Origin of the sequence: Trichocoleus sp. Lan (genome assembly GCF_039961855.1) — a bacterium.
GTDB lineage: Bacteria > Cyanobacteriota > Cyanobacteriia > Cyanobacteriales > FACHB-T130 > FACHB-T130.
This window is the reverse complement of sequence record NZ_JAMPKA010000007.1, coordinates 57,672-115,342: the sequence shown is the minus strand read 5'-3', so window position 1 is coordinate 115,342 and position 57,671 is coordinate 57,672. Positions and strand designations below refer to the sequence as shown.

The window sequence follows — 57,671 nt, the reverse complement described above, 5'->3', positions numbered from 1 at the left end:
TAATCAATTCAGCCGAGAACTTTCAGAAGAGATAAATAAATGGGCAGAAAAAAAGATTAAGGAGATAGTTAAGCATAACCTGGAAATTTTAGATAAAGAGGTTAATCATGAAATTCAATCTTTATACAATCAATTAAATATTGATGAGCAAAAATTTCAGAAAAGTTTTAATGATGAATATGGGGACTTTGCCAGTAGTTACACAGGTGGCTTTGCTGGTGATTTTCTAGATTATTTAATTGGTGCAGTCCTAGGAGGCCTACTAGGCCTCCTAGGATACATCGTAGCGTTGTCTTTTACACCTGCTATAGGTTTAGGAATAGCAGCAGCAGTCATTGGTGCTGGTGCATTTGGTATGAAGGGTATTTACGATCAGATAAAAAAAGCAGTTTTTGAGGAGTGTAAAAAGCAGTTCTTAGAAGTGGAAAAAGAAATAGTAAATAAGATTATTGATCAGATAAATTTAGTGATTTCAAAACAATTTTTTCAGGCTAGGCTTAGTTTAGTAGATAAAATTGTTGGGCAAGCAATTTCAACTTATGAAGCTTGTTTAGAAGAACAGGAGAGAAAGCAGGCAAAGATATTGGAACAATGCGAAGCTGAAAAAGCTTTTATTGCTCAGAAGCGGCGGGAACTTGAGCAGGTGCAAAAGAATATTAAAGCTATCCTGCCTTCTTGATAACTTAAGGAAGTGGAGAGAAAAGCAACATCCTATTTAACATCTGCCCAAAGTGCTACGCGATCGCGATCGCTAACGCTAGAAAAAAGGAGGGCTAAGAAAAGCGATTAGTTTAGCGGTAAAAAAGTCAATTGCTATTATTAGCCCGCCTGCGCGGGCTTCGTTTGTATAGCCGCGATTTCAATCGCCACAGCTTAATTAACGCACCACTTGCCGCATATAGTTTGCCCAAACTTGGGCAGCTTGTCCGCTACTTCCTCGCGTTGGAGTATTGTCGTCATTTCCCAGCCAGATGCCGGTAACGAGATCCTGACTGGGAACGTAGCCGATAAACCACAAGTCAACACCGCTATTCGTGGTGCCCGTCTTCCCCACCTCTCCGAAGCCAATCGACGCCGCCCGTGCCGTACCCCCTCGCACTGCGCCCCGAAGCATATTCGTCATCGTATCTGCGATTCCCTGAGACAGCACCCGCTTCGTTGCCCCGGCTTCCTCCTCGAAGGAGTAAATCACCCGGCAGGTTTGCGGATTGTTAAAGTCTTTGCAATCGCTGCTGTCCCGAATCCGCTGAATGGCGTGGGCACGATTCCAGACGCCACCATTTTCCAAGGCACCGAAAGCCCCCGTCATCTCCAAGACAGTGGTTTCGCTTTGCCCCAACACCAAACCGGGAACCGGATTAAGCGGCGTTGTGATGCCCAGTCGCCTCGCCATCTCCACCACCCGATCTAAACCGACATCCTGCGCCACCCGCAGCGCGATCGCGTTCTCAGACTGGGCAAGCGCGGTGTACATATCCGTCCCGCTACCCCCTACTCTTTCGCACCCCCGAAAGCGTTGACTCTGCCACACTACAGGGGCGCAAGAATAAAACTTTCCCGGCGAGTTACCTTGTTCAAGTGCCGAAGCATAGGCAAAAATTTTGAAGGTGGAACCCGGTTGTCGCTTGGCTTGAGTCGCACGATTAAATTGACTTTTTTGAAAATCTGTGCCACCGACCAAGGCGCGAATTGACCCGTTGCTGGAGTCGAGGGTGACAATTGCTCCCTCAGAGAACCTGTAACTTCCCCCAATGGTATTAACTCCGTTGCGGAGGGCAGTTTCCGCCTTTTGTTGAGTCTCTAGATCCAGATTGGTTTCGACAAAAAAATTGCCTTCTTTTGCCAGTTGATCTCCCAACAAGAATTGGAGTTCGGTGAAAACGTAGCTGTAAAAATAGGGTGCCTTGATGCTAGCTAAAGCTTCTCTGGCTTTGGGGCTAACGTCAATACGCGATCGCCTTGCTCGTTGAGCTTCTTCCGCACTGATAAACCCTAGATTTGCCATGCGGTTGATAATGCGATCGCGCAGTCCAATCGCCGTTTTATAATCCCGAATCGGATTAAAACTATTCGGTGCTGGCAAAATCGCCACCAGCGTCGCCGCTTCAGAAATATTTAAGTCTCTGGCAGATTTGTCGAAATAAAACTGAGCCGCGTCCTCAAACCCGTTAGCGCCAACACCCAGGTAGATGCGGTTCAGATAATTCCGCATGATCTCGTTCTTACTGTAGAACGTCTCCAGCTTCAGAGCGACGATCGCCTCCTTGATTTTTCGCCCCGCGCTATCTTCTGTCCCCACATACTCCCGAAACAAACTCCGCGCCAACTGTTGCGTAATCGTGCTACCGCCTTGACGAATTCCGCCTCCCTTGACATTCGTCACCACCGCCCGCAGCGTGCCAACAGGATCGACCCCGAAGTGCCAGTAATAGCGACTGTCTTCCGATGCAATCACCGCTTGAGGCAGATACTTGGAAAAATCTGATAATCGCCCCAATTCCCGGTGCGCTATCGTTCGGGGACGCTGTAACGGCGTTCCGTCATCAGAATTAATTACTACTGGCCCTTGTACGCCAGCCGGCAAAGGTCGAATCGGAATATTGCGCCACTCAAAAAGAATCCACAATGCCAATAAACTGGTCAGCCCACCCACCCCATAGAGGGCGTAACGAGTCGCCAGGACGTACCAGGGGGGCGGATTGTGGTATTGAAGCCGAACCGCATCCGCCAATTCCGGTGGTCCTAGGGTGAGGATATCGCCGTGGCGTAGTATGAGGCTATTGAGCCGCCGTCTCCCTCGGTAGATGCCATTGGTAGAGTTTTCATCCTTGATGACAAAGGACTGCCCGCGCCGTCCTTCTCGGTTTAATGAAAGATGAATCTGACTGATAACTGGGTTCCGCACCACGATATCGCAAGATTTAGAACTGCGTCCCAGTAAATAGCGATCGCCCAATAGTGGATAAACCTCTGCCTTAGCAGCACCGGCATCCTGCACCCATAGTTCCGGCACTCTGGCATTGGGCTTCAGCGCCAGCGCATTAAAATTTACCTTAGCTTGAATGGTCTGTACTGCCTGAGTTAGTTGACCCAGGATGGTTTTAGGCGGTTGTTGGGGTGAGGTCATGTCAGAGGCAAAAGGCTCAATGCGACAAGCAAGAGGTTTGTACTAAATATTCTAATCTCTTGCCTAGGGAGGCGTTGTGAAAAAGAGAAAGAGCTTACAAAGATAGGTTTTAACAAATCGTCTTTTAAAAAACTAAAGAAGGGAATTAATTATCAACGGAAAAATCAGCTTTCTCCCACTTCCCTCTGCTTCCTCTGCCCTCATCTCTTCAGCGTGGTCTGCCAGATGAGGAAGGTTGATTCCAAAACCAGGCAATCAATAAACACACCATGCCTACATTAATAAACATATCTGCCAGATTAAATACTGCAAAGTGAATCAGCCGAAAATCCAAGAAATCAACGACGCAACCATTGAAAAATTTGTCATTGATAACGCAACTGTTGAAAAATCGGTCAATTCCATTGCCCACCGCTCCACCTAAGATAAAGCCACAGCCTAATTGTTCCCAACGATCCAAATGGGGGTTTACTAAAGCGAATCCGATCAAGAATAGACTCACCCCCAAAGAAAGCCAGGGCAACCAAACTTCTCCTTGAAACCAGCTAAAAGCTGCCCCAGGGTTCAATTCATAGGTAAAGTGGAATACATTAGGCCACAGCGCCCACGTTTCTTTATAGACAAAATTCTGCACCACCCAATATTTAGTTACCCGATCCAGAATCAGACTAACGAAAGCGGCGAGCCAAAAATAGTGATTTTTAAAATTCATTGTAATTATTCATTAGTCATTAGTTATTCGTGATGAGTGATTAGTCAATCGTTCTTTAGTAATCAGTATCGGTAGACTATCAACCCACTACCCCATGACCAACGAGCGCTTGACTAATGACCGAACCAACGACTTAATAAAGCATTAGCTGGCGTAAGAAATAAGCCAAGACTGTCACTGCACAAACAATTGCCATTTGGGCTGGTAAAGGATAGACGGAGTATTTCAAAACTGCTTCCCATAACGGCAGTAATACCGCTCCCAAGGTTAACAAATGGGTCACGATTAGATAAGTCAAACCAGTGATATGGATGACCAGCAACCCACAAATACAGCTGAAGGACAAAGACTCCAATCGCTGCGGTGCCTTAAAAGCCACTAAGCCACAGATCCACGCACCCGGAATAAAGCCTAGTAAGTAGCCGAAGCTGGGTTCTGTGAGATAGTCGAGACCTCCGCCCTGAGAAAAGACTGGAAACCAGGGAGTGAGACCCAACGCCAGGTAAGCAATTTGAGAGAGTGCCCCGGCATTTTTACCGCCCATACAGCCAACTAGCAGCACGGCACCGATTTGATAGGTCACGCCCAGCGAGTGAGTTTGAATCCCTTGCTGAGACCAATTCCAAGGAAGGCTGGGGACATACGCTTCCAGAAACGTACCACCAATCGTTAGGAGTAAGCCAATCAAGGCCCACAGTAGTTCAGTGGGAGCAAACACAAGGGTAAAGGAGCAGGGGAGTAAAAGAGCAGGGGAGTAAAGAAGCAGAAGCGTCAAAGAGCAGAAGCGTCAAAGAGCAAGGGAGAAATAGTCCTCAGTCCTCAGTCCTCAGTCCTCAGTCCTCAGTCCTCAGTCCTCAGTCCTCAGTCCTCAGTCCTCAGCCCTCAGCCCTCACCAGGAGCGGGGAGTCCCGCCCCTATAGCACTCATACCTTAGCAGTGTATTCGCCGGGAATGGGTGCTTCGCCACCCGTAAGCCCTAGGGATTCGAGCATAGCATGGTCTTGCTCTGGCGGTTGCCCGATAGTGGTGAGGTAGTGTCCAATCAGCATGGCATTCATTCCCGCTTGAAAGCCCATTGCTTGGAGTTCTCCCATCACGGCTTCCCGTCCGCCAGCGTAGCGCAGAATTTGTTCGGGCAGGATGAGGCGGAAAATGGCGATCGCTTTGAGGGCTTCATAAGGATCGATTTTTGGGCGATCGCTTAGGGGTGTCCCTTCTCTGGGATTTAATAAATTCAGGGGGACGGATTCGACTTCCAATTCCCGTAGCGCCAACGCCAGATCCACTCGGTCTTCCCAGCTTTCGCCCAATCCCATAATTCCACCCGTGCAGGCTTGAATTCCCGCAGCTTTGAGATTTTGGATGGTTTGGACGCGATCGCGCCAAGTATGAGTTGTCACGATTTGCTCAAAGAAGTTCTCCGATGCCTCTAAATTATGGTTGTACCGCGTTACCCCCGCCTCAGCTAGCGCCTGAGCTTGTTCTGGCGTCACTTCTCCCAACGCACAGCAAGGTTTAATCTGGGTTTCGGCAATAATTCGGCTCACCGTTTCCAGAATTTGTTCAAATTCCGTCGATTTGGGGCTGTTGTACTTAATGCCGCGTCCTTGAGAAACTAAACAAAACCGCTTTGCCCCAGATGCTTCAGCTGCTTTGGCTTGGGCAAGAATCTCCTCGGTGGATTTCAAGCCATAGATTGGCGAGTCTTGACCGGGGTGGTGAGCAGACTGGGAACAGAAGCCGCAATTTTCCGAGCAATTGCCAGATTTCACATTGACAATGCTGCATAAATCGACTACGTTTCCGCAACAAGCTTGACGGACTTTGTCGGCTGCTTCGCATAGCAGCAAAATATTTTCTTCACCTTCAATTTGGGATAGAGCGATCGCTTCAGCTCTCCCAATCCGCTCGCCAGCAATAATCCGAGAGGTCAGGTTTTGCAGCCATTGCCGCAGTGACTCCTGAGACTTGCTGTTAACATCCACGTTTGACACCGATGCTTGAACCACGTTCGGCCCTTTTGATCGTATTTATTGAAACGATGGCATTTTATCACTTGGTTTGCAGACAACTAAAGCCATACCTTAACCTGACCTTTACTCTATCCTTTACGATTAGACGGTAGGCTAATAGCAAAACTGCCCCTGCTAAGCTGGAATGTCTGGCAATTGAAAAAATTGCATTCTGAGTAAAAAAAATGGTACGGGTCTAGCTTGCATCAACGAATACAAGCGTTTATTGCTTTTACTAACCAGTGTCTGAGGAAAATAATCCCGTGAGTTCCGTGACCTCCGGTTCGCAGAAAATTATGAAACCCCGCTCCGATTGGGATCGGACGATGGATCGGGGCTTTATTTGGCTAACTCGAATTTTTGCGTTTGCAGTTGCTGTAATCCTGATTTGGATAACGGTACAAGTTGCAATTAAAGCTTGGCCTGCGATTACAGAATTTGGGTTTGGCTTTATTACCTCCACCAATTGGGACCCAGTTCGCAATCAGTACGGAGCGCTGCCTCAACTATACGGCACGATCGCTAGCTCAGCGATCGCCCTGTTGATTGCCGTGCCAGTCGGGATTGGCGTCGCCCTTTTTCTGAGTGAAGATTATTTGCCGCCACGAATTCAGGTGGTGATTGTTTTCCTCGTAGAACTGCTAGCAGCGATTCCCAGTGTGGTCTATGGTTTGTGGGGAATTTTTGTTCTGATTCCCCTTTTGAAGGTCGTAGGTAACTGGCTTAACGCATCTTTGGGTTGGCTGCCCATTTTTAGCACGCCGCTGCGTGGCCCAGGCTTGCTCCCGGCAGCGCTCGTCCTCGCCATTATGGTATTGCCGACTATCGCAGCCCTTTCTCGTGACGCCCTCATCTCGTTACCTCCAGACTTGCGGCAGGCGTCAGTTGGGCTGGGAGCGACGCGTTGGGAGACCATTCTCAAAGTGCTACTCCCGTCCGCTTTCTCTGGAATTGTGGGCGCAGTGATGCTGGCACTGGGTCGAGCTTTGGGAGAAACAATGGCTGTAACGATGTTGATTGGGAATTCTAACAACATCAGTCCTTCTATCTTGGCTCCGTCCAACACGATTGCTTCCCTACTCGCCAACCAATTTGCAGAAGCAAGCGGTCTGCAAGTAGCAGCCCTAATGTATGCTGCGTTAATTCTATTTGTCCTCACGCTGTTAGTGAATATCTTGGCTCAGATACTCATTGAGCGCGTCCAGCGAATTTAATCCGTTCCTTGTTCTGAGATGACAGCAGACTTGCACAGGCGGGTTTATCAGTATAGGAAAGCTACTGGCAGATATCTGGTGAAAGCCGCCCCTCCATAATCGACCACTGACCACCGACCACAAATATGATGTCTAAACCCCAGGCTCAACCAGTTTCCGGATTTCCCAGTCGTAGTTTGAAGCGATCGCCTACTTCCCCCCGGACGCTGTTTGGGATCGTGATGACGGCGCTAACGTTTCTTTGTGCTGTCCTGGCTATCCTGCCTTTGGTGGCGGTGCTTTCCTACGTAATTATCCAGGGTATAAGCCAGCTGAACGCGAGTGCGTTCACGGAACTGCCGCCCCCTCCCTTAGTACCCGGAGGCGGGTTTGGCAACGCCATTCTGGGAACCCTCATCATGGTCGGAATTGCTGCCCTGATTAGCATTCCCTTTGGCATCATGGCAGCCATTTATTTGTCTGAGTTTAGTAATACGGGTAAGTTTTCTTACTGGATTCGCTTTGCCACCAACGTCCTGAGTGGAGTTCCCTCTATCATTGTGGGCGTCTTCGCTTATGCCGCCGTCGTTCTCACAATGGGAACTTATTCCGCATGGGCGGGAGGATTTGCTTTATCAATCTTGATGTTGCCAATTGTAATTCGGGCAACCGAAGAAGCTTTAAGATTGGTTCCGCAAGAAATCCGACAAGCATCGGTCGGACTGGGAGCAACTAACTTTCAAACGGTGTCTCGCGTGATTTTGCCAGCAGCACTCCCAGCAATTGTGACGGGAACGACGCTGGCAGTTGCTCGTGCTGCTGGTGAAACAGCACCCCTATTATTTACTTCCCTTTTCACCCAATATTGGCCTAATTGGAACAATCAATTAAAAGAACCAACGGCTTCCCTAGCGGTTTTAGTTTACAACTTCGCTACGTCTCCATTTAAAAATCAGCAAGAATTCGCTTGGGCGGCTTCTTTCATCCTAGTTTTACTGGTTCTGATAACCAGCATGATTTCTCGTTTAGCAACGGCTCGTCGAGTTTATTGATGAACAATTGTTCAAATATGTGTTGCTATGATACGGAAACTTAAACAAAGTAATGCAACAATGAATACATACCGAGGTTTAATAGTATGCTAGGCGCTGTTTTTAACCTTAAGGACGAAGCCGTAATCCCCTTGACTTCCCAAGCAACACAATCCTTCGCCCAATCATCTGCCCAAAAACCTACAGGGTTTTTGTTAGCCTGTTAAACCCAAAAACCGATCTGATTATTTATGTTGTCGAATTCTCAAACCAAGAATCAAACTGAGACTGTTTTACAGACAGAAAATCTAAAGGTATACTACGGAAATTTTTTAGCACTTCGAGACATTTCGATAGATATTCCCAAAAACCGGGTTACGGCTTTTATTGGACCTTCGGGTTGTGGAAAAAGTACCTTGTTGCGCTGCTATAACCGCCTCAATGATTTAATTAAAAGTTTTCGGGCAGAAGGCAAAGTCACTTACCACGGTCAAGATCTTTACGCTCCAGAAATCGATCCCGTAGAGGTGCGGCGACGGATTGGGATGGTCTTCCAAAGACCAAACCCATTTCCTAAATCGATTTATGACAACATCACCTTTGGTGCCCGGATTAATGGATATCGGGGCGATTTGGATGAATTGGTAGAGCGGAGTTTGCGGCAAGCGGCTCTGTGGGATGAAGTGAAAGATAAACTTCGAGCGAGTGGTTTATCTTTGTCTGGGGGACAGCAGCAGCGGTTGTGTATTGCCAGAGCAATCGCTGTTCAGCCAGACGTGATCCTGATGGATGAACCCTGCTCCGCTCTCGACCCCATTTCCACGCTGCGAGTTGAAGATTTGCTCCATCAACTCAAAGAGCAATACACCATCGTGATCGTGACGCACAATATGCAGCAGGCATCGCGAGTATCTGATATGACAGCCTTTTTCAATGTCGAACCAACCGAAAAAGGAGGTCGTATTGGTTATTTAGTCGAGTACGACCGCACCGAGGTTATCTTCCAAAGCCCTCAGCAGCAAGCAACACAGGAATATGTAAGCGGTCGCTTCGGTTAATTTTTCCAGAAAAACGATTGATTGAAAGAAGGTAGGGGCAGGGTTTCTGCCCTTACTCGTTGTGGGATACCTGTCAGAAGTATTCCTATCAGATTATTTGATTTAGCAAAGCCAAAAAAATAGGAACTTCCATTTTTTTTCGCATCTGTTAAAAGGATGAAAATAGTGGAATATAGGGGCACAAATAAATGTAACGAGGGGTAAAAGTTTATGGATTGTTCCTACAAACCATAATTCCTAAACTATGAACCATCGAGAGTCTACGTTTATTTACACCAAACGTCTTATCTCTAAAATTTAAAATCTAAAATTCTAAGGGTTCCAATTCGAGATAGGATAAACTCTGATTTTGCATTTCCATCTCGTTTGGTAAAAAAAATACTTATGAAGCGTTATTGGTCACGTCTCCTAGCCCTGGTTTTGGTAGTTACGATGGGATTGATGGGCTGTTCCTCCAGCAGCTCGCTAGGACTGAGTGGAGATTACCGCCAAGATACCTTGGCTTTGTTGCAAGGTTTGAGAACAGCAATTGAATTGCCAGAGGGTTCGGCAGACAAGGCAGCAGCTCAGTCACAAGCGCGTCAGATTATTAACGATTTTGCCTCTCGCTATCGGCGGGATAGCTCTGTCGCTAAGCTGAGTTCTTACACGACGATGCGAACTGCATTGAATTCAATCGCAGGGCATTACAGCTCTTATCCGAATCGTCCGCTGCCGGAAAAACTGAAGACTCGCTTAGAGCAAGAGTTCCAGCAGGTGGAAGCAGCTTTGAGACGAGAAGCTTGAAGAACTAGCTGGCGAGTTGTTAGCTGTTAGCTGTTCATTCACTGGCTAATCGCTAATCGCTTTTATGGAGATCGCGTCCACTGCTCTAAGACCCGGTTGGGGATGATGGCAGATGGAGTGAATTTACCGTGACCAGTGGAGCGATCGCATCCGCTGCAACACGCAGCACAGACGGCGGATGCGATCGCCGCAGACAAAGCGCCGCAGATAAAGCGCTACAGACCAAGCGCCGCAGACAAAGCAATGACAGATTACGCCATTTTGTTTTAATTTCAGAAGATAAAATCTTGAAATCCTGTTTGGGCTTTGGTTTGAAAAGCCAAAATGGCAACAGACGTGGCAGTTGGTATCGTCGATCTTATGGGTGCCTATTTCTACTAAAAAGCAGAGATTTGCCGGAAACGCGGGTAAATCTGTGTATAGAGTCAATTGACAAGTACTCAGACAAGTGCTGATATGATGCTCAACCAGCGAAAGAGGTTCGGATGACACCTTATGTTCCATCCTTTCGTCTGATGGGTAGACATATCTAACAGTTCTATGAGATTGGTGTTTAGGAGGAAGTTCGTGGGTCAGGCATCGTTAAGATTGCCGCAAACTTGGCAGCGTGTCTATCGCGGTTTAGTTGCAGCAGTTCTGACCAGTAGTAGTCTTATCAACCCTTACTTGGGTTCGCAATCTGCTCTAGCTCAAACAAGGGCATATTGCCAACTTTCAGCAGATGCGATCGCCCAAAAAGAAAGTTTGCGTGTTTCAGCCGTAAAGGGAAACTCGGATTCCCAAGGTCGCTACAGAACGCTCTTGAAAAAACACGCAGAGAGTTTGCAGCAGTGTCGTCAGCAAACTTGGCCCCGCGTACAGGCAATCTGGCTGCGCCTGTATCCCTGTGACATCCGTCCTGGGGCACTAGATGAATTAATGGATCGCTTGGTTAACCGGGGCTACAACCAGGTCTATGTCGAAGTTTTTTCTGACGGTCAGGTGCTACTGCCTAAGGCAGAAAACTCCACACCCTGGCCTTCTGTCATCAGAACTCCAGGCGCTGAGAAAGTAGACTTGCTCGCACAAGCGATTAACAAAGGGCGCGAACGGGGGATGCAAGTCTATGCGTGGATGTTCGCCATGAACTTTGGCTACTCCTACTCCCAGCGACCCGATCGGCAGCAAGCGCTAGCCCGCGATGGTATGGGAAAAACCAGTTTGTCGGTCACGGAGGACGGTTCTCAAGCCTTCATCGATCCTTACAACGCCCAAGCAAAACGAGACTATTACCAGCTGGTTCAAGAGGTGGTTCGTCGCCGCCCCGATGGAGTGCTGTTTGACTACATTCGGTATCCCCGCCAGTCAGGAAGTGCTTCCGTGGTAACGAAAGTCCAAGATTTATGGATTTACGGAGATGGTTCTCGACAGGCTTTGTATGACCGCGCCCTCAACAATAAGGGACGAGAACTGATCGAGCGATATATTACCAAGGGATTCATTAGCGCTGGCGATGTTGCAGGGGTGGATAAACTTTACCCAGATGAGGGATCGCCCCTCTGGCAGGGACGCAACCCCGTTGCCGATGAAATGAAAGCAACCGCCTCACAGCGCCAAGGCCGGCTGCAATGGGAGTTGTGGCAACTGAGTGTTGCCCATGCGGCTCAAGGCGTTGTGGACTTTGTGGCGTTAGCCAGCCTCCCCGCCCAGCGACAAAGAATCCGCACGGGGGCAGTGTTTTTCCCGGAGGGGAATCAAACCGTGGGTCAAGGGGGGTATGATTCGAGAGTGCAACCGTGGGATCGGTTTCCCAGTTATATGGAATGGCATCCGATGTCCTATGCAACCTGCGGCAACACCAGCTGCATTGTCCCGCAAGTTGAGCGGGTTTTGAGTCTTGCGCCACCCGGCACTCAGGTTTCACCCGTACTAGCGGGGGCTTGGGGCAAGTCGTTCAATTCTCGTCCGTCCTTAGAACAGCAGATGCAAGCGATCCGCGCTGGGGCACCGCAAGTCAATTCAATCAGCCATTTTGCCTTTTCCTGGCAAGAACCGGAAGTAGACCGCGATCGCAAGTTCTGTGGTGCCGACTAGCGATCGCTTTTAGCTCCTAGCCGCAAATCTGGGATACTCGTCACTAGACACGATTCGCAGCGGCACTTGGGTAATTTTTTCTTCGATTAATTGGTCGCTTACAAATTCCATAACCACAGGCTGCAAAAAGAAAAATGCAGCCTTTTTTTCGATTAGCGATCGCTCTTCCAATGATTCCAAGGCTTCTAGCAGTTTTTGCGGTGAGATCGAGGGCGGTATCTTCTCCCGCAATTGTGAAAATGAAAGGATTTGGTTACTCAGGGCGAGGCAGTTAATAATTATCTTTTCCGTCTCGGACAACCGCTTAAATTGTTGCTCTAAAAGATTGCGAATCTCACCAAACACTGTAATTTTTTGGTTTAAAAAATCAGAAATATTCCCGTGGAATAACTTATGAATCGTCGTCGAGACAATTTTTAATGCTAATGGATTGCCTGCATAGTATTCAATTAGCTGGCTCCAGTCGCTCGGCGAACCCCATAAAGAACCGTTCGCCCTCAATATTTCCTGTACTGGTGCTACCTGCAAGCCTTTTAGTTTCAGGACTCGAACGGGTAAAGTTTCTCCTTCGAGTAGTCCAATTCCTTTTGGCTTCTCTCGGCTTGTTAGCACCAAGCAACTTTGATGGGGTGTTTCTCCTACCCGTTTCAAAAGTTCACCATAATCCTCATAGCCTTCGCGATAGTGTCCAGCGCCATAGCGCCAGGAAGTCTTAGGCAAATCGCCCCCGTGCAGAATTGTCTCAGCATTATCGAATACCAACAGACAGCGAGAAAGCTTTAAATAACGAATCAGTAGCGAAATTCTCCCGTCTACCGTTGCCGGTAAATCAGTTTCCCGCTCATTTGATAGAAATCGGATTAGCTCTGCTAGCATCTCGTTGATGGGCGGAGCATTGCGTAGACTTCGCCAGATCGCAAACTCGAATCGATCTTGAATTTGATGGCCTAGTTTCACCGACAAACAGGTTTTTCCGATTCCGCCGATTCCTAACAGCGTTACCAGTCGGCAGCGTTCCGACAAAATCCAGTGCGTTAAGGTTGTCAGTTCTTCCTCTCGTCCTGCGAAAACGCCACACTCAGGGATCTCGCCCCAATCTTGTCGAACATTAGCAGTTGCACCTACTCTCTCCTCAACCGCCTCAATCTGAGAACCTGCTAAACAGTAATCACTTTGTTCCAGCTTTAAATCAAAAGCTCTGAAGCAGCGACTCAAGGTTCTCTTGTCAACTCCAACTTCACAAGCAAATACTTTCATCAGCGTATCTGAATCTAAGCCAGTGCGACGACTTAAAGCTTCGAGGGTGTAATGTTTGTCCGAGTTTTTGCAACTTTCCGCTTCAGATTTTGCGGTCACAAGTTTCTCAAAGCCTTGAGCGGTTAGAATTACGCCGCGCTTGCGTTTCTGTTTCACTGAATTTTTCATGCTCATTTGTTATGGCTATATATTTATCGGGCAAGGGAAACGAAGTGGTTGTGCTATTGCTGCAAAATGCCAAGTCTATTTACCCGAATCAGATATGCAGGGGACTGACACAACTGTTCGCGCTTATCTCTAGCTTGAGATAAACGATAGATATGGCTAGAAGATAGACGTTTTATTCTCCTGACAACATAAAATATAATAACAAACGCCCTAACGTGTAACTTTTAAATCAGTTGGAAGAGTAAGTGGCTCAAATATTATTGGTGTAATACTTTTCCTCAAGTTTCATCTCAAAAAAATAAGAATAGCAGGAAAAATAGGGTTTACTTTTTCTGTCCGGACTGACTCAATTGTTAGAGCCAATACAAAAGCTTAATTAAAAAGATGCGGGGCGAGTATAATAAAAACCCCCAGTTCCGCCTATTGTCTGTAGAGTCGGAGGGATTGGTTAACAGCAGCTTTTGTTAACTATAAAAAACTTAATAAAAGTATATCCAATAATTCATAAAAGTTAATAATTTACCATTTTGACTACCAGCTCAGCAAAGTTAGTTAAGAATTTTCTAAACTTAAAGACTTTTAAAATTTATAACCAGTTAACCCTTACTAATTGCTCAATTTTGAAAAAGCTGAAATCAATACTGTTGCTGGCTTCTGGAAGTTGTTCGCCCACAATCCTTAAGTTCGGCATTTAAGTTCCTAAACTTCGGTTGCACAGACTGGTTTGAGGAGCCAGACTTAACTTACCTAAACGCAAGCCGTACCTACCTAAATTATGAATTTTTTGTTAAATAAGGCTTGCATAAGCTGATTAATGGATATTGTGGCTTCGAGTCAGGTAAGCTCTTGCTGCCTTTGTACCCTTATCCGCGATTTTTCATTGCCTGGATATTCTTGTTTACACATGATGCCCTAGTAAATTAGGAAATCAATGCTACTCCCAGACAGCTTGACCTTTAAATTAAGTCTGGATTCAGAACGGGAGAAGGAACAGGAAGAGCAATCAAGTATTTTAAGCCTTTAATCAAGGACATTTAAAGTCCCTGGTTGGAGCGATCAAATGAGTGTGTAAGAAAACCAAAAACCAATCCACAGGTTGTGTAGCTTCCTCAAGAAGGCTGGAATTATGGCCTTTACTATTATAACCAACCGATCGCGATCGCTTATGGAGACATCACCATGACCTTATCAACCGGCGTAAATTCTACAGACGATTTAGAGTTCGGCAAACGCGTCTCGCGAACGAACGTCCAAAAGATACCCCTTTCGGTAAACCAGTTTTGGTCAGGGTTCGACGACTACCTCTCGTTACAGAAAGTTCTGGGCGCACATGAGAATACCGAACTGGAAACTGATAATGGGAAACCGCAAAACGGCGTAGGAGCTATTATCCGCTTCGAGTTCATGGGTGGGATCACTCGCGAACAGCTGGTTGTCAAGGACGATCAAAACCATGTATGGAAGATCGACATCCCAGAGCCGAATGTGCTGTTCACGTTCTACGAAGCTACCGCACGTGTCTACGACACTGAGACGGGTCCAGAAGCGTCGCTGACTTTCGACGTCGTGATGCGGAGCGAGAACCGAGACGAGCGGGCACAAGCACTCAAAATCATGGAGGACTTTCTGCCAACCCGCATTCCTGAAGTCACCAATTTCGTTCTAAATAGAGACGGCATTAAATGTTCCTTCGAGTTTGATGTCCACTGCCCCGTAGATAAGTTGTGGGCTGTCGTTGGCAATTGGCAGGATGTCTCGTGGGTACAATACGCCACCGGGGTGAACATGGGACCGGGCAATAAGAGGGAGATCATCTTCCCCAAAGGTGTTGTGGAGGAGACCCTCGTATCTCGCTCGGACGAAGAGCGAACCTTAATTTACGAGATGACGAAGAGTGCTTCAATGCCTGTCAATCTCTACAGGGGTACGGTCAAGCTCACTAAGGCCAATGCCGACGTCACTAAGGTGAACTATGACAACATCTTTATCCCACAAGAGGGGGTAGATGCTCAGCAGCTCAAAGCCACCATCGAGAAGACGTTCAACCAGCGATTTGACTGGATCAAATCAAAATTTGACACTAGAAACAAAGAAGACACTAAAAAAATGCCTAACGCAGATGTAACAGGTATAGTTCGCGCCCCCATCGACAAAGTCTGGGATGTGTTCAAATCCTTTGGTCCGGAGATTATGAAATGGTGGCCCATTTATGAATGGGTTAAATTGGATACCCCTGGCAAAGATGAAGTCGGCGCTGTCCGCTCCTTCAAGACTCTTACAAAGCGCGAATATAAAGAGCGTCTGGAGATGCGCGACGACCAAAAGTACATCTTGAAATACTCCTTGGTCAAAGCCGACCCCGGTGTCCCCATCACGAGTGCCCTCACCACTGTCGAGATGTCAGCCAAGAGTCCGACCGAGACTGTGGTTCATTGGTCTGCTCAAAGTGAAGTTAGCAACCCCTTGGCTGTCGGTCTAATCACCAAGGGTCAGGAAACAACTTACTCCGAAGCCATTAAATCACTCGATAAGTTCTTTCATCCCAGTATTGGCAAGCTGGAAGTTGACCTGATTAGCGGCAAAAATTTGCACAAAACAGGCTGGTTTAATCCCGATCCTTATGTCGTAATCGAGCTTGACGAGGCAAAGCCACAAGAATCCAAGCCTCATTTGCAGACTTGCAACCCCTCATGGAAACAAAAGTTCACCTTGGACGTGGTGAGCATTGAGGGCAAGCTGCGTTTCACCGTTTGGGACGCCAACCTCGGTCGAGATGAGTTTCTGGGCTATGCCGAAGTTGATCTGCACGAGTTGAAATCTGGTGAAGTAACGCGCAAAACGCTACCGCTACAGCGTACCGAGAGTGGAGAGATTGTTGTTTCCTTGCAGCTGAACCTGGAATCGGGGGAAAAACTGCCCGACAGCAAAGAGATGGAGCAGCACAAAGCGATCGATTTTCTCACTCATGTGATGGAGGAAATCAAGAACCAAGTGTTGCTAATCGTGCAGCAGTATGCTGGCGGCGAGGATCAAAAGTATGAATATCAACGGTATCCTCGTCGGGATGATAGACGTGACGTGCCACTGGAAGAACTGCCACGCATGGTGAAAGGTCTACCGCCGGGTGAAGTGCTACCTCCGCACAAGCTGGGATTAATTACGGAGCGTGCCCACGAGTACCTCTACTCGCAGGTGGGATTTCCTCTAAGAGTACAGAAGCTCCAGCAGGAGGGCGGCGACCCCTGGACAGCCTTCTACGCTGGCTGGCTCAAGCAGCCATACGACATTCCCAAAACTTGGAAAGATGATGTCGAATTCTGCCGCCAGCTAATTCAAGGGACTAACCCGATGACCATTACACTCTGCACGAAGGACACGGTTATCCCCAAGGACTTGGCGAACCTCACGGCGCAAGGGAAAACTATTCCAGAGCTAATCGCAGAAAAACGGCTGTTCATCCTCGATTACAAATATATGGAGGATCTCCCGCCGCGCAAGGATAAAGTTTTCTATGCACCCTATATGTTGGTATATCGGGAACTACTGGAAAATGGCAAGTCCCGGCTTAACATTCTGGGCATCCAACTAACCCGCCACAAAGACAGCAAAAACGAAATTTACACTCCTAACTCGCCTAATCCCAACAAGTATTTGCTGGCGAAGCTTCATGTGGCTTGCGCTGACAACCAGTACCACCAGTTTATCTCTCACTTAGGCTACGCGCACCTGGCGGCAGAACCTTATGCCATCAGCCATCACAATTCTTTCCCCAAAGATCACCCGATCGGTCAATTGCTGAAGCCGCACTTCCAAGACACCATCGGTATCAACTACCTTGCTCGTCAGACTCTGGTTTCTTACGTTGCACCTTTTACTGATACCACCTTCGCCATTGGTACAGGCGGAGGGTTGGAGATATTCCTGAAGGCATGGAAAGATTGGGACTTTTTTGGGATGAGCTTCCCAGAAGAACTCAAATCACGCGGATTTGACGAGCAGGGTTCAGACGGCGTTGAAGACTTCTACTATCGAGAAGATGGCTTCAAGATTTGGAACGCATATAGCGATTACGTTAGCAATATCGTAAATGCTGTGTATAAGGACGATGCCGCCGTGGCAGCCGATCCAGTCATCCAAGCTTGGGCTGCTGAAACTTCCGATCCAAAACGTGCAGATATTCCTGGTTTTCCATCTGCCATTGAGACGCGGGAGTTGTTGATAAAAACCCTGACTAATATTATTTTCCTAGTCAGTGCCCAACACTCGGCAGTGAACTTCCCCCAAGAGCAATACCTATCGTATATTCCCAACCGACCCAATGCTCTGTATCACGGAGTCCCTGAGACTGAAGGCGACATTACGATGAAGGACGTGATGGATTCATTGCAGAGCTTTGCCAGTTCTCACTTTGAAATTTCTTTCGCCTATATGCTCACCACTCCGTCATTGAATCCACTGTTTGAATTACCGTTAGAAAACGAGCAGTTCTCCGATATCCACAATATGTTTAAGGCGAAGCTCAATGTGATAGAGGAGGAAATTGAGCAGCGGAACCATCGGTTGCAAAAGGAAGGCAAAACTCCCTATCCTTACCTGTCACCCAAGCGAATTGCTGCCAGTATCGATATCTAGTGGTGTCAGCATCACCTAAGCTGGATAAGGCATCAATAGAATGATTTTCTACTCCCAAGGCTGCGATCGATCGCATCCCTGGGAGTAGATACAGCAAGACACGTTAGATACTGACCTGCTGGTTTTGATATTGCCCCTGAGTTAAAGAGCGAACAAGGAGCTAACAATGAAAAATCGGAAACTTGGCAGCCAAGGACTGATTGTTTCGGAACTGGGACTCGGATGTATGGGGATGTCCGAGTTCTACGGTACAGCTGATGAAACCGAGTCAATCGCTACCCTTCACCGCGCTCTTGATCTGGGTGTTACGTTTCTCGATACCGCTGACGTATACGGAATTGATGGCGCGAACGAACTTCTAATTGGTAAGACAATCGCAGACCAACGCGATCGCGTCGTCCTAGCCACTAAGTTCGGCATCGAGCGCACTAAGGAGGCCATGATCGGCATTAATGGCAGCCCTGAGTACGTCCATCAAGCGTGTGATGCATCTCTGCAACGCCTGGGTTTTGATTACATTGACCTCTACTACCTCCACCGAGTTGACTTAAGGGTTCCGATTGAGGAAACTGTTGGGGCAATGGCAGAGCTGGTAAAGCAAGGTAAAGTACGCTTCATTGGTCTCTCTGAAGTCTCTGCTGAGACGCTGCGACGGGCCCATGCCATCCATCCCATTACTGCTTTGCAGACAGAATACTCGCTCTGGAGCCGCGATCCAGAAGACGAGATTCTACCCGCAGTCCGCGAATTGGGGATTGGCTTTGTGCCATATAGTCCTCTAGGACGGGGCTTTCTTTCCGGTACGCTGACCAGTCCAGACCAGCTTGCACCGGATGATTTCCGCCGGACTTCGCCAAGGTTCCAAGGAGAAAATTTTTACAAGAATCTTGACCTAGTGGAACGGGTAAAAGAAATTGCTGTCGAAAAAGGCGTTACTCCCGGTCAATTAGCCCTCGCGTGGTTGCTCTCCCAAGGAGACGACATTGTGCCGATTCCTGGAACGAAGCGCCGTCAATATCTTGAGGAAAATGTCGCAGCAGTGGATATTACATTAACTCAAGAAGAACTTGACCGCATCGATGAGGTGGCACCCAAGAACATTGCATCTGGCACTCGTTACCCGGATATGGGTTCGGTAAACCGCTAAAGAAACCTCAAGCTTTCGTGTAAGAAGATTGATGTAGAAAACATCCGCGTTCCAGTGATTAAACTGAGCGCGGTTGTAACCACAACTAGCGCGATCGCTCTCAAGACCCCAGCGAAGCGATCGCTTCCAGCGTTGATGCCACTCTCAAGGATGGACGCAGCAGCGATTGTTTATGCGATCGCGCCGCCGCCACACGTCATCTTCAACGAACTTTTAATCCAACTGGCATAGCAGGAGCGGTCAGCAAGCCGGTGCAAATCAACGAAACTTGCTTGTGGTAGCAGGGAATGGTGGATAGGAAAACCGATTACTGATTCTTAATTACTGCTCTCAAAAAATATTGTTTAATTAATCCCAAAAAGCAGTCTTTTGTAGCAACAAGAGGCAAATTTTAAGCTGACGTGATTCGATTTGCAAACATTTTTAATCGGTTAATTTAAACTTTGGTAAAGTTTAAAACAGCTTGCCTGTAAACCTGCTAATAATTAAACGTGTAAATGTGTAATTGAAAGCCGCAATTGCTTAACATTTTACTTGCTAGATATTGCAAAAAAAACACTAAATAAGGAGTACGAAATAACCTTGAAAAAACTGAATTTAAAACGACCTAAGCGCTTACTGTCAATGGATGGTGGCGGTATTCGCGGATTGATCGTTGCTGAAATTCTAATTAAGTTAGAAGACATACTCTGCAACCAACCTAATTCCCCTTGGAAGTGCTTGGCAGATTACTTCGATTTCATTGGCGGCACAAGTGCAGGCTCAATTTTAGCCGCAGGACTCGCTAAAGGAATGTCAGCACGAGAATTGCGTGATATTTTTTATAACGATGCTCATAAAATGTTTACTAAACGTTGGCTGCTCGGTCAACTGTGGTCGAAGTACGATTCAGAGCCGCTAGAGCAAAATCTAAAGTCTATTCTAGGTGACATCACGCTTGGATCGAATCAACTGAAAACACTCTTGATGGTTGTTTCCAAGAATGTAACAACTGATGCAGCCTGGTTCTTCGTTAACCATCCAAATAACCAATTCTTCAAGAGTAATAGCGAAATTCCGCTCTGGCATATCGTTCGAGCAAGTTCTGCTGCACCAACTTTTTTCCCGCCTCATATGTTTGCTATCGGCAATCAACAGTATGAATTTGTTGATGGTGCTGTGAGTATGTTTAACAACCCATCATTTCAGTTGTTTGTCGAAGCAACTCAAAAAGAATATGGGATTGGTTGGGAAACGGGTGCCGATAACCTCTTGCTGATTTCAATTGGTACGGGGTTCAGTAACCAGCCGATTAAGTTGGGTGAGGCAAAAAAATACACGCTGCTCAACTGGGCGGGCTATGCAATCGGAGACTTAATGGAAGACGCAAACGTAGAGCAGAACGTTTTAATGAAGCTGATTGGCTATACACCGAGATCGCAGCACATTAATCGTGAGCTGTCAGAGGTTTCCGTACCCTCGATTAACGGGATGCAACAGTTAGAAACTGGTACCTCAAATGCTGAAACGTCTCCCCCTCAGCCGGTTGATGACTCCAACCGCAAGTTGCTTACCTATCACCGCTATACAACCTCATTTACAAAGAAACGCTTTGAGCAGTTGAAATTACCGCCAAATATCGATCCCAACTTAGTGACATCTATCGACTGCGTAGATCAAGTTGATGCATTAAGCAAGATTGGTCAGGCAGTTGCTGAAGAACAAGTTTCGCCCAAAGACTTTGAGAAGTTCAAGCACGAGGATTATTGAAGAAGACTGGAGGCTTTGATAATTGAATGGAATAGCGATCGCACTCTTTTTCTGAACCGAGATGGCAAGAGGGCGATCGCGTAGCCTCTCTTTTCAACCCACCACAAAATTCACCAACTTTCCAGGCACTACAATCACCTTTTTAATTTCCTTGCCTTCGATGAACCGCTGAGCAACTTCTGACTCGCGGGCATACTGTTCTAAAGCTTCCCGATTCGCATCAGCGGGCACTTGAATCGCCCCACGGGTTTTGCCCATGACTTGAATCACCAGCGTGATTTCATCGACCACCAAGGCAGCCGGATCGACGGTAGGCCAAGTTTGGGTGTGTACCGAATCGCTGTGACCGATTGTGTGCCACAGTTCTTCAGCAATGTGAGGGGCAAAGGGAGCCATCAAGTGAATCAGAGTTTCTATCCCTTCGGCATATACTGGCGAGTCTTTGCATTTGGCGTCAGCTAAAGCATTGCTCAACTTCATTAACTCGGAAATTGCTGTATTGAATTGATACTCGCCTTCTAAATCTTCCGTAACGGCTTGAATCGCACCGTGAATTGCCCGTCGCAAGTCTTTTTCGCCCTTATTCATCTCCCCGCCTTTGTCAGGGGAGCTAGAGGGACTCTGTGCGACAAATTCTGCCACCAGTCGCCAGACGCGGTTGAGGAAGCGAAATTGTCCTTCAACGTCGGCATCATCCCATTCCAAATCTTTTTCTGGGGGTGCCTTGAACAAGATAAACATCCGCGCTGTATCTGCCCCGTACTTGGCGAGGACTTCCTCTGGATCGATGCCGTTGTACTTCGACTTGGACATTTTTTCATAGAAGACTTGCAACGGTTCGCCCGTTTCTGGGTCTTTTGGATCGGCTGGGTCTACCTGTGCCGCTGGAATGTATTTGTCAGTGGCAGGATTTTTGTAGGTAGTGCCCTGCACCATGCCCTGAGTTAGCAGGCGTTGGAAGGGTTCGTCAAAGTTTAAAAGACCGCAGTCTCTCAAAACTTTGGTAAAGAACCGCGAGTATAACAAGTGCAAAATCGCGTGTTCAATCCCGCCCACATACTGGTCTACCGGCATCCAGTCATTGGTTTTTGCGGGGTCGAAAACTTGCTGTTCGTTCTTCGCATCGGGATAGCGCAAGAAATACCACGACGAATCAATAAATGTATCCATCGTGTCCGTCTCCCGCTTGGCTGGGGTGCCGCAAGCGGGACAAGGGACATTGACAAAAGCTTCCATCTGAGCCAACGGAGACGCCCCGCGACCCGTGAATTCTACCTCTTCCGGCAATCGAACCGGCAAGTCTTCATCCGGCACCGGCACCGTACCGCAGCTGGGACAGTGAATTGCCGGAATGGGTGCCCCCCAATAGCGTTGCCGCGAAATTAACCAATCCCGCAGGCGATACTGCACCCGCGCTTTCCCCCAACCCTCTTTTTCCGCGTATTCAACAATCCCTGTCTTCGCTTTAATTGAATCCATCCCATTAAATTGGTCTGAATTCACCACAATTCCTGGTTCGGTATAAGCTTCCTGTAGAGATGCGATATTTCCCGTCTCTACATCATCCCCTGGCGGAACAATTACAACCTGAATGGGGAGATTCTGCTCCTTAGCAAACCGGAAGTCCCGCGTGTCGTGGGCTGGAACACCCATCACCGCGCCAGTGCCGTACTCGTACAATACGTAATCGGCAATCCAGATGGGAATCTCTTCTCCCGTAAAAGGATTCATCGCCTTCCCGCCAGTCGGAATACCGCGCTTTGGCTTATCCTCTGCGGTGCGTTCCAATTCGCTTTCTTGGGCGACTTCTTGGATAAATACTTCTACCGCCTCTTTTCGGTCGGGAGTTGTCACTTTGGCAGTCAAAGGATGTTCTGGCGCTAGCACTACGTAAGTCACGCCATAGACGGTATCGGGACGGGTGGTGAAAACCCCAATTTTTTCATCCAACCCGACAATCGGAAATTCTAGGTAAGCGCCAGTGGATTTACCAATCCAGTTCGCCTGCATCAACTTGACTCGATCCGGCCATCCGCTCAATTTATCCAAATCTTTGAGCAATTGCTCGGCGTAGTCGGTAATTTTCAGGAACCACTGCCGCAACATTTTCCGTTCGACTTTGGCACCGGAACGCCAAGATTTGCCCTCGCTATCGACTTGTTCATTTGCCAGCACCGTCTGGTCGATGGGGTCCCAATTAACGGCGGCTTCTTTTTGGTAAGCCAGTCCGGCTTTTAAAAACTGCAAGAAGATCCACTGCGTCCACTTGTAATAATCCGGCGAACAGGTAGCAACTTCGCGGTTCCAGTCAATTGAAAGCCCTAACTGCTGCAATTGATGCCGCATCTGAGCAATATTTTGATAAGTCCATTTTCCGGGAGCAATACCCCGGTCAATAGCGGCATTTTCGGCTGGCAAACCAAAGGCATCCCAACCCATCGGATGGAGTACGCGATACCCTTGCATCCGCTTGAGTCGGGCAATCACATCCGTGATGGTGTAGTTGCGGACGTGTCCCATGTGCAGGCTGCCCGATGGATAGGGGAACATGGACAGAGCATAGAACTTGGGCTTAGTGCTATCTGTGGGGGTTTGATCTAAGCTTTGTTCTGCCCAAGTCTGTTGCCACTTTTCCTCGATTGCTGCTGGGTTGTAACGGGACTCCACGGAAAAAACTCCTGCTGGATTAGTAATCGTGTTTGCCTCAATATTCTGACACAACTGTTCACCATAGTCTGGACGGTAGGCTACACTATCGATTTAAATTTTTCTGTTTTTTGCTGACGCTGAAGATATCCACATCCTACGCAGATAGGAGCTGAACTGCACTAAGGATAATCAGTGTTTATCACAATCCTTTTTGATTGAGCGGATATTTTTTTTAAAAACTGTGTTTGCCGAGCCTGCGCTTTGCCCTTAGAACCCACTAGCGATCGCGTTGCCATGCTCGAAGGACGATAGCCTATATGTATTAGCGATATAGAACGTGAAAAAAGAGTAAGAATAGGAGTTAATAAATCATTTTAAATTACGTTACGGTGTTAAGTAAGAGTAATATTTTTTTAGCAGCAATCTTTTACATATCTATAGCAAGTACATTTTGAATAATTTACAAGTTTTTGTTTACGGCACTTTGAAACCGGGAGAGTGCAATTACGAGCGATACTGTGCTGGAAAGGTGGTGGAAGAAAAAAGAGCGATCGCATTCGGCGAACTTTTTTCCCTCCCAGCAGGGTATCCCGCAATGATCCCTGGCAATGCAAAAATTCACGGGTTTGTACTCACTTTTCCCGATTCAACTGTGTTACAGAAATTGGATAATCTGGAAGGCTATGACCCTAGCCGTCCAGAGGCACAAAATGAATATAACCGGCATCAAATTGAGACCTATAAACCATCTGGGCAGCCACTAGCAATAGCTTGGGCTTACTTGATGAGCGTTGATCGGGTTAGACGCCAAAAAGGGATTCTGCTGACCTCTGGATGGTGGAGCCGCTTAAAAAACAATGAGTGATGAGTTCATTCCAAAACTCATCACTCATTGCTCAATATTTTCTAAGTCAAAGCGGATTAATTCTGATATCCCTTGGCGTCAGATCCATCTACTGATGGCTTCACAAATTTTTCTGGAGCCGCGACTGCTGCTTTGGGAATCTCCACTGCGGGATGATTCAGGGCAACCATCAAAGGCTCTGCTGCTGTCTCTGAAATGGGAGCTTTTGCTAGTTGGGGACTCAGGGAGTGATTACCCGGAAGAATTCCTGACAAAGCGCCGACAAACAAAGCTGCGATCGCTGCGCCACCCCATGCAGCAACCCGTTGGGAGCGGCGGCGGTTGATGCGTCCGAAAACTTGATTAACAGCCTGTTCTGCTGATTGCTCGGACTCTGGAACGGGAATTGTTTGTAAACCCTGGCGTAATTTCACCAGTCTGGTATACAAACACTGCATTTTAGGGTCACTTTTAAGCCATTCCTGAACTTGTTTGCGCTCGTCAGCGGTTACTTCACTATCTAAGTAGGCACTGAGCAATTCAAAGCGATCGCGTTGCAAAATATCCATCTCCTTAGAGACTTGTGCGTTTGCAGGGCACCGCTGTCCAGAATCCTTACGATTGTTCAAATCAGAGGTCATTTTCACATCACCAGCAAGTCACACAATAGGAAAGCAGAGCAGTCACTAATCTTTGCCACATTCAGTATATACGTAGAAACTTGTATTTCATTACAATCTTAACTGTTTTGCCAAGAAGTAAAACACAAGTAATGGGGAGCTGACTTAATCCGTGACAACCAAGGGTGAACTTAACGATTTACGCTTAGTCTAGTTTTTAGCAAGCGATCGCACCCAGTAAAAATCTACCCTTTTTTCACGACCTATCTGAAATCGTTTCTTGGAAGCCACACCTTGCAGCACTTCAGCGAACAAGGAAGGCTATCCTACTGCTTTAAAGATAATCGGCAACCCCGGAGGTACGAATCCACCGAATAGCTGAAACCAGATTCTATCCCTAAGTTAGATTAATTTCCGTCTAGGTAGTTTTGCAGCTGAGATTGCAGACGCTGACGCGCTCTAGCAATTCTAGATTTTACCGTTCCCAGGGAGACACCTGTGATTTCGGCAATTTCTTCATAAGCCATGCCTTCGATTTCTCTCAGGACGATGGTAGTGCGAAACACCTCTGGCAGATCGGCGATCGCTTCATGCAGCTGCTCATAAAATTCCCGCGTCGTCATGTCTTCGTCGGGACTTGGATTGTCAGATGCAATTTCCCAATCCATTTCGCCGTCATCCATCAGGCGAGGTGCATCTAACGACAGCGGATGAGACACCCGTTTGCGTTTACGCAGCTCATCATAAAACAGGTTCGTGGCAATCCGGCTCAACCATCCCCGGAACTTGACTGGCTCCTGCAACCGCTTAATATTGCGGTAAACCCGAATCCAGACTTCTTGAGCTAAATCTGCCCGATCCTGCCAATCTGGAGCCAGATGGTACAAAATCTTATCGACATGAGACTGATACCGGCGCAAAAGTTCGGCAAAGGCAGCGCGGTCAGGACGCAGCCCCGCCTGACAATGCAGAATTAGATCGTAGTTTGACAGTTTTTCAGGTTGCACCGGCGCTTGAGAAACCGTTGCTTCAGCTGTTGACCAGGATACAGGAATCGATTGAGTCATGGATGGATATAGGGGTTAAAACATCCTAACCCTCCAAGACGCTGCCACTTTGACAATGGTTCCCGCTTGCGGCGGAATGCTAAATGGCGTTCTACACCAATGTAGCGAATCGAAGGATCAACGTCGGGAGTTATTCATATAAATACGAACTTGTGACACTCCATCCGGAAAACCAGAGCTTTCCAGGCAGAGGGGCAAGGGCGATTTAGGAGAAAGTCATTTCTAGTCGGAGTTACAGGCGAATATAATTACACCCAGGATTGCAGAAGATGAGGAAAATATCATTCCAACGCTACTGCCCCCAGCGCTTTCAGGGTCGCTTTCTGCGCGTCTGTTAAACCTGTAACGCCAGTAATATTCATACCTTCGTAGGGTCTTTCACTTCTCAAGGTGTTCACGCACTCGCCTGTCGCTACATCCCAAAGCTTAATCATTTCATCTTGCCCAGCACTCGCGAGTATTTGTCCATCTGGACTGAAGACAACTGACCAAACTCCATTGGTATGTCCCTGGAAAGCTTTCAGGCATTCACCGCTACTAACATCCCACAACTGCACAGTGCGATCGCCACTGCCAGTCCCCAAAGTCTTTGCTTCCGGATTAAAAGCAACTGACCAAACCCAGTTGGTAGACACCTGTAAGGTTTGGAGACATTCACCGCTACTGACATCCCACAACCTGACAGTGCGATCGCTACTACTCGCCAAAATTTGATTATCTGGACTAAACGCGACTGACAGTACCCAATTGGGAGATCCCTGGAAGGTTTGGAGACATTCACCGCTACTAACATCCCACAACCGCACAGTGCGATCGCAGCTAGCACTTGCTAGAATCTTACCCCCAGGACTATAGGCAACCGACAACACCCAGTTGGTATCGGCATATTTTCAGGCAATTACCGTCCGAAACATCCCACAATCTCACGGTATAATCCCCACTGCCACTCGCTAGAATCTTACTCCCAGGTCAATAGGCAACAGACCGCACTCGATTTGTATACCCCCACAAAGTTCTCAAAGCTTGACCCGTGTGGACATCCCATAGCTTTATCGTTCGGTCGTCACTGCCACTCGCCAAGGTGCGACCATCGGGACTAAAGGCAAGTGCCCAAACCTGACTCGCGTGCCCTTGCAAAGTTCTGACACACCGCCCCGTACTGACATCCCACAATTTTACTGTCTGGTCGTGACTGCTACTCGCTAAGGTACGACCATCAGGGCTAAAAGCGATTGACTGTACTAAATAAGTATGTCCTTGCAAGGTTCGCAGAACCTGACCTGTACTGACATCCCATAACTTTACAGTGCAGTCATCACTGCCACTGGCTAGCTGTATAGCTAACTTGCTGCGAGCTTATTCTTTACCTTTGGTAGTAGACTTCTTACCTACTCTTTCTGGTTGTTTATTCAACCACAATCGGTCTTGCCTGTATGTGGATAGCTAACTTGCTGCAAGCTTATTCTTTACCTTTATCAGTAGACTTCTTACCTAAACCAGGTTAAAACTGTTGTCAAGCAACGACCAGCGTAACAGTTTCAGGCACAAAAGGTCGCCAGGAAACCACTTGTAGGAACGCGATCGTATCTTTTGTACAGTATAAGAGCGAGAAAAATGCAATCGCCTCCAACACAAAATTTACAAGTTCAAACAGGTAACTTAAGCACAATACCTTATACTTTTACAGAGGTTTTAAAAATGACACAAACTAATAAATTAGACAATCAACAGCTAGAAGCAACTTCCATCAAACAAAACGAAGAAAAAATTTCAACGCAGAAAGGAAACCGTTTCTGGCAATTCTTTTTAAAAAATTTTGAAACTGGTGCAAATCAACAACCAACTCTCTTGGGACATCTCTTGCTCACAAGTAGCTTGCTAATGCTAATTGGCATTGGTTACTTTTCAATGCAATGGTCTGCGAGTAAAAAGGCAAATGAATGGCTGGGAGCTACACAGAATTTTACTCCACTTAGTGAAGGAATAAAAAATGCTTCAGAAGATGAAAAAACGAGGCTAAAGCAGCAATTTGAAGAAATTCAGGCACGAAGTCATCGATACGCGACTATTATGACTTTTTTTTACCAGCAATACTACGTCTCAATTTCCTTGACATCGGCTTCAGCTTTAGTTGCAGGAATTTGTTTGTTCTTTATTAGTAAAAAGGGCTGGGATAGAGTCAATAATGCTGTGATTAACGTCTTTATTGTCGCCTCTGGTTCTGTAATATTTTTTGGTGATTTACCGGGAATTTTTAGGCAAAATGAAAATAGTACGACAAGCCGGGATTTATATATCGCACACGTCTCTCTAAGAAATAAGGTACTCAGCTATTTAGCAACTGGTGCAACAGTTGGTGCAGAACCGGAAAAGCCGAATGAGTTTAGTCGCCCAGAAACCAGTCGGTTTATTCTTTATGTTGACCAAAAATTAGCAGAATTGAATCAAGTACCGATTGGCTTCGATCCTACAGGAATCGGAGATGTAGAACGGAAGTCAAGATTCGGTCTTCCTGAAAAGCCTCAATCTGAGAATAAACAGCAAAATCATGGTGTTTGAGTAAGATATTGCTTACTCAAAGACTACTGTGCGATTCCCGTATACCAGCACGCGATTTCGCAAATGCGATCGCACCGCTCTCGCTAATACCACTCGCTCTAAATCTTTGCCTTTGCGAATCAAATCGTCAACCTCATCTCGGTGGCTGACTCGCACTACATCTTGCTCAATAATGGGGCCTGCATCCAAGTCGGCGGTGACATAGTGAGCCGTTGCACCGATAATTTTGACGCCGCGTTCGTAGGCTTTGTGATAGGGATTAGCTCCTACAAATGCAGGTAAGAATGAGTGATGAATATTAATAATTTGCGGAAATTGACTAATAAAATCAGGGCTGACGATTTGCATATATTTTGCCAGCACAACTAAATCAATGTTGTATTGCCGCAGTAATTCTAATTGTTTGGCTTCCTGCTGTGATTTTGTTTCTTTGGTAATCGGAATGTGATGATAGTCGATGTCAAATTGAGCGGCTACATCTTGTAAATCGGGATGGTTGCTGATAATTAATGGGATTTCGGCGGAGAATTCTTTTGCTCTGTGACGCCAAATGAGGTCAAAGAGACAATGATCTTGTTTGCTTACCCAGATGGCAATACGGGGTACTGTGTCGGAAAAGTGCAGATGCCAGTTGGCTTGTAAAGGTTGCGCGATCGCGTTAAACGCTGGAGCAATATACTCTCGCGGCAAATTAAAATCTTCTAATTGCCATTCAATGCGAGTGAGAAATAGTCCAGCAGCAAAATCAGTATGCTGATCGGCATGAATAATATTACCGCCGTTAGAGTAGATGAAATTGGCTATTTTTGCCACCAGTCCCCTTTGATCGGGGCAGGAAACTAGCAGCGTTGCGGTGGGGCTGTTCATGGTGAGGGAGAGGGGTTGGAATTATCTGGCTTTTTAGGTTTTTCTGTTTTTGAAGTCGCGTTTTCACTATTTTTTTGGAGAGGGAGATGGGCTGGGCTGAGGTGGCTTAGATGGTGTTACATTTTTGATCGCTGGGGAAGGAGAGGGACTGGACTGAGGTGACTTAGCTGGTGTTGCTTTTTTGATTTCTGGGGAAGGAGAAGGACTGGGCTGAGGTGACTTAGATGGTGTTGCTTTTTTGATTGCTGGAGAAGGAGAAGGACTGGGCTGAGGTGACTTAGATGGTGTTGGTGTTGCTTTTTGAGAAGTTCCGTTTTTAGTATTTTTTGGAGACGGAGAAGGATTAGGATTATCTGGCTTAGATGGTGTTGCTTTGTCTGATGGTTTGCCGGGAGTATCTTTCTTACTTTCTGGAGAAGAAGAGGGACTGGGCTGAGGTGACTGAGACGGTATTGCTTTGTCAGAGGTTTTATCCGGACTATCTTTTTGAACTGTTTCCTTGGCTTTCCATTCTGACAAAGGGCGTTTTACACCATACTCAAAGTCTATCGGTACTAAAAGCACCTCTAGCTGCTGAGGGGTCTGGGCGGGGGGGTCAACTTGAGCATACAAGAAACTACTATTGAAGTTAGGCTTACCCAAAATTATCTGATGAGTTTGCTGATTATTTAGCCTTACTTCTACCGTCGCTTGGGGTTTGTCGAGTCCATATTCTTGTAGCTGGTTAGGGAAGATGGAGAGGGTGCGATCGCTCTTGCCATCTACCAGTAAATTTAGCAGGTATGAAACAGATGGATCGCTGGCTGGGACGTCACTGGGCGCTTTCATCTGCCATTGAGAAATACTCGTCTTGTCCACAGCTTCCTGCGTGACTCGCTCAAACTTCAAGGTTTGTTCCTGACTTTTAACTGTCAAAGTCTGTATCTGGTCTTTCTCAAAAGAAAAGATTTCCTTTTGTTTTGCTTGTGCGGCTTCTCGCTGGGGGGCACCTTTAATTTCATAAAAATAAACGAATCCCCCCAAACTCAGCGCCAATAGTATCAGAATCCAAGTTGTTCGTTTTAGCTTCATAATCAACACGCGAGTTGATTTTAGATTAAATCCAAAATCTGAAATTACTAACGTCTGAACCACCAAACCAGTCCGGCTGTAAGGAACCCGATTAAGGGCATAATCAACACAGCTATCCAACCCACTAGATTGGCTTGGTCTTGGGACAAGTTGATGCGACGGTCTTTTACTTCTTTGGGACGGATGGATAAAAGTTGCTCATCCTGTTTGCTTAACCAGCTGACGGAGTTGAGGAATACATCTCCATTGAGTTGCTGCTCGAATAAACCATCGCTTGCAAAATCAGAATTACCGAGGACAACTAGGCGGGATTCTGCTGGCTTTTGGTCAGCATTTGCCGTCTTTGCCGGTGAATTGGTTGGACTTGGGGACGCGCTGGGGCTTGCGGTTGCTGATGGGGCGGGAGAAGCTGATGTCGTCGCCGTCGGGGTTGGGGACGGGCTGGGGCTAGCGGTTGCAGTTGGGCTGGGAGAAGCTGATGTCGTCGCCGTCGGGGTTGGGGACGGGCTGGGGCTAGTAGTTGCGGATGGGGAGGGAGAAGCTGATGTCGTCGCTGTTGGGCTTGGGGATGCACTGGGGGCGGGGCTAGCGGTTGCTCCTGGAGACGCCCCTGGAGACGCTGTTGGAGTTGGGGATGGTGCAGACACACTTTGGGGAGGATAGACGCGACTTAGGGCGACGCCGAGAATTAAAGGCCCTTGGCGATCGCTTTGGGGGTCAAACTGCAAGCGATCGCTTTCGGGATTGCTCTCAGCCCAACTCTGGTCATTTGTCACCAGCAAAGGCGTCGCCTGGATACCGGCGATGGGAGTCACTTCAATCGGTCGTGCAAACGGGTAGAAAGAACGACCATCCTGAAAATCTTTCGTAATCGGATGTTGACCGTAGCGCGTAACCATAATCACCGCCGGACTCAGTCCCGCCTGACCGCCGGACAAGTCAATGGCAAGACGATTATCCAGCCTCACGCCCCAATCTTTGAGCAAGTTATCCAGACCGGGATTGGTATTCCGGTCTACCATCACCAGTAGCCTACCGCCGCGCTTCAGGTAATCGCTCAAAGCGGTGACTTCAGCTGCAAACAGCGCCCGTTTGGGGCCAGCAATGACGATGAGGTCAGCATCTTGGGGGATTCCTGGAGTTTTCGCCAAATCTAGGGGTTGAGTGGTGTAGCTTTTCTCTCCCAGGCTAGTCACCGCCTGAGAGATGCTTCCTTGCGCCGCTTGTAAGGGACGTTCGCCGTGACCTTGGAGGAAGTAAACCTTGCCAACGCGATCGCTCGTAATTTGGGCGATCGCATTCGTCACCACTGTTTCTGAAAGGCTCTCCCCGCGCTGCGGATTCACTGTCTGGATGAGCTTTCGTCGTCCCTCCGATTCCAGATAAACTTCCCCTAGAGATTGAAGGTTAAACCTTTGAGCCAGTCCGGGTCGCAGTTGCGGATCGACAAATTCAAAACTAAATTGAGAGCCATATCGTCGGTAATTTTCCAACAATTGTTGGTCTTGAGGATTCGGATTTTCTTCAAATACCCACAACTTGACTGGCTGCGATAAATTTTGCACTAATTGCTGCGACTGGGGGGCAAGGGTAAATAGCTGATTTTCCGTTAAATCCACTCGCACAACACGGCGAACACCCAGAAAATTAATCAGCCCCAAAATCACCAAAACCGCCAGCGTTGCTGCTAGAGCATTGGTTCCCGCCTGAGTTGACCGGCGTCCCCAAAAGCCATTTGGCGAACCGCCCAAAGATAGCAGCCATAACCCAATAATTACAATTCCAGCAACGATTAAACCTACGGGCACAGAACCCCAGCTACTGGATACCAATCCAGCAACTAGACCCGTAATTGTCAGAACTGGGCCAAGCAAAAAGAGATATTTTAAATACTTCCAATTAATGGTTTTCATGTTGGCTAATCAGTAATTGGTAATTGGTAATTGGTAATTGCTGCCAATAGATTTTAGGTAAGTGTTTAGCTTAGGTAACAGTTCGTTAATGGTAGGTTTGCGGGTGCCGATCTGTTCATCCGTCAATAAATCTCTCCTCGCAGGCTGAATCCTTATCTAAACGAAGCTTGTCTACGCAGGTAATAGAGAGGCAGGAAAACGCGAAGGCGGTCTTTGTAGGCGCAAGCCCCACCCTTTAAGGTGTGGGCTACTTGCATCTCACGCCTTCGGTCTTCTCATCGCAACCACTCCATTCGCGATTCGCCATTCGTAAATTTAAGAGCGCTGATAGCGTAAAGCATCGATAGATTGAGCAGTCAGAAACACGCCTAAGATAATGTAGCTTGCAAACATAATCAAACTGCTGGTATCAACCACACCTTGGACTAAAGTGTTGTAATGTTTGACTAAAGATAAATGATTCCATGCCTCTCCTAAAACGCCGCCGGTCAGTTTCGCTAAAAGCTCGATCAGCGAGAAGCATAAAATTAGCACAAAGGTAAGAATTGCTGCCAAGATGGTGCTTTCGGTGAGGGAAGAAATAAACATTCCCAAGCTAAGAATCGCGGTGGCAACCAAGATTAATGCTGCATGACCCAATAGCGGCACCGCTGGGGGTAGGGGTGGGCTTGATGCATTAAACGCGATCGCTTCGTATGCCAGCAACGGCAGCACCATTGTGATAAAAAATGTCACTACCCCCAACAATTTACCCACCGCCACCGCCCAGTTGGTGACTGGCGAAGTGGCTAATAGCTCTAAAGTCCCTCGCTTGCGTTCCTCGGAATACAGCCCCATTGAGAGAATGGGCAAAATAAATAACGATAAAAAAAACATTGCCCCCAGAAAGCTTTGGAGGGTGTTATAGGCGACATCGATGGGGGGAACGGGTGCGCCAATTTGCTGTCCTTGAAAATAAATATCCAAAGCGCGATCGCTCTCACTTTGCAATGCAGTGAGGAAGAATAATCCAGCTAAAAACCAGAAAGCACCCGCGACGATATATGCCAGCGGCGAAGCGAAATAGCCCTGCAATTCCTTGCGATAAATCGCCAAAATATTACTAATAATTACGCCCATTTATTCAACTCCTCCAGATTGCTCATCTGTGGAAACAATGGCAGCAGCTTCTGCTGGCGAGGGAGGGGATGTCCCATTGCCATCGGTTTCATCCGTATCCATATCGACGACCTTTTCTTGGGTTGTCAGTTCGATAAACACGTCCTCAAGACTAGCGCGAGTGCGTCGCATTTCATACAATGCCACCCCCGCCCCAATTAAAACCGCAGCAATATCACGCGCCGGTTCTGTACCCGGTTCTGATACTACACGGATAAGAGTGCGATTGGGCGGTAATTCCTGGCTGGGGATGGATTCGACAAAACGAACTCCGGGCAAAACTAAGAGCATATGTTGCACAGCTTCTACATCCCCGTCGATTTCCAACTCATAGCCCGATCCGCCCGCTAGCTGTGCTACCAGATTTTCCGGGCTATTCGTTGCCACAAGCCGACCGCGATTGATAATTGCCACTCGGCTGCAAGTCATACTAACTTCCGGCAAAATATGGGTAGAGAGAATGATTGTGTGGCTACCGGCAAGGCTTTTAATTAAGTTGCGAACCTCGATAATTTGCCGAGGGTCGAGACCAACCGTGGGTTCATCTAGAATAATCGCGGGTGGGTCGTGGACGATCGCTTGGGCAATGCCAACCCGTTGGCGGAAGCCTTTAGAAAGCTTGCGGATGAGTACCTTGCGTTTTTCGGTGAGGTTGCAGCGTTCCATTGCTGAATTTACTTGGGATTTGCGATCGCGTCCGGGAACCCCCTTTAGCCGCGCCACAAAATGCAAAAATCCCTCCACGCTCATGTCAGGATACAAAGGTGGCGTCTCCGGTAAATATCCAATCCGCCGCCGTACCGCCATTAAATCTTCATGCACATCGTACCCAGCAATCCGGGCAGTCCCACTGGAAGCGGGTAGATATCCCGCCAAAATCCGCATGGTTGTTGTTTTTCCGGCACCATTCGGCCCCAAAAAACCCAAAATTTCCCCAGGTTCCACATTAAAGGTGACATCCTGGATGGCTGGGGTCGCGCCATAGATTTTGCTTAAATTTTCAACTTCGATCATTATGGGTCATTGGTCATTGGTCATTGGTTATGGGTCATTGGTCAAAAGCAAACCACTAAGGACAAATGACAAAGGACTAAATTCAAAACTCTTTACTTTATGGGTCAACCAATGCTTTATGTCAACCCAGCAACTGGCAAAGATAACAGTGTCGGGAACTCATCTGCCCCGCTGAAGACGCTGACTCGTGCCCTGAAGCAGGCTCAAGCCGGAACTTCGATTCAGTTGGCATCTGGGATTTACAATGCGGCTGGGGGAGAAGTGTTTCCCCTGGTAATTGCGGCTGGGGTGACGGTGGTAGGGAATGAATCCAGCAAAGGCAAGGGAATTCAAATCGAAGGCAGTGGGGAATATATTAGCCCAAGCTTTGGCTCCCAAAACATTACCCTGCGGCTGGAAACGGATGCCCAACTGCGGGGAGTTACGGTAACAAATCGGGGGGCGAAGGGGACAGGGGTTTGGATAGAATCGACATCGCCCAGGCTGGCAAATAATACTTTTACCAGTTGCAGTCGCGATGGCGTCTTTGTCACGGGTACCGCGAAACCGGCAATTTTAGATAATGTCTTTACCCAAAATGCCTCCACAGGTCTTTCTCTCGTCCGCAATGCCAAGGGGGAAGTGCGTCGGAATGTGGCAGAGAGAACGGGTTACGGAATTTTGATTGGAGATCAAGCGGCTCCCCTAATTACCGATAATAAGATTTTTGCGAATCGGGCGGGGATTTTTCTGTCTCGTGACGCGACCCCGGTGCTGCGTCGCAATCTGATTGAGAAAAATACACAAGCGGGGCTAATTATCAATGATGCGGCAAAACCGCAGCTAGGGAGCCGTCAAGAGCCAGCGGGTAATATTCTGCGGGATAACGGGGAAGTCGATCTGCAAAATCTGACCCGGTTCGCCGTCGTCTCAGCGGGAAATCAGCTGAATCCAGTGCGGGTACAGGGAACGGTGGAATTTGTGGCGGCGACGGTTGCCGCTACTTTTACAATGGGACCCGCCCAGTTTAGCGATGTTGCCGGTTATTGGGCGGAAGCGTTTATTCAGGCGCTAGTGGCAAAAAATCTGATGAGTGGCTTCCCGGATGGGACGTTTCAGCCAGAAGCGGCAATGACTCGCGCCCAATATGCCGCAGCGATCGCGAAAACCTTTAACTTGCCGCCACGACCGGGAAATCAGAGCAGTTTCAAGGATATTCCAGCAGATTTTTGGGCGGCGGGGGCGATCGCGAAGGCGGCATCGATGGGTTTTATCTCTGGGTTTCCAGATAACACATTTCGACCGGGGCAAAATCTAACGCGGGTGCAGGCGATCGCATCTTTAGTCAGTGGTTTAGCACTTACGGGGGGTAATTCTAGCGTCTTGGGAGTTTATGGCGATCGCGCTCAAATTCCCAGCTACGCCACAGATGCCGTCGCTGTTGCCACCACGAGGCGCATGGTGGTGAATTATCCCCAGGTTCAACAACTCGAACCGATGCGAGACATTACCCGCGCCGAAGTTGCTGCACTCATCTATCAGGCATTAGTCACCACAGGGAAAGTCAAGGCGATCGCTTCTCCCTATATTGTCAATCCGGAAGTGAATCCCGACTCCTCCCTTCCCAGCTTCAGCGACATTCAGGGACACTGGGCAGAGAATTCTATTCGAGGATTGGCAAATCAAAACCTGCTGGGTGGCTTTGCCGATGGCACTTTCAAGCCAGATGATCGACTCAATCGGGCGGGATTCGCGGCTTTATTAGTTAAAGCCTTTAACCCCACTTCCAAACGCCCAGGCATTCAGTTTACCGATATCCCCCCGACTTTCTGGGCGCAGGCGGTGATTCAACAAGCTTATAGCGGTGGCTTCATTACCGGATTTCCCGACCAAACCTTCCGCCCTCAGCAGCCGGTTCTGAGAGTCCAGCTGATTGTCTCTCTGGTGAGTGGATTGGGCTTTGCCTCAGGGGATGAAAAACTATTAGACAAGTACGAAGACCGCGCAGCGATTCCAGCCTATGCCCGCCCTGCTATTGCTGCTGCTACACAAAGAGGTATCATTGTGAACCACCCGGCACCCGCACAACTCAACCCAAATCGAGAAGCCACACGAGCCGAGGCAGCTGCTATGGTTTATCAAGCATTAGTTGCCACTGGGCGATTGCCTGCTTGCTAGGGGCTTTCGCCGTCGGACAAAAAATCTTGGGCGATCGCCATAAATTATCGCCCGTAGGCAAAAGCCCTATCGCTCGCATATTCTACGTTTTTTGTCTAATACTTCTCCTGAACTGGTGCTGAGAGTGCAAGATATGAATATCACCACTGACTAATGACTGATGACAGCTAAACGCTAATCTGCGATTAATATTATTTCTGGTCTGCCAAGTTAACTTCTGATGACAGAGTCAACACAAGACTCAGCTACTGCCTACGCAACGACGCTGCTTCTTTACTATTGTTTTGAACTGATTAGGGGTTACACGGCTGAGGAATTGGTAGCCCATTGGGTTCGCGACTTTGGTGCCGACTGGGTGCCTCTAGCCGTGATTGAGGCGCTTTATCAGGGACGTTACAAAGCGATTTCTGTCGAGCAAATCTTAAATTTCTGGTCTCGGCGCGGTCAAGCCCTGTATCACTTTAACTATGATTTTGAGCGCTTGGTTTGCCGCAATTTTCCCCAAAATTTGACGGAAGCAGCCGATCCGCTACCAGCAACCTTAGCTTCTAACCCTGAGCCAAGTTTAGAGCGAATCAAGGCGAAAGAGGCGATGAATTCAGTTTATTCATCCTCAACGGAAGCATCTGTGGGTGCCAGTGACGAGGCGATCGCGATCGCCCACCCAATTGCGATCGCCCAGACGCCCTCCCCAGAGGAGGGTGCTGCTTCCGTCCTGTCAGAACCGACAAACACGGACAACCCTAGGGACGTTGCCAATTCAGAAGACGCCAACGCCAGCCTTGCGCTGCGTTCTAGCCACAAAAATTATCAAGCAAATTGGTCGCGCTGGGATGTCAGCAAGCGACCAATACACCAATTCATCCCAACGGCAGATGATTCTGAGTTTTACCAAAAACTCAAAGCCGTTGCCCAGAGTGATGAAGAGACTTAAGCCCTTGAAAACGGAAAATTAAAAATGAACAATCCTCATTTTTAATTTTTAAGTGTTGGCGACGGTGTCAACGGCTTTTTCTTGTGGCTTTGCGACGCCCATGCGAATTTCCGAGCAAAAAGAAGCCATTGAGAAGCCGCCAAATCGCTTTAAAATACTGGCTCGTAGCCGCAAGTTTTCGCTAGCAAACCAGATGCGTTCTTCCGAGTACATCGTTTCATACTCGGTAATCAGCGTGAATGAATTATCGCTACCGATGACATAGCGACCTGCGACCGATGCTTTCTCGGCATAGCCCATGTCGCGCAGCAACTGACCTTCGTTCGGCTTCTCCGGGTCGGGAATCGGGACGAGAACGCTAGAACCCGCGTGCTTTTCTTGATCCCATTCCATCGTGCCATCCCAGCTAACGCGAGCGCCTCCCCAAGCTAAGCCTGGGTCAACTTCGTACTGTTCGCAGAGCTTGATCACTTCCGGATCTTCTGCCGAGAGCATCTCGATCTTGATGTCTGACTTGCCACTTTCTGCTTGCTTGAAAGCCAGATGGTGACTAGTACGCTGGGAAAACCATTTGCCTGCACTCAGCTGGAAAAACTCTTGAATATCCATGAATCAAACTCTTCTGGACTAATAATTTTTAACATCACTTTCAATATCTTAGATTGACCAGTCGCTAGAGAGAGTGATAACCGCTGACCTCTACTTTATAAAAGGTTAAAGAGTTTTCGGATGAGTAAACCTGCATCATGTCTAGAATTCATGGCACTCCCAGCGATGACTACATTGAAGCCACCCAGTGCGACGATGTTATTTTTGGGTATGCTGGCGACGATACCCTGGTTGGCAAGTCAGGCAACGATATCATCCACGGTGGGCAAGGAAATGACCTGATTCAAGGGGGAGAGGACGAGGATTCCCTGTATGGCGAAGGTGGGGATGACTTTTTACTGGGGGGTTCGGAGCGCGATCGCTTATTCGGAGGCAACGGTGACGATGTCTTGGTTGGCGGCGAAGGTGACGATCGCTTAGATGGGGGTCCCGGCAATGATGTCTATATTTACGCTCCCGGCGATGGTTTTGACACCATTGAGGATGAGTCGGGAATCGATATCCTGCGATTAGACGAAATCTTCTCGAATGAGATTACGGTTGATTTCGTCCTCGGTGGTTGGCTGTGCGTATCTTATCAGGGTCAGCCCATCGTCAAGATGCGCGGTGTGGAGCATATTCAGGTAGAAGATGGCTTGTTTTCCGTCGCTCACTGGCTGTAAGCAATTAAAAATGTTCCCATTAAAAATTAAAAATGGAGAATCCCCCATTTTTAATTTCTAATTTTTAATTGTTTTCAGATAGCCGCTTCAGGGAGATGGTGGCAGCGGTAGCAACGTGGGGATGACGGTCTTTTTCCAGGTAATTGAGCGCGGAGATACTCTTGGCGCTGGGCAAGTGTCCTAGGGCTTCGGCAAGCCGCTGACGGACAAGCCAATCCTCAGCTTGGGCAAAGCGAAGGATTTGATCGACGGCTCCTACTGCTTTAATTTCACCGAGTGCCGCGATCGCTGCCTGTTGCAACACGACTTCTTCGCTATCTAATGCCCGAACCAGTACGTCGAAAGCGCGGGGATCTTTTAAATTGCCCAAACTAACGGCGGCGCTGAAACGCACCAGCCAATCGGTATCTTCGTAGAACGCCCGCACCAAGGGTTCAAATCCTCTGATATCGCACAGGTAACCTAAGGCACCAGCGGCGTCGGCGCGAATCCCGTAGTCGGGGTCAGTTTCTAGCAATTTCACGAGAATCGGAAAGCATTCTTCGGTCGGTTTAAGACCCAGTGCAAACACCGCCATTGAGCGAATTTGCAGGTTTTCGTCGTCTAAAACCTTTTTGATCAGGGGTACAGCGTCATCTGCCGATACTTCACGCAAAGAGGCAAGCGCCAACATGCGATCGCGTGAATTCGGACTTTCTAGCTGGGCACCAATATTTTCTAAGCTGGGATGAGTCATAAAATCCTAAGCTCTTTAATAAATCTTAACATAATTGAGCGAGTTATCTCAGGAAGTGGTGGAGAGATGGTGGGAATTGTCATCGTATCGCATAGTCGAAAGCTGGCAGAGGGAGTGCAAGCGTTAGTGCAGCAAATGGTTCAAGGTGCCGTGTCGCTGGCTCTCGCAGCGGGAATTGACGATCCGGAAAATCCCTTTGGTACGGATGCAATGCAGGTTTATCAAGCGATTGAGTCGGTTTACAGTGAGGATGGCGTCCTCATCTTGATGGATTTGGGGAGTGCTGTACTGAGTGCGGAAATGGCGTTGGAGTTTCTGCCAGAAGAACGGCGGCATCAAGTGAGGCTCTGCGAGGCACCGCTGGTAGAGGGAGCGATCGCCGCAGCGGTAACAGCAGCATCCGGTGCAAATATTGAGCAAGTCATCCGCGAAGCACGAGGAGCATTAGCAGCGAAAGCCTCCCAGTTATCCGGTATTAATCCTTCGGAGTCCATCGGGGCATCGGTCAGTGCCCAAATAAGTGCCCAAAGTCAGGTAATCCATCTCACCGTCCGAAATCAGATGGGTTTGCACGCCCGTCCGGCTGCCAAATTTGTTGCTACCGCTTCCCAGTTTCAATCTGAGATTACGTTACAAAACATCACATCTAGCAGCGGATCGGTCAATGCTAAAAGCATCAATCAAGTCGTTACGCTGGTCATCCGCCAAGGGAATGAGATAGCGATCGCAGCCTCTGGAGCGGATGCCCAAGCCGCCTTAGCAGCCTTGCAACAGCTAGTAGAAGCCAACTTCGGGGAATCAGTCGCGGAGGTTCGGGGTGGGGAAACCCCGCTTCCGGAGCAACCCCAATTCCCTATTTCCAATTCTCAGTTTTCTGGGATTCCTGCCTCTGCGGGTATTGCCATCGGCAATATTGCGATCTATCAACCCACCGTTCTCAACGTACAACAGCAGCAAGCAGACAATCCCGAAGCGGAATGGCAACAGTTACAGACAGCAATCGAGCAAACTCGTCATCAGATTCAAACCCTCCGCTACCAAATATCTGCTTCGGCGGGAGAAGCACAAGCGGCGATTTTTGATGCTCATTTGCTTTGCTTAGAAGATCCCTTTGTAATCGATCGCACGCGTCAGCTGATTTTCGAGCGAAATTTTAGTGCCGCCGCAGCTTGGAAGACTGTTATCGATGAGACAGTTGCAGCTTACGAAGCATTGCCAGACTCGTACTTACAAGCACGCGCCGCTGATGTCTTTGACGTGGGACAGCGAGTGATGCGATCGCTTACAGGTACAGCACCCGCTTCTATAAATTTGCCAGAACCAGGGATTTTGGTGGCGACTGACTTGACTCCTTCGGAAACGGCACAATTAGATCTCAGCAAAGTTTTGGGAATTTGTACGGTTGCTGGCGGTGCGACTTCTCACAGTGGAATTTTAGCGCGATCGCTCGGCATTCCGGCGGTTGTAGGCGTGGGTGCTGAGTTGCTGCGCTTGCAGAATGGCACGCTCATCGCCTTTGATGGGGAAACTGGCGAGGTGTGGGTGCAACCAGACGATAACCAGTTGCGGGAATTACAAGCAAAACGCAATCGCCAGCAAACGCAACAACAGGCGTTACAAGCTGCTGCACAGCAACCCGCTATCACCCACGATGGACATCAAATTAAGGTGATGGCAAATATTTTGACAATACAAGAGGCCAAAATTGCTGTAAATACGGGTGCAGAAGGGGTGGGATTGCTGCGGAGTGAATTTTTGTATTTCGATCGAGTCAGCATCCCGACTGAGGAAGAACAACGAGAAGCGTATGAAGCGATCGCATCTATCCTATCTCCCCATCCCCTGATTATTCGCACTCTCGATATTGGCGGAGATAAACCCCTCCCTTACCTAAATTTGCCACCAGAAGCCAATCCCTTCCTGGGATGGAGAGGAATTCGCTTTTTACTAGATTCCCCAGATTTACTGAAAACTCAGCTACGGGCAATTTTACGCGCCAGTCACCAACACTCGATTAAGGTTATGTTTCCGATGGTGGCATCCGTGAGAGAAATCCGCGCCGCCAAAGAGATTTTAGCCGCCGCTAAGACAGAATTGCGCTCTTTGGGGATGAGTTTTGATGAAGCAATGGAAGTCGGAATCATGGTGGAAGTGCCAGCAGCGGTGACAATGGCTGACAAACTAGCCGCAGAGGTAGATTTTTTTAGTATTGGCACCAATGATTTGAGCCAGTATGTCATGGCAAGCGATCGCACAAACCCCAAAGTTGCGACTCTCGCTGATCCCTTTGAACCAGCAGTGCTGCGAATGATTCAGCAAACTGTTACCGCTGCTCATCATGCTGGGATTTGGGTGGGAGTGTGCGGCGAATTAGCTTCATCAGAGTTAGCGACACCCATTTTAGTCGGATTGGGCGTTGATGAATTCAGTATGAACTCCCCAGCCATTTCTACGGTGAAAGCAGCGATTTCAAAGTTGAGGATAGATGAAGCGGAAGCGACCGCATCTGCTGTCTTGCAGCTAGATTCAGCCAAAGAAGTCAGAGAATATATTGCAGGTCAGTTGAAAACATAAAGTGTCGTCAGAGGAGTAACGGTGGCTCGTAAACGCTTAATTATCGAGATGGGGATGGGAATCGATCAGCACGGACAGGAACCCACTGTCGCCGCAACCAGGGCTGTCAGGAATGCGATCGCTCACAATGCTTTGCCGGGTGTCTGGGAAGTTGCAGGTTTAAGCGACCCCGATCAAATGATCGTTGAAGTACAGGTGGCAGTGCCTTACCCAGAGCAAGTACGGGAAGCGGAGGTGTTAGCTGTATTACCTTTTGGGCGCAAAACTCTCACTGTTGAGTCTGGCGGAATGGTCGTTCAAGGTCGAGCAATTGCCTCACTCAATGATAAGAATGACGAAATGCTGATCGCGGTTGCGGCTGTTACCGTTTTGGTGGAAACCGATTAGTTGCGTAGGAAGTGGAAGCGTTTGCCACGCTTCGTTTTAGAAGCCTGCGTCCCGATATTAGATAGATTCGTATCGGCTAATTTATTAAAGTAACTTGCTGAGTTCTCTTTGAAAGCGATCGCCATTTAAACCTAGACCTACTCAACTTCGGAGGATATCCCATGAAACGAATTGCGATTATTGGCGCTGGTCAAGCGGGTCTTTACTTAGGGATTAGTCTGGTGGATGCAGGCTATGCAGTGACTCTATTTAGCGATCGCACCCCAGAAGCTATCCTCAATGGCAAAATAATGGCAATGCCATTGTTGTTTCCAGATGCGCTACAACTTGAGCGTGACCTGGGACTCAATTTCTGGGATGAGCAGTTTCTGGGTTGCGACCAATTTCATAACAACCTGTGCGACCCACAGGGCAATGTTGCCTTAGTTGTCTCCTCCACTCTAGAAAAGCCCTGGCGAGGTGTGGATCAACGCCTCAAATTATCCGTTTGGATGCAGGAGTTTGTCCGCAGAGGCGGCGAATTGGTTGTTCAGGCAATGACGTTACAAAACTTGGAGGAATATGCTCAAAACTACGATCTAGTCGTGGTATCTGCTGGTCGTGGCTCCTTCTCGACCTTGTTTGAGCGGGACGAGCAAAAATCCCAATACGACCAGCCAAAGCGCCATTTAGCTGGCGGAATTTACACCGGACTCAAGGGAGATCCGATGAAGGGACGCACCTTTCAGGTCAGTAATATACCCGGCGCTGGAGAGATGCTCCAGTTTCCGTTTTATACCAATAGCAAAGATTCCGCTTACACTGTTGCCTTTGAAGCCTACCCTGGTGGAGCAATGGATCGGTTTGGCAAGGTCCAATCCGGTCAAGAATTAGTGGAACTCAGCAAACAAGTCATCCAGGAATTGACCCCGTGGAACTACGAAACGGTCAAGGATATGGAATTGATCGACGAGCAAGCATGGGTTCGTGGGGCAATTACACCGACTGTGCGTAAGCCGATTGGTCGTTTGCCATCAGGTGCAACGGTGATGGGGATTGGCGATACAGTGATTTTGCACGATCCCGTTGGAGCGCAGGGAGCGAATAACGCCACAAAGATGGCACATCTGGTCGCGCAACGGATTGTCGAACATGGCAACCAACGCTTTGATGAGTCATGGATGCAGGAAGTCTTCGATGAATTCTGGCAATATTGTCAGCATGGTCATGCCTTAACGGATTGCTTGTTGACGCCTCCGGCTCATCTGCAAGAGATTGCGATCGCAATGGCTCAAAATCCAGAAGTTGCCAGGGATTACTTGAACGGTATCAACAATCCACCCAATCTGTCTCCGTGGTTCTTCGATCCTGAAGAAAGTAAAAAATATTTAGCTAAGAAGACGTTGCTGAATTCGATAGAACCGGAAGATCGACCAGTAGCGCCGATCGCTGGGTAGCGCTGAGGTAAACAGCTAGCGACTAGCGCCACAAGTTCTAATAATGCAGCAATACTGAGAGCGGAAGCGGTTAATGAACGCTTCCGCTTACCTGGCTTGCACCTAAAAAACCTCACCCTCAGCCTCCGCATCTGGAGTCCTCAACTTCTGGCTCCACATCATGGTCAGGTAAGCTGATTTCCACGTCGCGCAACACGCGGAAGCCATACCCACCCAAACCTATCAGCAATAAGCTGATGGAAGTGATGACATACAAAAGCGCCATCCCTGCACCCGATCCCGTGCCGAATAGCCTGCCGAGGATGGGTGCAAGAACACCTCCTGGCATCATCGCTGGTTCAAAAACGTGGTCGGCAAGTGGCCCAGCGATTAATAGAGCGATCGCGCTAACAACTTGCTTAATTGCCGATCGGGCAGCGAAAACCCGTCCTTGCACATCCGGTCTTACCTTGCTGAGCAAGATTGCTGTGTTGGAACTGCTCAATAAGGGAAAATTCAGCGATGAGCAGAACTGGGCGGGAAACCAAATCATGAGCATCTGACCCAACCCAAAGACGGTTTTACTCAGACCCGCCCCCACCATTGCCAGTAAAAAGCCGTGGATGCGGCGCTTAGAGCCGCCCCAGGCACTCAAGAGAAACGCTCCCGTTACCCCACCGAATCCGGCTGCTGAACCGATACTGCCTAACACTCTGGCATCATTCCCCGTGCGTGCCAAAATCATCGGTGCATACAAGGCAGCGCCCAGATCGTGGGCAAACCAGAACAAGGACGCCGCGACTACAATGGCGAGCAGACCGGGACGCACCAGAATATAGTGGAAGCCGAAGATAATCGGCTGGAAGATCCCTTTATCGTGAGAGGATGTCTCGCTACTTGTGGGTTGGGGGATATGTATCTTGAGAACTGTGCCGATAGCGATCGCAAATGTGACGATATCGATGAGCGAGATCCCAGCAAATCCAATCGTGTAGTAAAGTACACCCGCCAGCGCGGGAGCAATAATAATCGAACTGTAATGAATCGCAGAATCCAGACTGGTAGCACGGGTGTAATGCTGTTTGGGCACCAGCATTGCAATCGATACTGAATACGCCAGCGCTTGAATTTCGCTAAAAGCACCGCTAACCGCGCCACCGACGTAAAGATGCCAGATTTGCAATTGGTTGGTCAGGTACAGCCAAAGAATTACCACAGTACACAAAGCTGTCACCGTGTCGCCAATCATCATCAGGAATTTGCGGTTCCAGCGGTCTACAATTAGCCCAGCAATGGGTGTAATTAAGATACTCGGCACCAGGGTAAAGAAACCCACTAAAGCAAGTGCCGTCGCCTGACCAGTCAGTTCCCACATCCAGATTTGGATGGCAAAACTGGTCATATAGCTACCGATCGTTGAGACTAGCTGACCGATCCAAATGATGAAGAAGGTTCGCATATTAGTTTTGTTAAGGCGGTTTCCATCCGAGTAGAATATCCCTCCCATTGGTGAATGTAGTGTTTTATCGATTGTGGGCGGTTTTGGATGAATCTTGATTAGGGATTAAACTATTGAGTCAAAGCTGCAACTTTAGGGAATTTCTTGCCCTTGCTTGATTTCTCTGTTACCAAATATTTAAACAAGTCATCGAGAACTCGATTGGCTCCGATAATGCCCCAACTGCTAATCCAGGCATCGCTATTGACTTGGTATACCTTACCTTGTTTAACCGCATTCAATTGGAACCAAAGCGGATGATTTGTAAATTGGTTTAACTTAGATTCCTTACCTTCTCCGAGTACTAAGAAAATCGCATCACCTTCCATTTTAGGAATTAGTTCTAATGAGAGATTTTCCGAGTTTTTATCTTTATTCTGCGCTGATGGACGGAGCATACCGATATCATTGAGAATGAGTCCACTGAAGGAGCGCTTCATGTAAATGCGGACTTGATCTGCCCAAAAATTAACCACAGATACCTGGATTTGCGAGAAGCGATCGCCCATTTGCTCTTTAAACGTTTCGACGCGCTGATTATAATTCCTTAAAAGCTTTTCGGCTTCTGGCGTCTTACCCAGCGCTTCGGCAAATGTTCTCAGCCACTCTTTCCAGGTAATACTCCCTTCAACAAAAACTGTCGGGGCAATTTGTGATAGCTTCTCATAGATTTCTTCATCCCAAGACCAACCCAAAATCAAGTCTGGCTTCAAGAACAAAATTTTCTCCAGGCTTGGTTGCCCATTTATGCCAAGTTTTGTAATTCCTTCAGTTTGATTCCGGAGATAGGAGGGAAACTCCCCATCTCCTAAGGTTGTGGCACCTACAGGCTTGATCCCTAAAGCTAAGACATTCTCCAAGTTTCCCAGCACAATTACCCGCTGCGGATTAACGGGAACCTTTGTTTCTCCCATTGCGTGCTTGACTACTCGTACAGCTTGAGAAGGCAAGTTTAGAGAAACATTAATACTGTTATTCGTCCCATTCTTTTTGGCATTATTCCCACAGGCAGAAACAATACAAATTGTTAAAAGTGTTATTAACAACAGTCGGATATTACGCTGACTATAGTTGGTCTTTGAATTCAAAATTGTATAACAGCGGAAAATAAAATACTGAAAATAAATAGCGACTTTGTTTAAAAAATGGGCTATTTGTTTGATTGAAAACATATTAATTTTAAAAAATATTTGACCACCAAGACGTTAAGAACACAAATCAAGAAAAAGATGATTTGACAATCGAAATATAATCTCTATGTCTTAAAAGGATATTTTTAGAAATTTATCTATTACTACGAAATACTTACCAGGTTTTTCGTAATATATTGGTTGAATTCATACAATTCATTGCTGTCACATTCTCCTTTTAAATGAAGAGTTTTATGTTTATCTTCAATAATGTCGGCTCTATAGACACTCAGAACTCCATTCGGAGTTTTAAAAGTTATTTCAACTTGATTAAAATTTTCATCTTCGCTTCGCTCAATTATCTGATAGGCAACCTGATAGTTAAACCAATCCCAGCCATATTTGAGGATGAGTTCTTTTTCTAAGATTTGAGCTGCCCAAGGTAAAATGCCCCAACCGCGATAGACATTGTTCAAGCACTGAATGTCACCCGTTCGGGTCAGAATGGCAGCAAATGATTTTTGGTTGAGTCTGCCATAGTATCTTCCCTCTGGAAAATCAATCGCAGTAGGGGCAAAGCGATGACCGCCAATGTGACTGGCTTGCCAAACGCGGACTCGATCGAGTGATAAGTTAGAGACAGCAGCTAAAGCAGCTTTGTAAAAAGGATTTCCATACTTAGCGCAACATTTATCATGGCTACCGTGAGTGCATACTAAAATATCTCTTGTTTGAATATCTATCGCCTCCTGTTCTGGAGGGTTTCCTGTTAAACAGTCTTTCAGTAAAGAAGCTACATCATTGATATCTGAAATCAGAAATTCTTGCTTGGTGTAACCTACTGAAAGTCCGGTGTTTGCTCGGAAAATTATCAGTCGCTTGTTGCGATCGCGCTTAGTTTGGTCGCTATGAATCAATACAACCCGAACAGAAAGTTCCTCTGTATCAATTTCCTCCTTCAAGGCTTTTAAATTAGCCGGGAGGAATTTTGAATCAAGGGGATCGGGTGTCCAAGGCGGTGGACACTCAATCAGTACATAGATTTTGTGATTCGTTGCACACCCGATAATCTGTTCTCCAGCTTGGCATGACTCTTCGGCGCAAAAGAATCCATTCATCGCTTGATTACTTGCGGTGTAACAATTTGTTTGCTTCAAATTTCCTCACGCCCAATCGATGCGCTCACTACGACCTAGTTGGTTATTGAAAGTTATTATCACTAGGTCAGCAACATATAACGTCTTATCTGCCAATGTCAAGGGTATAAAAAAAATTAGTCTATTGAGAACTCATGTCAGTTTTTTCTGAAAATACCCGATTTAGCGTCCAGAAAAATTTGCACGCCTTGACCGGGAGAGCATGAAACTATAGCGGTTTTCCGTTCGCTCATATACAAAGCCTAACCCCCAGCCGCATTCCGTGATAGGGAAGCGGAGCAAGTCTCGTTCCTTGTAGGAGAAGGGCTGGGGTTATGTCAGACTCTACTGCACAAGCGTCGGGGGAAGCTTTCCGGCTAGTTTAAGTCATGCTTCCCCCAACCCTAGAAGAGCAAAAGCCGGAATTTTATTTCTGAAAAAATTTTGCGATTGCTACTTGCCAAACTTGCAAGCTTTGTACTAAGGTTATCCAAGCTTATTAAAAATAAATGTCAATAGTAGTGAAAAGTTACCGCTAAGAACCCTCTTGAAGAGGAGCGTTGGCAAGAACGCCAACACCAGAATTTGCGAGCTTTTTTGCTCTGCCGAGGGTTCCTAAAACTCCCAAAAACGCTGATTTAAAAGCAAAGACAGATGAAGCGCTCAGTTTTAATCCGACCATCTGGTTTGGAGGTACAGATGCGCGGTTTCCGTTCGGCAACGCGAATCTTTGACGAGAAAGTTTGAACTAGAGAGTTTGAACTTTGTGGTCGGATTCAATCGTTCAGGGTTAAAAAAGTCAGGGTTGAAAAAGCAGAAAAAGTAACATGGTCGATTTTTGCCAAGATTTTCCAGAAAACCCGCCTAAGAAAATTGCCACTTTAGCAGACATTCTGCGCTATCGAGCTGTAAACGAACCAGAAAAACTGGCGTTTACCTTCTTGCAGGACGGGGAAACATCAGCCGAGAACCTGACTTATCGAGAGCTGGATCGGCGCAGTAGAGCGATCGCATCCCAGCTGCAAGCGATGGGTTTAAGTGGCGAACGGGCTTTATTGCTTTATCCACCGGGTTTGGATTATCTAGCGGCATTTTTCGGTTGTTTGTACGCAGGCGCGATCGCCGTTCCCGCTTATCCGCCTCGCAACCAACGCAACACGCCGAGAATTCAAGCAATTTTGCAAGATGCACAGGCAAAAATCGCGCTCACCACAACGGCGATTTTTGCGAAAGTGCGATCGCTTCTCGCTCAAAAAACTGACTCAGATGCTTTAAATTGGCTCACCACAGACAACATTGCCAATGGCATCGAAGAGAATTGGGAACCGCCAAGCATTCATCAAGACACATTAGCTTTTCTGCAATACACCTCCGGTTCTACTGGGATACCGAAAGGAGTCATGCTCACTCATGGCAACCTACTGCACAATGCCGCCATGACTTACCGACTCATGGAGCATTCGCCCAGTAGCAAATTTGTCTCCTGGCTGCCGATTTATCATGACATGGGGCTTATCGGCGGTGTCCTGCAACCCTTGTATGGCGGGTTCCCTTGCTACTTAATGTCACCCGCGTCTTTTCTGCTGAGTCCGTATCGCTGGCTGAAAGCGATTTCTGACTACCAAGGGACTACCAGCGGTGGCCCGAATTTTGCCTATGAACTGTGCGTTCAGAAAATTACACCTGAGCAAAAAGAAACCCTTGATTTAAGCAGATGGAGTGTCGCTTTTAACGGTGCAGAACCCATCCGCCAAGATACTTTAGAGCGGTTTGCAGATGCCTTTGCTTCCTGCGGCTTTTTAAAAACAGCTTTTTATCCCTGTTACGGGATGGCGGAGGCTAGCCTGATCGTTTCTGGTGGTGTTAAGGCAGCAGTTGCGGTAACGAAAACCGTTCAAAAAACGGCATTAGAACGCAATCAAGTCATTGATGCTGATGACGACGACAATTCCCAGCCTCTGGTCGGTTGCGGGAACACATTACCAGAACAGGAGATTGTTATTGCAAATCCTGAAACTTTAACCCGATGTGCGCCAGATGAAATCGGTGAAATTTGGGTTTCAGGCCCTAGTGTCGGTCACGGTTATTGGAATCGACCAGAGGAAACGGCGCAAACCTTCCGCGCCTCCCTGGCAGATACGGACGGAAAGCCTTTTTTAAGAACAGGCGACTTGGGATTTTTGCACAATGGGGAACTGTTCATCACAGGTCGAGCCAAAGATTTAATTATCATCCGGGGTCGCAACCTTTATCCCCAAGACATCGAAAGAACGGCAGAATGCAGCCATCCAGGATTACGTGCAGGCAGTGGTGCCGCTTTTGCGGTAGAAGTCGGCAATGAAGAACGGCTGGTCGTGGTGCAAGAGGTAGAATTTCGCGCGAAACCGAATGTTGAGGAAGTCACCGCCGCCATTCGTCAGGCAGTTGCAGAAGAACATGAGATACAAGTTTATGCGGTAGTTCTGATTAAAGGTGGCAGTATTCCCAAGACTTCCAGTGGGAAGATTCAACGCCGCGCTACTCGTGCGGAGTATCTTGCAGGCGAATTGGATGTTATTGGTAGCAGTATTTTAGAGAATTCCTATCATCTCGAAAATGAAGATAATCTCACCCGCGAAGAGTTACTGGCTGTTGAGTCGGAAGAACGTCAGCAGCGATTAGAGGCTTATCTGCAAAGGCAAGTAGCGCGGGTGCTGGGTGTTGCGTCGTTTGAATTAGATTTTGGGAACGAACCGCAGAGGACGCAGAGGAAGAATCACAGAGGAAATATTAGTGTTGAGCAGCCTTTGAGCCGTTTTGGTCTCGACTCGTTGATGGTTTTCGAGTTGAAGAATCGGATCGAGGTTGATTTGGAGGTAGCTGTATCCATCGCGGATTTGTTCGAGGGAGTTAGCATTACCCAACTGGCAACGCAGATACTCGACCAACTTACTCAGGCGGTTCCGTCTGCATCGATACCTTTGTGCAGAGTTGAGAAAACTACTGACGAGCATCCGCTTTCTTTTTCTCAAGCTAGATTGTGGTTTGTCAATCAACTGCAACCAGGAACTCCGGCTTACAACATTCCCATTGCGGTTCGCCTGACAGGACGGTTGGATGTGCCAGTGCTGGTTCGTAGTATTCACGAAATTATCCGGCGACACGAAATCTTGCGGACAAGCTTTGCCCTAGTGGAGGGCGAACCCGTGCAAGCGATTTCTGGGGAAAGCTGCGTCACCTTAAATTTACCAGAGGTGGATCTGCGGCAATTGCCCGATGCTGAGAGACAAGCGCAAGCGCAACAATTTGCGATCGCAGAGGCTCAAACGCCCTTCGATTTGGCACAAACCCCGTTATTCCGGGCAAAACTGCTGCATCTAACCGCAGAAGAGTCGATGCTACTGCTCACGCTGCACCACATTGTTGCTGATGGTTGGTCGGTTAAAGTTTTCGTCCGAGAATTGACAGCACTTTACGAAGCTTTCTCGACCGGAAAGCCTTCGCCACTTGCTGAACTTCCCATCCAATATGTTGATTATGTCGATTGGCAACAACGATGGTTCTCCGGTGAGAAGCTAGAAACTCATCTGAATTATTGGAAGCAGCAGTTAGGGGGAGAACTTCCCGTATTAGAGTTGCCAACTGACCGGGCGCGATCGCCAATTCAGACTTTTCGGGGAGCGCAGCAAACGTTAGTGCTGCCCAAAGCATTGACTGAGGCAATCAAAATGCTAGGTCAGCAGGAGGGTGTCACCTTATTTATGACCTTGCTGGCGGCGTTTCAGACGTTACTTTACCGTTATTCAGGACAGGAGGAAATTTTAGTTGGTTCGCCAATTGCCAACCGCGATCGCGCTGAGCTGGAATCCTTGATTGGGTGCTTTGTCAATACTTTGGTGTTGCGTACCAATTTGGCGGGAAATCCCAGTTTTAAAGAATTATTGGTGCGAGTGCGAAAGATAGCAATTGATGCGTATGTTCACCAAGATTTGCCCTTCGAGAAGCTGGTGGAATTACAGTCGAGTCGGGATCTGAGCTATAACCCGATATTTCAGGTAATGTTCGTCCTCCAGAATCCCTCATTATCAACGGTTTCATTACCAGAGTTAACTTTAAAAACTTCGGAAGTTGAGAGTGGAACCGCAAAGTTCGATTTATTCCTATCAATGATAGATACGGAACAGGGATTGAGCGGAACGCTGGAATACAACACCGATTTGTTCAACGCGGACACTATCACCCGAATGTTAGGGCATTTCCAAACCTTACTGGAAGGAATTGTTGCCGATCCAGAGCAGTGTTTATCAGATTTGCCGCTATTAACTGCATCTGAGCGTCATACTTTGCTGGTGGAATGGAATGACACTCAAGTTAATTACCCCCAAAAGTGTATCCATCAACTATTTGAGCAGCAGGTAGAAAAGACACCGGATGCGATTGCATTAATCTTCGACAATGTAGAGACAGGATTCAGTGAGTCTCTAACTTACCGCGAGTTAAACAACCGAGCGAACCAGTTAGCGCACCAGCTGCAACAGATGGGCGTGCAGCCAGATGTTTTGGTTGGCATCTGCATGGAGCGATCGCTGGAAATGGTAGTCGCTCTTTTAGGAATCTTAAAAGCGGGTGGTGCTTATGTACCTTTAGACCCCACGTATCCGAAAGAGCGCTTAGCGTTCATGCTGGCAGATGCCCAAGTGTCACTACTGCTAACTCAACAATATTTGGTTAATCAATTACCGCAACATCAAGCGATTATCTGTTTAGATCCCGAATGGGAAACGATTACCCAAGAGGGTACAGAAAATCCTATTTCATCTGCTACACCAGAGAACTTGGCTTATGTAATTTATACCTCTGGTTCCACAGGAAAGCCCAAGGGAGCGATGAATACCCACCGGGGGTTAAACAATCGCTTGCTGTGGATGCAAGACACCTACAAATTAACAACAACCGACAGAGTTTTACAAAAGACTCCATTCGGCTTTGATGTGTCAGTTTGGGAATTTTTCTTGCCTTTGTTAACGGGTGCTAGCCTCGTTTTAGCTAAACCAGGTGGTCATCAAGATAGCGGTTATTTAGTCCAACTGATTGCCAAGCAAAAAATCACGACACTGCACTTCGTCCCCTCCATGCTGCAAGTATTTTTAGAGGAGTTGGAGGTAGTAAAATGTAACAGCCTTAAGCGGGTATTTTGTAGCGGCGAAGCCCTACCTTTTGATTTACAAAAGCGCTTTTTTATCCGTCTAGGTGCAGTAGAGTTACATAATCTTTACGGACCGACAGAAGCGGCAATTGATGTTACTTTTTGGGATTGCCAGCGTAACAGCCAACGGCGAATTGTTCCCATCGGTCGTCCGATTGCCAATACACAGATATATCTCTTAGATTCGCATTTACAACCTGTTCCGATTGGCGTTCCGGGCGAGTTACACATTGGCGGTTTTGGTTTGGCTAGAGGTTATCTGAATCGACCAGAGTTAACCCAAGAGAAGTTTATTCAGAATCCTTTTAAAGACGTAACCAACGAGCCTTCTGCCCTCGTGGGGAAGGGTGAGAGCCGCCTTTACAAAACCGGAGATTTAGCCCGCTATTTGCCAGATGGAAATATTGAATTTTTGGGAAGAATTGACCACCAAGTAAAAATTCGGGGTTTCCGTATCGAATTGGGAGAAATTGAGGCGGTGTTGTTACAACATCCCCAGGTGCGAGAAACGGTGGTGCTTGCCAGAGAAGATATGCCCAACGACCGCCGCTTAGTCGCTTATGTAGTTCCGAATCACGATGCTGAACTTTCGATTAATGAATTGCGCGATCGCTTAAAACAAACTCTTCCTGAATACATGGTGCCTTCGGCTTTTGTATTTCTAGATACTCTACCGCTGACACCCAATGGAAAAGTCAATCGTCGCGCCTTACCTGTTCCGGAAAATCAGCGTTTAGAGTTAGCAGTTTATCAACCGCCTCAATCGGAGATTGAAAAAACAATTGCAACTGTTTGGCAAACGGTACTGAACTTAGAGAAAGTCGGGATTCACGATAATTTCTTTGATATCGGGGGACATTCATTACTGATGCTTCAGGTGAATCACAAACTGCGGACAGTTTTTAACCAAGAGATATCAGTCGTTACTTTGTTTCAAAACCCAACCATTTATTCGCTGGCGCAATACTTAAGCCAACAACAGCCTGCTTTTGAAGAGATGCGCGATCGCGAAGCTGGACGCGATAGTGTCCAGCGCGCTCGAAAGCAAATAGAGGCTATCAATCGCCAAAAAGAACTATTGAGCAAGCAAGGTAGAAAGACTCATGGATAACGCTACAAATTACGATTCTCTGGAAGGCATTGCCATTATCGGCATGAGCGGACGCTTTCCCGGCGCGAAGAATGTCGAAGAATTTTGGCAAAATTTACGCGATGGAGTCGAATCAATTTCGGTCTTCACCAATGAAGAATTAATAGATGCTGGAATCGAGTCAGGGTTACTCGATAATCTCAATCATGTAAAAGCTGGTGCCGTATTAGAAGATGTTGAGTTTTTTGATGCTTCTTTCTTTGGTTTTAACCCCAAAGAAGCGGAAATGACCGACCCGCAACACCGGATATTTTTAGAGTGTGCTTGGGAAGCGCTGGAAAATGCTGGTTACGACACCCAAAGATGTGAAAGTCGCATTGGCGTTTATGCGGGGGCTAGCTTAAATAACTATTTATCCTTTGATTTAAATGGCGACCAAATCGGGTCAGCCAATAGTTTCCAAAAGTTAATAGGCAACGATAAAGATTTCCTCACGACTCGCGTTTCTTACAAATTAAATCTTAAAGGGCCAAGCCTGACCGTTCAAACAGCTTGTTCTACTTCATTAGTGGCGACAACTCTGGCTTGCCAAAGTTTATTAAATTACCAATGCGATATGGCGTTGGCGGGTGGAGTTTCGATTCGGGTACCGCAAAAAACAGGTTATTTATATCAAGAAGGGGGAATATTATCTCCTGATGGTCATTGCCGCGCCTTTGATGCTGATGCACAGGGAACCATTATTGGGAATGGTGTGGGAGTGGTCGTTTTAAAAAGATTAGAGGATGCGATCGCAGATGGCGATCGCATTCAGGCGGTAATCAAAGGTTCCGCCATCAATAACGATGGTTCTGAGAAAGTCGGGTATACAGCACCCAGCGTCAACGGACAAGCAGACGCGATCGCAGAAGCACTCGCCCTCGCTGGAGTCGATCCGGAAACCATCACTTATATCGAAACTCACGGAACGGGAACCGTCTTAGGCGATCCGATTGAAATTACCGCGCTTTCTAATGTTTTTGGTGCCAATACCGAGAAAAAGAATTTCTGCGCCATCGGTTCCGTCAAAACCAATATCGGTCATCTGGATGCAGCAGCGGGAGTCACGGGACTCATTAAGACGGTTTTGGCGCTGAAACACAAGTTAATTCCACCCAGCTTGAATTTTCAACAGCCAAATCCTGAGATTGATTTTGTCAATAGTCCCTTTTACGTCAATACCCATCTGACGGAATGGAAGGCTTCAACCCCGCGCCGTGCCGGAGTCAGTTCTTTGGGGATTGGTGGCACCAACGCCCATGTGGTTCTGGAAGAAGCGCCAACGGTAAAAGCATCGGGTTCTTCGCGTCCCTGGCAATTAGTGGTGCTTTCCGCCAAAACGGAATCGGCACTGGAGACGGCTACGGCAAATTTGGTGGCTCACCTCAAGCAGCATCCCGATCTCAATTTGGCAGATGTTGCTTACACCCTGCAAGTAGGTCGTCGGGCTTTTGAACATCGCCGGATCTTGGTTTGCCAGACGGTTGAGGAGTTAGTAAACCAGTTGGAAACCCCTCATTCTCAAAAAGTTTTAACTCACTTCCAAGAGCCTACTGAACCCTCCATCGCCTTCATGTTTCCCGGACAGGGAGCGCAGTATGTGGATATGGGGCGGGAACTGTACCAGACTGAGCCGATATTTAGCGAACAAGTAGACCGTTGCGCTGCCCTTCTTCAACCTCATATCGGGATGGATTTGCGATCGCTACTTTATCCGAACCAGCCGAATCCTGAAGCCGCCGCAGAAAAACTCAAACAAACTTGCTTTGCTCAACCTGCATTATTTGCGATTGAGTATGCCTTAGCTCAGTTGTGGATGTCGTGGGGCATTTCTCCCCAAGCAATGCTGGGTCATAGCATTGGCGAATATGTAGCGGCTTGCCTTGCGGGTGTCATGTCTGTTGAAGACGCTTTAGCTTTGGTGGCGATTCGTGGGCGACTGATGCAGCAATGCCCAGCCGGAGCGATGCTTGCCGTTTCCTTGCCAGAAGCGGAGGTTAAAAGCCTACTGAATGAGAAATTATCTTTAGCCGCCAGTAACGCACCTTCCCTGTGCGTCGTTTCCGGAACCCTTGACGCTGTAGATGCAATTGAAGCGCAACTTACGGCTAAAGGTGTCGAGTGTCGCCGGTTGCATACTTCTCATGCCTTTCATTCCCAGATGATGGATTCTATCTTGGAGCCATTCATTGAGGAAGTGAAAAAAGTCAAACTGAATCCTCCTCGAATTCCCTTTATCTCCAACGTTACGGGAACCTGGATTACAGCAGCAGAAGCCACAAATCCCGGTTATTGGGCAACGCATCTACGGCAGACAGTACGTTTTTCTGAGGGAATTTCTACATTACTGCAACAGCCAAATCGCATCCTCTTAGAAGTTGGTGCGGGGCGTAGTTTATGTACCCTTGCCAAACAGCATTCCCATGAAGCAATTGGGCAAGTGCTATTGCCTTCGTTACGCCATCCCCAAGAGCAAAACTCAGATATCGCCTTTTTACTCAATATCTTAGGGCGGCTTTGGCTAGCAGGAGTTGCGGTGAATTGGTCTGGTTTTTATGCTGGCGAACAGCGTCACCGCGTGCCGTTACCGACTTACCCGTTTGAACGTCAGCGTTACTGGATTGAACCTCAAACGCAAGTCCGAGCAAACAGTACAGACGAAAGCAAGCTTGGGAAATCGAAGATTACTGACTGGTTTTATGTTCCTTCTTGGAAGCAAATTCCCTTAGTTAAAACGAGAGAGATTTCATCTGCTTGTTACCTAGTTTTTGTTGATGAGTGTGGGATCGGTTCTCAAATTGTCCAACGATTGCAACAAGCTGGACAAGATGCGATTTCTGTTTGGGTTGGAGAGCAATTTAAGCAACTGGATAGCAACGCTTACACAATTAATCCGGCTTGCCAGGATGATTATCAGGCCTTGATTCGAGCTGTGCGGGAACAAGGGAAAACCCCGAATGCGATCGCGCATCTCTGGAGTATCACCCAATCACCGCCTCAGTCCTTAGAAACCAGCCAAAATCTCGGTTTCTACAGTTTGATTTACTTAGCGCCAGCGCTAGGACAACAACCTGTTAGCAATTCCATTCAACTTCTAGTTGCCAGTAACAATCTTTATGACATTATTGGCGACGAGCTATTGTGTCCTGAAAAAGCAACCATCATTGGTTCATGCAAAGTCATTCCTCAAGAGTATCCTCACATCAATTGTCGTCAAGTTGATGTGGCGATCTCGGAATCAGGAACCAACAGCTTAGTAGAGCAACTGTTAGCAGAACTAGGGGCAGATTCAAAAGACTCGATGATTGCCTACCGTGGCAATCATCGCTGGGTTCAGACATTTGAGCCAGTCCCGCTAGAAAAAGCCAGCCAAACCCGGTTACGACAAGAGGGAGTCTACCTGATCACAGGC

Annotated in this window: 42 protein-coding genes (2 of these 42 cut by a window edge); 22 read left to right on the top strand and 20 right to left on the bottom strand. The window is 47.6% G+C overall.

Annotated features, from left to right (window positions below):
* Positions 1–679, top strand: partial view of a dynamin family protein gene (locus tag NDA03_RS08455; protein ID WP_348237816.1) — the final stretch only. Its footprint begins 1,286 nt before the window's first position; the window shows 679 of its 1,965 coding nt (coding positions 1,287–1,965); the start codon falls outside the window, past its left edge; it ends in the stop codon at positions 677–679.
* 198 nt (positions 680–877) lie between these two features.
* Here NDA03_RS08455 and NDA03_RS08450 read toward each other — a convergent pair whose 3' ends face one another.
* The 4 genes from NDA03_RS08450 to bioB all read right to left on the bottom strand — a co-directional run bounded on the left by NDA03_RS08450 (position 878) and on the right by bioB (position 5,848).
* On the bottom strand, positions 878–3,127 hold the full coding sequence (locus NDA03_RS08450; protein ID WP_190414982.1) for a transglycosylase domain-containing protein: 2,250 nt from the start codon (positions 3,125–3,127) through the stop codon (positions 878–880).
* A 208-nt stretch (positions 3,128–3,335) separates the two neighbouring features.
* Positions 3,336–3,839, bottom strand: coding sequence for a signal peptidase II (gene lspA, locus NDA03_RS08445; RefSeq protein WP_190414983.1), 504 nt, complete (start codon positions 3,837–3,839; stop codon positions 3,336–3,338).
* Between the two features lie 133 nt (positions 3,840–3,972).
* A complete protein-coding gene (locus NDA03_RS08440) occupies positions 3,973–4,557 on the bottom strand; it encodes a biotin transporter BioY (protein WP_190414984.1) in 585 nt (194 codons plus the stop codon).
* Positions 4,558–4,762: 205 nt separating this feature from the next.
* Positions 4,763–5,848 carry a biotin synthase BioB gene (bioB, locus tag NDA03_RS08435; RefSeq protein WP_190414985.1) on the bottom strand — a complete coding sequence of 362 codons (1,086 nt, stop codon included), beginning with the start codon at positions 5,846–5,848 and terminating at the stop codon, positions 4,763–4,765.
* Positions 5,849–6,147: 299 nt separating this feature from the next.
* Between bioB and pstC the strand changes: the two genes are divergently transcribed.
* From pstC to NDA03_RS08405, 6 genes are all read left to right on the top strand, one after another.
* Positions 6,148–7,065, top strand: a complete 918-nt coding sequence (gene pstC, locus NDA03_RS08430; RefSeq protein WP_190415044.1) for a phosphate ABC transporter permease subunit PstC — start codon at positions 6,148–6,150, stop codon at positions 7,063–7,065.
* A gap of 128 nt (positions 7,066–7,193) precedes the next feature.
* Positions 7,194–8,096 carry a phosphate ABC transporter permease PstA gene (gene pstA / locus NDA03_RS08425; protein ID WP_190432156.1) on the top strand — a complete coding sequence of 301 codons (903 nt, stop codon included), beginning with the start codon at positions 7,194–7,196 and terminating at the stop codon, positions 8,094–8,096.
* 230 nt (positions 8,097–8,326) lie between these two features.
* Positions 8,327–9,133: a phosphate ABC transporter ATP-binding protein PstB gene (gene pstB, locus NDA03_RS08420; RefSeq protein WP_190414986.1), complete on the top strand. Its 807-nt coding sequence runs from the start codon at positions 8,327–8,329 to the stop codon at positions 9,131–9,133.
* A 384-nt stretch (positions 9,134–9,517) separates the two neighbouring features.
* Positions 9,518–9,919: a photosystem II protein Psb27 gene (gene psb27, locus NDA03_RS08415; RefSeq protein ID WP_190414987.1), complete on the top strand. Its 402-nt coding sequence runs from the start codon at positions 9,518–9,520 to the stop codon at positions 9,917–9,919.
* Positions 9,920–10,054: 135 nt separating this feature from the next.
* On the top strand, positions 10,055–10,189 hold the full coding sequence (locus NDA03_RS08410; protein ID WP_277877665.1) for a hypothetical protein: 135 nt from the start codon (positions 10,055–10,057) through the stop codon (positions 10,187–10,189).
* 270 nt (positions 10,190–10,459) lie between these two features.
* Positions 10,460–11,992, top strand: a complete 1,533-nt coding sequence (locus NDA03_RS08405; RefSeq protein ID WP_348237815.1) for a family 10 glycosylhydrolase — start codon at positions 10,460–10,462, stop codon at positions 11,990–11,992.
* A 9-nt stretch (positions 11,993–12,001) separates the two neighbouring features.
* On the opposite strand, the gene NDA03_RS08400 is transcribed toward NDA03_RS08405, so the two are convergent.
* A complete protein-coding gene (locus NDA03_RS08400) occupies positions 12,002–13,348 on the bottom strand; it encodes an NB-ARC domain-containing protein (protein ID WP_348237814.1) in 1,347 nt (448 codons plus the stop codon).
* 1,248 nt (positions 13,349–14,596) lie between these two features.
* On the opposite strand from NDA03_RS08400, the gene NDA03_RS08395 reads away from it, so the two are divergent.
* The 4 genes from NDA03_RS08395 (at position 14,597) to NDA03_RS08380 (ending at position 20,945) form a co-directional block, all read left to right on the top strand.
* Positions 14,597–18,049, top strand: a complete 3,453-nt coding sequence (locus tag NDA03_RS08395) for a lipoxygenase family protein (RefSeq protein ID WP_348237813.1) — start codon at positions 14,597–14,599, stop codon at positions 18,047–18,049.
* Positions 18,050–18,215: 166 nt separating this feature from the next.
* Complete coding sequence (locus NDA03_RS08390; protein ID WP_348237812.1) at positions 18,216–19,196, top strand: aldo/keto reductase; 981 nt, start codon at positions 18,216–18,218, stop codon at positions 19,194–19,196.
* A 54-nt stretch (positions 19,197–19,250) separates the two neighbouring features.
* A complete protein-coding gene (locus NDA03_RS08385) occupies positions 19,251–19,427 on the top strand; it encodes a hypothetical protein (RefSeq protein ID WP_348237811.1) in 177 nt (58 codons plus the stop codon).
* A 351-nt stretch (positions 19,428–19,778) separates the two neighbouring features.
* Positions 19,779–20,945, top strand: a complete 1,167-nt coding sequence (locus NDA03_RS08380) for a patatin-like phospholipase family protein (protein ID WP_348237810.1) — start codon at positions 19,779–19,781, stop codon at positions 20,943–20,945.
* 93 nt (positions 20,946–21,038) lie between these two features.
* Here NDA03_RS08380 and leuS read toward each other — a convergent pair whose 3' ends face one another.
* Complete coding sequence (gene leuS, locus NDA03_RS08375) at positions 21,039–23,612, bottom strand: leucine--tRNA ligase (RefSeq protein WP_348237809.1); 2,574 nt, start codon at positions 23,610–23,612, stop codon at positions 21,039–21,041.
* Positions 23,613–24,045: 433 nt separating this feature from the next.
* Here leuS and NDA03_RS08370 point away from each other — a divergent pair, with 433 nt between their 5' ends.
* Entirely contained in the window at positions 24,046–24,459 is a 414-nt protein-coding gene (locus tag NDA03_RS08370; RefSeq protein WP_190526719.1) for a gamma-glutamylcyclotransferase, read from the top strand.
* A gap of 56 nt (positions 24,460–24,515) precedes the next feature.
* Here NDA03_RS08370 and NDA03_RS08365 read toward each other — a convergent pair whose 3' ends face one another.
* The 4 genes from NDA03_RS08365 to NDA03_RS08350 form a co-directional block, all read right to left on the bottom strand.
* The gene (locus tag NDA03_RS08365) at positions 24,516–25,079 is read right to left on the bottom strand and encodes a Fis family transcriptional regulator (RefSeq protein WP_242030352.1); all 564 of its coding nucleotides are present in this window, start codon (positions 25,077–25,079) and stop codon (positions 24,516–24,518) included.
* Positions 25,080–25,465: 386 nt separating this feature from the next.
* Positions 25,466–26,125, bottom strand: a complete 660-nt coding sequence (locus tag NDA03_RS08360) for a sigma-70 family RNA polymerase sigma factor (protein WP_190432034.1) — start codon at positions 26,123–26,125, stop codon at positions 25,466–25,468.
* A gap of 281 nt (positions 26,126–26,406) precedes the next feature.
* Positions 26,407–26,994 (bottom strand): WD40 repeat domain-containing protein, encoded by a 588-nt coding sequence (locus NDA03_RS08355; RefSeq protein WP_348237808.1) that lies wholly within the window; start codon positions 26,992–26,994, stop codon positions 26,407–26,409.
* Between the two features lie 100 nt (positions 26,995–27,094).
* The gene (locus tag NDA03_RS08350; protein WP_348237807.1) at positions 27,095–27,388 is read right to left on the bottom strand and encodes a hypothetical protein; all 294 of its coding nucleotides are present in this window, start codon (positions 27,386–27,388) and stop codon (positions 27,095–27,097) included.
* A gap of 351 nt (positions 27,389–27,739) precedes the next feature.
* Here NDA03_RS08350 and NDA03_RS08345 point away from each other — a divergent pair, with 351 nt between their 5' ends.
* The gene (locus NDA03_RS08345) at positions 27,740–28,684 is read left to right on the top strand and encodes a hypothetical protein (RefSeq protein WP_348237806.1); all 945 of its coding nucleotides are present in this window, start codon (positions 27,740–27,742) and stop codon (positions 28,682–28,684) included.
* A gap of 12 nt (positions 28,685–28,696) precedes the next feature.
* Here NDA03_RS08345 and purU read toward each other — a convergent pair whose 3' ends face one another.
* From purU to NDA03_RS08320, 5 genes are all read right to left on the bottom strand, one after another.
* Positions 28,697–29,551, bottom strand: coding sequence for a formyltetrahydrofolate deformylase (gene purU / locus NDA03_RS08340; RefSeq protein WP_348237805.1), 855 nt, complete (start codon positions 29,549–29,551; stop codon positions 28,697–28,699).
* Positions 29,552–29,617: 66 nt separating this feature from the next.
* On the bottom strand, positions 29,618–30,622 hold the full coding sequence (locus tag NDA03_RS08335; protein ID WP_348237804.1) for a DUF4340 domain-containing protein: 1,005 nt from the start codon (positions 30,620–30,622) through the stop codon (positions 29,618–29,620).
* A 47-nt stretch (positions 30,623–30,669) separates the two neighbouring features.
* Positions 30,670–32,535, bottom strand: a complete 1,866-nt coding sequence (locus tag NDA03_RS08330) for a Gldg family protein (RefSeq protein WP_348237803.1) — start codon at positions 32,533–32,535, stop codon at positions 30,670–30,672.
* Positions 32,536–32,850: 315 nt separating this feature from the next.
* Positions 32,851–33,654: an ABC transporter permease gene (locus tag NDA03_RS08325; RefSeq protein WP_190677418.1), complete on the bottom strand. Its 804-nt coding sequence runs from the start codon at positions 33,652–33,654 to the stop codon at positions 32,851–32,853.
* A complete protein-coding gene (locus tag NDA03_RS08320) occupies positions 33,655–34,707 on the bottom strand; it encodes an ABC transporter ATP-binding protein (protein WP_348237802.1) in 1,053 nt (350 codons plus the stop codon).
* A gap of 99 nt (positions 34,708–34,806) precedes the next feature.
* On the opposite strand from NDA03_RS08320, the gene NDA03_RS08315 reads away from it, so the two are divergent.
* Complete coding sequence (locus NDA03_RS08315) at positions 34,807–36,864, top strand: S-layer homology domain-containing protein (protein ID WP_348237801.1); 2,058 nt, start codon at positions 34,807–34,809, stop codon at positions 36,862–36,864.
* Positions 36,865–37,084: 220 nt separating this feature from the next.
* Entirely contained in the window at positions 37,085–37,798 is a 714-nt protein-coding gene (locus tag NDA03_RS08310; RefSeq protein WP_348237800.1) for a hypothetical protein, read from the top strand.
* Between the two features lie 48 nt (positions 37,799–37,846).
* Here the strand turns inward: NDA03_RS08310 and NDA03_RS08305 are convergent, their stop codons facing one another.
* Positions 37,847–38,407, bottom strand: coding sequence for a phycobiliprotein lyase (locus NDA03_RS08305; protein WP_348233055.1), 561 nt, complete (start codon positions 38,405–38,407; stop codon positions 37,847–37,849).
* A gap of 137 nt (positions 38,408–38,544) precedes the next feature.
* Between NDA03_RS08305 and NDA03_RS08300 the strand changes: the two genes are divergently transcribed.
* Entirely contained in the window at positions 38,545–39,069 is a 525-nt protein-coding gene (locus tag NDA03_RS08300; RefSeq protein ID WP_190689732.1) for a hypothetical protein, read from the top strand.
* 64 nt (positions 39,070–39,133) lie between these two features.
* Here NDA03_RS08300 and NDA03_RS08295 read toward each other — a convergent pair whose 3' ends face one another.
* Positions 39,134–39,805: a HEAT repeat domain-containing protein gene (locus NDA03_RS08295; protein ID WP_190415008.1), complete on the bottom strand. Its 672-nt coding sequence runs from the start codon at positions 39,803–39,805 to the stop codon at positions 39,134–39,136.
* Between the two features lie 66 nt (positions 39,806–39,871).
* Here NDA03_RS08295 and ptsP point away from each other — a divergent pair, with 66 nt between their 5' ends.
* The 3 genes from ptsP to NDA03_RS08280 all read left to right on the top strand — a co-directional run bounded on the left by ptsP (position 39,872) and on the right by NDA03_RS08280 (position 44,202).
* Positions 39,872–42,379: a phosphoenolpyruvate--protein phosphotransferase gene (ptsP, locus tag NDA03_RS08290; protein ID WP_348237854.1), complete on the top strand. Its 2,508-nt coding sequence runs from the start codon at positions 39,872–39,874 to the stop codon at positions 42,377–42,379.
* 21 nt (positions 42,380–42,400) lie between these two features.
* On the top strand, positions 42,401–42,766 hold the full coding sequence (locus NDA03_RS08285; RefSeq protein WP_190531363.1) for a Lin0512 family protein: 366 nt from the start codon (positions 42,401–42,403) through the stop codon (positions 42,764–42,766).
* A gap of 161 nt (positions 42,767–42,927) precedes the next feature.
* Positions 42,928–44,202, top strand: coding sequence for a styrene monooxygenase/indole monooxygenase family protein (locus NDA03_RS08280; RefSeq protein WP_348237799.1), 1,275 nt, complete (start codon positions 42,928–42,930; stop codon positions 44,200–44,202).
* Positions 44,203–44,320: 118 nt separating this feature from the next.
* Here the strand turns inward: NDA03_RS08280 and NDA03_RS08275 are convergent, their stop codons facing one another.
* The 3 genes from NDA03_RS08275 to NDA03_RS08265 form a co-directional block, all read right to left on the bottom strand.
* Positions 44,321–45,640 carry an MFS transporter gene (locus NDA03_RS08275; RefSeq protein WP_348237798.1) on the bottom strand — a complete coding sequence of 440 codons (1,320 nt, stop codon included), beginning with the start codon at positions 45,638–45,640 and terminating at the stop codon, positions 44,321–44,323.
* 110 nt (positions 45,641–45,750) lie between these two features.
* Positions 45,751–46,593, bottom strand: coding sequence for an iron-siderophore ABC transporter substrate-binding protein (locus NDA03_RS08270; protein WP_348237797.1), 843 nt, complete (start codon positions 46,591–46,593; stop codon positions 45,751–45,753).
* Positions 46,594–46,973: 380 nt separating this feature from the next.
* Complete coding sequence (locus NDA03_RS08265; RefSeq protein WP_348237796.1) at positions 46,974–47,927, bottom strand: sucrase ferredoxin; 954 nt, start codon at positions 47,925–47,927, stop codon at positions 46,974–46,976.
* Between the two features lie 578 nt (positions 47,928–48,505).
* Here NDA03_RS08265 and NDA03_RS08260 point away from each other — a divergent pair.
* From NDA03_RS08260 to NDA03_RS08250, 3 genes are all read left to right on the top strand, one after another.
* Positions 48,506–48,679: a hypothetical protein gene (locus NDA03_RS08260; protein WP_348237795.1), complete on the top strand. Its 174-nt coding sequence runs from the start codon at positions 48,506–48,508 to the stop codon at positions 48,677–48,679.
* 93 nt (positions 48,680–48,772) lie between these two features.
* Positions 48,773–54,241 (top strand): amino acid adenylation domain-containing protein, encoded by a 5,469-nt coding sequence (locus NDA03_RS08255; protein WP_348237794.1) that lies wholly within the window; start codon positions 48,773–48,775, stop codon positions 54,239–54,241.
* Positions 54,234–57,671, top strand: the 5' portion of a protein-coding gene (locus NDA03_RS08250; protein ID WP_348237793.1) for an SDR family NAD(P)-dependent oxidoreductase. 1,194 nt of this gene lie beyond the right edge of the window; 3,438 of the gene's 4,632 nt are visible here — the first part of the coding sequence; its start codon is at positions 54,234–54,236; the stop codon falls past the right edge of the window. Before NDA03_RS08255 ends, NDA03_RS08250 begins: the two co-directional genes overlap by 8 nt.

Bases quoted from the DNA above. Each gene is read 5' to 3' on its own strand.
- NDA03_RS08450 (WP_190414982.1), bottom strand. From the start codon at position 3,127: ATGACCTCACCCCAACAACCGCCTAAAACCATCCTGGGTCAACTAACT.
- lspA (WP_190414983.1), bottom strand. From the start codon at position 3,839: ATGAATTTTAAAAATCACTATTTTTGGCTCGCCGCTTTCGTTAGTCTG.
- pstC (WP_190415044.1), top strand. From the start codon at position 6,148: ATGAAACCCCGCTCCGATTGGGATCGGACGATGGATCGGGGCTTTATT.
- pstA (WP_190432156.1), top strand. From the start codon at position 7,194: ATGTCTAAACCCCAGGCTCAACCAGTTTCCGGATTTCCCAGTCGTAGT.
- pstB (WP_190414986.1), top strand. From the start codon at position 8,327: ATGTTGTCGAATTCTCAAACCAAGAATCAAACTGAGACTGTTTTACAG.
- psb27 (WP_190414987.1), top strand. From the start codon at position 9,518: ATGAAGCGTTATTGGTCACGTCTCCTAGCCCTGGTTTTGGTAGTTACG.
- NDA03_RS08405 (WP_348237815.1), top strand. From the start codon at position 10,460: ATGAGATTGGTGTTTAGGAGGAAGTTCGTGGGTCAGGCATCGTTAAGA.
- NDA03_RS08395 (WP_348237813.1), top strand. From the start codon at position 14,597: ATGACCTTATCAACCGGCGTAAATTCTACAGACGATTTAGAGTTCGGC.
- NDA03_RS08390 (WP_348237812.1), top strand. From the start codon at position 18,216: ATGAAAAATCGGAAACTTGGCAGCCAAGGACTGATTGTTTCGGAACTG.
- NDA03_RS08365 (WP_242030352.1), bottom strand. From the start codon at position 25,079: ATGACCTCTGATTTGAACAATCGTAAGGATTCTGGACAGCGGTGCCCT.
- NDA03_RS08360 (WP_190432034.1), bottom strand. From the start codon at position 26,125: ATGACTCAATCGATTCCTGTATCCTGGTCAACAGCTGAAGCAACGGTT.
- NDA03_RS08345 (WP_348237806.1), top strand. From the start codon at position 27,740: ATGCAATCGCCTCCAACACAAAATTTACAAGTTCAAACAGGTAACTTA.
- purU (WP_348237805.1), bottom strand. From the start codon at position 29,551: ATGAACAGCCCCACCGCAACGCTGCTAGTTTCCTGCCCCGATCAAAGG.
- NDA03_RS08335 (WP_348237804.1), bottom strand. From the start codon at position 30,622: ATGAAGCTAAAACGAACAACTTGGATTCTGATACTATTGGCGCTGAGT.
- NDA03_RS08330 (WP_348237803.1), bottom strand. From the start codon at position 32,535: ATGAAAACCATTAATTGGAAGTATTTAAAATATCTCTTTTTGCTTGGC.
- NDA03_RS08325 (WP_190677418.1), bottom strand. From the start codon at position 33,654: ATGGGCGTAATTATTAGTAATATTTTGGCGATTTATCGCAAGGAATTG.
- NDA03_RS08320 (WP_348237802.1), bottom strand. From the start codon at position 34,707: ATGATCGAAGTTGAAAATTTAAGCAAAATCTATGGCGCGACCCCAGCC.
- NDA03_RS08315 (WP_348237801.1), top strand. From the start codon at position 34,807: ATGGGTCAACCAATGCTTTATGTCAACCCAGCAACTGGCAAAGATAAC.
- NDA03_RS08310 (WP_348237800.1), top strand. From the start codon at position 37,085: ATGACAGAGTCAACACAAGACTCAGCTACTGCCTACGCAACGACGCTG.
- NDA03_RS08305 (WP_348233055.1), bottom strand. From the start codon at position 38,407: ATGGATATTCAAGAGTTTTTCCAGCTGAGTGCAGGCAAATGGTTTTCC.
- NDA03_RS08300 (WP_190689732.1), top strand. From the start codon at position 38,545: ATGTCTAGAATTCATGGCACTCCCAGCGATGACTACATTGAAGCCACC.
- NDA03_RS08295 (WP_190415008.1), bottom strand. From the start codon at position 39,805: ATGACTCATCCCAGCTTAGAAAATATTGGTGCCCAGCTAGAAAGTCCG.
- ptsP (WP_348237854.1), top strand. From the start codon at position 39,872: ATGGTGGGAATTGTCATCGTATCGCATAGTCGAAAGCTGGCAGAGGGA.
- NDA03_RS08280 (WP_348237799.1), top strand. From the start codon at position 42,928: ATGAAACGAATTGCGATTATTGGCGCTGGTCAAGCGGGTCTTTACTTA.
- NDA03_RS08275 (WP_348237798.1), bottom strand. From the start codon at position 45,640: ATGCGAACCTTCTTCATCATTTGGATCGGTCAGCTAGTCTCAACGATC.
- NDA03_RS08270 (WP_348237797.1), bottom strand. From the start codon at position 46,593: ATGGGAGAAACAAAGGTTCCCGTTAATCCGCAGCGGGTAATTGTGCTG.
- NDA03_RS08265 (WP_348237796.1), bottom strand. From the start codon at position 47,927: ATGAATGGATTCTTTTGCGCCGAAGAGTCATGCCAAGCTGGAGAACAG.
- NDA03_RS08255 (WP_348237794.1), top strand. From the start codon at position 48,773: ATGGTCGATTTTTGCCAAGATTTTCCAGAAAACCCGCCTAAGAAAATT.